Consider the following 57,671-nt stretch of genomic DNA (forward strand, 5'->3'; position numbering starts at 1 on the left):
TGACCGTAACCATGGCTTCTTTTCAGGATGCGTTCGTCGAGGCCTTATACGGCCGCGCACCTGAAGATAGCCGCGTGATCGCCTTGATGGATCAGCCGGGATTCGCGGTGTATCGCAATACCGTCATCCGAGGCTGTGTGGATGCATTGCAAGCGAATTTCCCAGCGGTCGTCCGTCTCGTTGGCGAGGAATGGTTTCGCGCCGCTGCGGCCGAATATGCCGTCTTGTCGCCGCCAGTGGAGGAGCGGTTGCTGCACTACGGACAAGGCTTTCCCGATTTCCTCGCATCGTTCGAGCCGGCAGGTGCATTGCCCTATCTGCCCAGCATCGCTCAGCTCGACTATTTCTGGATCGAGGCTCACGCGGCGGCGGATAAGGCGCATGTGACGGTATCTGACTTGGCAGCATGGCCACCCCGGCAGCTGGAACGCGCCAGGCTGCATATCCATCCCAGTGCGCGCTGGCGCTGGTTTACGGATGAACCCGCTTACACGATTTGGCGGGTGAACCGGGAGGGCATGGATCTTCCAGAACATCTTGACTGGCATGGCGAGGGTGCTTTGCTTGTGCGCCCTGCGGGTGAGGTGAAGTGGTATCCGCTGTCGGCAGGAGGATGCGCGTTTCTGGATGCATGTGCGAGCGGCCACGACGTGGAGTCGGCAGTAACACAAGCACTGGACCGCGAGCCGGATATGGATCTGGGGCCATGCGTATCGGCCTTGTTTACGGCGGGGGCTGTCGCTGAAATCGGGCGAGACGACACATCCGCATGATCATTGCCCGGGATGACAAGCGAAGGTTGTCACCAGTGCAAGTATTTAAGGCCGAGCAGGGCGCCCAGGCCCGTGGTAATCCCCATTGCCAAAACGTACCAAACACCCCAGAAAGGGACGGACATTTCGACGCCATAAAGCGTATAGACCAGCACGCCTTCCGCGCCGGCCAGTAGCCCCATGCCTGCACCTGCCAGGGCCGCATGGGGCGGTGCAAGCCCCTTCATCGATTGCATCGCGGCACCCAGCGGCGGCAATGACAGGAGGACGATGTTCAGCGTGCTTACGCGCCACGTGGATCCCATCATGAGCTGCAAGCGATAGCCGTGCGGTGCAGCCAGAAGGATCGCCGCGGTGGCCACCCACAGCGTGGCAATGGGCAACAGGACCTTGATCCATGCCAGTTTGGTAGGGACGCCAGGTTGTCCGAGCCGTTCCGCCAGCTTTAGCGCAGGCACGATGATGGCCAGTGGGAACGCGAGTTTGGCCCAGAAAAGTGGTGTTGCGATCATGGCTGGCATGTCGCCCCGTACACCGTAGAGCACAACAAGCAGAAGGGTGCTTGCTGCCAGGCCATGCAGCAGAGCCCGGCCAATACGTTTTGCTACGGCATTCGGCTCGATGGGAACCAAGTTGTTGCTGAGTTGCGTAACTAAGTGCCGCGTTTTCATGCACATCTCCAGATGGCGTTCGGCGCATGCCTGACGCAGACCTCCGCGAAGCGGTTCTTTATGTCAGGGCAAGGAAGGCTCATTCCGTTCGATTCGATGGATCCCCGGTAAAAGTTACGGAGGGGGGATGCGTGCGTCAAAGATTTGACACCTGCGGGGCCATTTCGGACGTACGTCTTTGCTTTTCGAGATGGCTGTAACCGGAGCGTCGAATGCGCCGAACTACTACGCGGACCAGTCAGCAGGCAGAGCCGCCGGGAGCAAGTCCTGGCGCTAAGAGGGGCTGCTGTGTCGCCTTTTTTATCAACATTCAAAGGAATCCCACGATGAACAAGATGACGCTTTCCGCTACTGCGATCCTGCTGGCCTCATTGGCTTCCGGTGCCCATGCACAAACGCAACAATCCGCCGCCGAAGGCAGCCAGAAGGTAGAGAAGTGCTACGGAGTGGCGCTTGCGGGTCAAAACGATTGCAAGGCAGGCGCGGGCACCACCTGTGCCGGTACATCCATGAAGGACTATCAGGGCAATTCGTGGAAAAACGTTCCCGCAGGAACCTGCACCTCCATCAAGACACCGAAGGGGCACGGCTCGCTGACGCCGATGAAGCCGTAAGTAGGGCGAGCAAGGAGCGCGTGGGGTGAGCTTGCGTCGCTCCACGTCTCCGCTAGGCGGCCCTGATGTTTCAGTCGGCTGGCGACACGTTGGAGAGTTGTCGCGTTGCCAGAGGTACTGCATCAGGTAACGGTGTGATGAAGATGATGGAAACGGTCTGGCGGGATAGGGCGATGTCGACGAAATTGACCATTCGAATGTGGCTGCTGTTGTTTTTGGGTTTGTTTGCCTTGGCCTTGTGGTGGTCCGTGGGGCAATCGTGGGTCGATGCCAAACAGGCGACGCAGACGATTGGTGAACTGGACGAGCTTTCTACCTCGGACATTGAGCCCTTGCACGAGATGCAGCGTCTATTGCTCTCGGCATTGGTGAACATGGATAACGCGTACATCAATCTTCAGCGCGGCAACCAGGTGACCGCCACGGATTACACCCGGCGGGCTTCGGCGCTGCGCTTGCAGGCGAACAAGATTTTCAAATCGTGGCGCGATAACGTTTCGCGCCAGGATGCTTCTGATGACGAAGTGCGTCGCATCAGCAATGCGTACGAGAAGTACACCCAGATTCTTGGGGTGCGAGAGGAGGCTCTTTATGACGTCTCCTTGAATGATTATGTGGCAGCGACCAGTGGCGCCGAAAAAGCCGATTCCGAATTCCAGTCCACGTTGCGCAGTGCCATCGATGAAGCCAGGCAGCGCCGTGATGCATTGAAAACCCAGTCAGATGCGCGCGCCGATCAAAATGGACGTGTGGCCGTGGGCATGGGCGTGCTTTCGATCTTGCTGATGCTCATCTATTGGCAATTGATCCACCGCATCATCCTTCGGCCCTTGCGTGAACTGACCCATACGTTTCAACGCATTGCAACCGGCAATCTCAGTATTCCGATTGAAAATCACGCGAGGAATGAAATTGGCGCACTCTTCGTGGCGCTTGACACGATGCAGTCGGATCTTGTGCAAACGGTCGGCACGATCCGCCAAGGCACGAATGACGTTACACACGGCATTCAATATATATCGAGAGATAATCGGGAGCTTTCCGGGCGCACGGAGCAACAGGCGAGGTCCCTTGAGCAGGCATCCGCCACGCTTGGGCAGCTGGCGGCTGCCGTTCGCCAGAACGCCGCAAGCACGCATCAGGCTGATGAACTGGCCAGCGAAGCGAGATCGGATGCGGTGCGTGGGAGCGACAGGGTGTCCGCCGTCGCTTCGACGATGACAGCCGTGTCGGAGAACGCCGAACGTATTTCCGATATCGTCAATATCATTGAAAGCATTGCATTCCAGACGAACATCCTGGCGTTGAATGCCGCGGTGGAAGCTGCTCGCGCCAACGAGCACGGCAAGGGCTTTGCGGTCGTCGCTTCTGAAGTGCGTTCGTTGGCGCTTCGAAGCGCGCAGGCAGCCAAGGAGATCAAGACGCTTATCGATGCCTCGAATGAATCGGTTCAATCCGGTGCGCGTCAAGTCTTGGAAGCACGAAACGCGATGCATCAGATTGTCGGCTCTGCCGAGCGTGTTACGGAGATGATGAAAAGAATTGCAGCGGCGACGTCTGAACAGTCCGAGGCGATTGCACATGTCAATCGCGTCGTTGCCGACCTTGATAAAGCGACCCAACAGAGCGCTGGACTTGTCCAACGTACGGCGGGCGCTGCGGGAGAGCTGGAGGGAGAAGCCGGGCGACTGGTACACGCAGTCAGCGTTTTTCAGATTCGCAACAGTGCTCAATCAGATCATCCGTCAGCATCCGGTCAGTTGAGGCCCATGTTAACGGCGTGACCATGATCGATGGCCGCCTTAGAAGGAGTGAAACCATGCCTAGCGCTTCCATCGGAAGCGCTAGGGTGAGCCCTGTTACAAAGCGAAAGGGGCGCGTATCGCTCAGTCAGGGTGTTTTTGATCCCTGCGAAACGGAGCAGATGGCCAGTGGTCGAGCCTGACCAAACGTCGCCATGATCAGGGATCAGACCTCCACCGCATAATTGGACGGGAACAGCGCACGGCGCGCTTCTTCGTCCATTTCCTGCTTGAAGACATGTTTCTCCCCCACCGCCTTGGCGCGCGCAACAGCGGGTCGGGCATTAATCGCGTCGAACCAGCGTTTAAGCTCCTTGTAGGGCGCGAGGGGGTCTTCGCTGCCAGGAAAGACGAACGCTGCGCGTGCGACCCATCCCCACGCCGACATATCGGCAATCGTGTAGCTATCGCCGACTAGATACATACGATGGGTCAGCCGTTCGTTGAGCACCTGGTAATGCCGGTCCGCTTCACGGCGAAACCGATTGATCGCATAGGGCAGTTTTTCCGGCGCGGCATGTTGGAAATGTACAGACTGGCCCGAGAACGGGCCAAGGCCCGAACTGATGAAAAATAGCCAGGAAAGTAATTCCGGCCTGTCCTTCGGCGCACCAAGAAATTGACCGGTCTTTTCTGCCAGGTAAAGAAGTATGGCGCTGGAGTCGAACACCCGCACTTCGCGACCATCGGGACCGTCTGTGTCGACCATGGCAGGGACTTTGCCATTGGGGTTGATATGCCGGAAGGCCAATGTGTGCTGTTCGCCCTTTTTCGTATCGACCGGTCGCAGTTCGTAAGGGAGACCGCTTTCTTCAAGAAACAAAGCCACCTTTGCAGGGTTGGGCGTGGGATGAAAATAAAACTGAATCATGATGCCCTCGCGTATTGTTCAATGAGTTGGAAAAAAGACGGCTACGCCGAGGTCACGACAAAGAGGTGGCATCGGCGTAGCCATCAAAACGTGGGATCCCGAGGCTCCCGAATATCCCACGGCACAGTCAATCTTGTTATTTCGGTCACGGCGTCGTCTTCAGCTGCAGGTCGACAAGGTATGTGACGGCCGGCGTTGCCTTGCAATCATTTGTCGCACCTATTTCCTTTTCCAGACGCCAATCAGTGGTTCGCCAGGTCACTTCGTTTGACCCTGCGATCGGGTTACAGGTGGTTGACGAACGCTGCGAGGAGGGCGCAAGACTTTGCGCAAGGAAGGTTCAAGACATCGTCCATGGAATATCGAATCAGTGCCGCTCAACAAGCGACAATTTTGGCGTTCCTGGGTGACGTGATTGACCGGCGCAGTGCCGCAAGTGGCGCCCGGTCGTCAAAGCGTATAACGCCATCGTTCTCTGAAATGCCTAGCTGCTGAAGCATGCCATGGAGATCGAAAGCCGCGGGCTGGTCTTTGAGCCGCATGTAAAGCGAGGTCAGTACATCGCTTTTCACCGCCATATCCCCCACCCGTGTCGCTTGCTCCACGCTCCAGAAGGTACCGTTGCCGCCACTGGAACGGTTGATGGCGCGTAATGCATCCTGCAAGCGATACTTTCCATCGCTCTTTTTATAGATGTCTACTTCAGCGCTCAACCAATACATGGCACCACCCCAGTAGGTTCTTCCCCAGGTATGGGTATGATCCAGCCCTTTGTCACCTTGCTTGGGTTGCCCTTTGGGCATGTCGTCAACAGCCCATCGCCAAACCTCTTGGGGAGGAATCTGTCCTAATTGCGCACGGGCAATAGGTTCGACATAGGTGGCATTGCCTTCCATAAACCATGCACTGCGCATGGGGACGCGCGGGAGCGCAAGATGGGTCATTTCGTGCACCATCACCCAGTCGTCCCGCAAGGCATCCTCGGATACCTCGCGCCCCACCGTAAGATGCGTTATGGAGCCTGGATAACCCCAAGTCGTTGCAGGGCCAATACGGTTACCTTCTCCAGGTGTAACGAGCAAACCCCAGCGCTCAACGGGAAAACGGCCGAAGTAACCGGAAACTGCCGAGGCGCTTCGCCTCACCCAGGTCTCGATGCGGTGCTTGTCCAGCGGCGAGGCGTCTCCGTCGATGAGTATGGAAATATTTCCGTGACACATCGAGAAACGCAGATCGGGCGAATTTTGCAATCTGGCATAGATGCTCTCGGCGTCATCGTCTGGTTGTGCAAAAGCTTCCCCCGGCAGCCTCGCGGCAAATGCCAGGCTTCCGATCGCCTGAAGAAAGCGTCGACGTTCCATACACACCTCCAGCGGGAAGCCATCATTGGGCATTCGTGCGCCGCTCAACAAACGTTACATCGCAGTAATGTGCGGTTGCCGCAAGGTGCGCCCCATATTCGGGAAGAGGTCCGTCGCTTGTTACGCCGCGCGTCCGATGGATGCTCCGCCATCGACGTATAAGGTCTGATCCGTGATGAAACTTGCTTGCTCTGACAGAAAGAATGCTATCGCCGCCGCAAGTTCATGGGGTTTGCCCAGGCGTTTCATGGGAACCATGGACAGGAAGCGGCGCTCCGCATCGCTGCCTATGGGGGTGTTCTTACGGAACAGTTCCGTCTCGGTGGGGCCCGGTGCGACGCCATTGACCGTAATGCCGGTCTCCGCCAGTTCCCATCCCCATGTCCGGATAAAACTGTTGATTGCACTTTTCGCCGCCGCATAAGCGGTGCGTTCGGCCGCCCCTAGCGCGACCAGACTGGAGACATTCACCACGCGCCTCCAGCGCTTGGCATGCATCTGGGGAAGCAAGGCCTGTACGGCTTGTGCGGCTGGGATCAAGTGGTGTATTCGAGCTCATCCAAGTCCACCTCGCCAATACGCGCGAGGCGTACAAAGCCGACATCGTTCACCACGCCATCAAAGGAGAAGCGGTGGGTCAATTCCTTCAGGGCGACATCGGTGGCGCTACGGTCGCTCAGATCAACGGGGACCAAGATGCCGGGGAAAGAGGCATCGTCTGCGTTGCGCGCGATTCCAATGACTTGGTGCGAGCCGATGGGACAGGGCGCGGCCCATTCCCTTGCTGGCGCCGGTTATCAAGAAGGTACGTGATGACATAGAGGACTGCGCAACTATTGCTGATGAGAGGGCATGCTCTACTTGGAAGCATTTGCCATATTGGAGCTGACGATCTGGGCGATATGCTCGCTGGCTTGAGCAAGTTCCCGCTGATAGACGTCAGTGCTGAAAGCAGGCTGCGTCGGTGTCTGCCGGGCGAGCATGAAGCCTTGCTGGTCATGCATGTCTACGGCTACGTTGAGTGACATGCCGAGGCGTAACGGATGCTTGTCCAATTGGGTCGGGTCGGTGAACACCACGCGTACCGGAACACGCTGCACGATCTTGATCCAGTTGCCGGTGGCGTTTTGCGGCGGCAGCAGTGAGAACGCGCCGCCGGTACCAATGCCAAGCTCCAGAACCTTACCTTTGTAGGTGACCGAATGCCCGTAGACGTCTGAAGTAATCTCGACCGGCTGTCCGATACGCATATGCGTGAGTTGTGTCTCCTTGAAGTTGGCGTCCACCCATACTTGGTGCAGTGGCACGACAGCCATCAGTGGTGCACCGGGCTGGATGCGCTGGCCTACCTGCACGGTGCGTTTGGCGACGTAACCTGTGACCGGAGCAACCAAAGTGGTGCGTACGTCATTGAGGTAGGCAGCGCGATACTGCGCTTCCGCGGCCTTTACGTCAGGATGCGAGGCGACGATGGTGCCATCGACCAGCACCTTATTGGTTTGCCATTGCTGTTGCGCAGTGGTCAAGGCATTCTCGGCGGCGACAAGCGTGTCTTGCGCGTGGGATAGCTCTTCGCTGGAGATGGCACCGGACCGTGCCAGGTCGCGGCGGCGGTTGTAATCAGCTTTGGCTTTTTCGACGGCCACCTCGCGCAGGGCTACATCAGCGCGCGCGCCCGACGCGTTGCTGTACAGGCCACGCACTTTGCGTACCGTATTGGCGAGATGGGCGGCGGCGCGTTCCAGTGCGACATCGGCGTCGGCTTTATCGAGCTTTACCAATACGTCGCCTTGCTTCACCAGGTCGCCATCATCAGCGCCAATGCTGACGACGGTACCGGTGATCTGCGGGGTGATTTGTACAACGTTGCCGCTGACATAGGCATCATCGGTGTGCTCATACCAGCGCGCTTCCAGGAAATACCACAGTCCAAAGGCCATAGTGCAAAGCAAGGTAACGAAGCCAAGCATGCGCAGCATGAAACCGCGCTTGGCCTTGGTGGGTTGAGCGGCTACGTGGTCGGCCGCAGTCATCTCAGTAGACATAGTGGCTGCCTCAAGAATGATGGATAAGCGAAGGGGAGGATGCACGCGCGGCGACCGCCGATGCATCGGGAACGGGTTGGCTTGGTCGATAGCCACCACCAAGCGCATGAATCATCTGCACCGAAACATCGGCCTGCTGCGAGCGCAGGGAAGCCATGCGCTGTTCCGCGACAAGCAGTTGCTGGCGCACGCTGAGGGCCTCAAGATAACTGCCGACTCCGGCCTTGTAGCGCTGCTCGGCCAGAGCCCATGCGTCGCTGGCTGCATCGAGTGCGCGTTGTTGCGCCTCAATCTGCACCTGCAGCGAATCGAGGGCATCGCGATCGTCGGAAACCTCATTCAATGCCCGCACCAATGTTTGGTTGTATTGCGCGACGGCGAGGTCGTATTGCGCATCTTTGCCGTTCAAATTGGCGCGACGACGGCCACCATCGAAGATCGGCAGGCTGATGGCGGGCGCGACGTCGTAGAAGCGCGATGTCGCCTGGAACAGATTGCCGCCACCCAGCGCCACTAAACCAGCCATGGCGCTGATGCTTACATTGGGCAGAAACTGGGTTTTGGCGGCGGCGATATCCTGGCCTGCCGCTTCCACGCGCCAGCGGGCGGCGACGAGGTCAGCGCGATGTCCCAGCACGTCCACGGGCAGGTTGGTCGGTATGCTCAGTGTGCTGGGTGGCAACAACCGGGGACGGGCGATATCTAGGCCGCGATCCGGGCCTTTGCCAAGCAGAACCGACAGCGCCGAACGGGCGGCGTCAATGGCGCGGTCTGCGCGAGCCCTTTGTCCTTCTGCACTGGCTACTTCCGAATCGCTTTGCTTGAGCTGCAGCGTGTCGTCAATACCGGCGCTTACACGCTGTTGGGTGAGCACGCGTACCTCGGTCGCCCGCCGAAGCTCAGCGGTTGCAATATCCTGTTGTGCATAGGCATAGCCAAGGCGCACATAAGCGCGTGCAACATTGGCGGACAGCTCGATACGTGCCGCTTGCGCTTCAACATCGGCGGCACGTTGCCGGCCGAGTGCGGCTTCCCACGCAGCACGCTGGCCGCCCCATAGATCCAGGCTCCACTTGAAACTGGTATCGACATACTTGGCTGCGCCGGTATGGCCGTTGCCAATGGGGAGAGTGGCCGGAATGCGTGCTTCGGCAACGCTTCCGCCAGCATCGACTTGCGGCTGTCGCGAGGCATCGGCGAGGCCTGCTTCGGCTTGCGCAAGCCGCGCGCGCGCATCGGCTTCTTCAAGGCTCGGGCTATTCTTAAGCGCTTCGGCGATGAGTGCATCGAGTTGTGTATCGCCCAATGCTGTCCACCAGTTGCTCTTGGGCCATGCGGCGGGCGACAGCGTCGCCCCGGCCAAGCTGTGTTCGGCGTTGAGTGATGCTGGATTGATCGGCGTGTTATCTGGATGCAGACCGCCGCTGCTGGCACAGGCCGCCAGCGCGAAAGTCATTCCGACCGCTATCGCAATGAGATGTGCACGCATGGCTTGGGGTCTCGGATGGGTTAGGGGAGTCAGTGCCACCACGCTTAATGCGCAGGTGGATCAGATGTTCATGGACTTGTTTCGTCACCAATGAATTTGCGTAGAAGCCGGCGCAGTTCTTCGAACTCAGCCTTGTCGAACTGCTTCAATCGCTTGTTCAATACGGGTGGTGCGATATCAGGTATCTGCGCGGCGACGCGTTCGCCTTCGGCGGTCAGTCCCAAATTCACGACGCGGCGATCGGCGTTGCTACGCGTGCGTTCCAACAAGCCTTTTGTTTCCAGCTTGTCCAGCAGCCGGGTCATCAGGCCCGTGTCGATACTCAATACTTTGGACAGTTCGAAAGGGGTCGTCGCTATGTCGCGGCTGACCGATAGCAGGATCCCCATTTGCTGGCCGGTGATATCGAGATGCTTGAGGGCAGCATCCATGTCGGCCGTGATGATGTTGCGCGCCTTGGTCAGCAGATAGCCGATGCTCTGCGTCAGCATGAAATTTTTCTTGGTGTAATGATCCATGTCGTTGCCCTCGATGAGATGGAAGTGATCGTGAGGAGTGGCTTGCTAGGTATTCAGTGACCGCCAGCTGCCGCACCCGCGCCCGCACCTTTGGTCGGATGAGTCACCCAGATCAATGGGATGATCACGATAAATGCCACGGCAGAAAGCCAGAAAATGTCATTCAGGCCAAGCATGGCTGCCTGCGCATTCAATTTTGACTCGAAGAACGCGACGGCATTGGAGGCACCTACGTTGAGGTCCGACTGCAGCTGTGCAATGGAATCCGTGTAGGTGGCGTTGTATGCATTTGCTTGTTCGGTCAGGCGCGCGTGATGAAGGATCGTCCTGTCGCTCCATCCGGTAGTCAGGAGCGATGTCCCCACGGCGCCTGCAAAGATGCGCACGAAATTCGATAAACCGGCCGCGGCGGGAATCTTCTCTGGCGACAACCCCGAGAGGATGATTGCGGTGAGCGGCACGAAGAACAGGGCAGTGGGGATGCCTTGCAACAACGTTGGCAATACGAGCGTGTAGGAGTCGATGTCGGTGCTGTAGTTAGAGCGCATGAAAAAGACGATGGCGAAGCCAACAAAAGCCAAAGTAGCCAGGACGCGTGCATCCGACTTGGGCATGATCTTCCCCATCACTGGCGCAAGGATGACGGCGAAGATGCCGAGTGGCGCAGTGACAAGGCCTGCGTCCACCGCGCGGTAGCCGAGATACTCCTGAATCCACTGCGGCAGTAGCACCAGATTGGCGAAGAAGATCGCATATGCCACTGAAATCGCCACCGTGCCGCCAAGGAAGTTCCGGCTCTTGAACAATCGTAGGTCGACGATGGGCCGCTGCTCGGTCAGTTCCCAGATCAGGAAGAAAATGAAACTGATGAGCGCGAATACGCCAAGCATGCAAATGACCGGTGAGTTGAACCAATCCAGATCCTTGCCTTTATCCAGCATGATCTGCAGCGAACCTACCCACGCGACCAATGCAATCAGCCCGACGGTATCGATGGGAAGCTTGCGCGAAGGAGTTTCCCGGTCGCGGTAGATCCCCCAGACCACGGCTGCGGCGAACAGGCCGACCGGAACGTTGATATAGAAGATCCACGACCAGTTGTAACTATCGGTAATCCAACCGCCGAGGGCAGGGCCAGCGATAGGTCCTACCGTTGCCGTCATCGCCCACAGCGACAACGCGCTGGCACTTTTTTCCTTGGAAAACGTAGTCAGCAGCAGTGCCTGAGACAACGGCACCAATGGTCCGGCCGCGGCGCCCTGTATGACGCGGGCAGCCAATAGCACGGGCAGGTTCGGCGCCAGGCCGCACAACGCGGATGAAAGGACGAATAGCAGAATCGCTCCCACAAATAGCTTCACTTGGCCGACACGCTGCGTGAGCCAGCCAGTGAGAGGAATCGATACGGCATTGGCGGCGGCAAACATGGTGATCACCCAGGTGCCTTCATCCACAGACACCCCGAGATCACCGGATAGAGTGGGGATGGCGACGTTAGCGATCGAAGAATCCAATACATTCATGAACGTGGCGAGCGCGACGGCGAACGCGCCAAGCGCAAATCGCGCACCGGTAAGCGGCGCAGGGTTCGACGATGTAAGAGGGGAGGACATGAGCAAGATCCGACAAGCGCAGGGTGAATGGGTGTCATCGTTGCCTCCCATATATCTGACATATCAGATATATGGGTAAAAAAAGAGCCAGGAACACGGCGTCCGTTTCGCGTCTCGCGAAGACGACCGCTCCTAACTGACTACACAGTATCTGACTTTGCAGATAAATGCAATATCCCTCAAAAGAAGGAAATCTGGGGGTGTCATCACGAGGAACGGATAGGGCTTCAGTGCAGCGGGGAAGCGGGGCAGGGCACGTCCGCATGTTGAGCGAGGTGGTCCGGATGCATGTTGCGATAAATCGACTGCTGAGGTGTCAGCCACAACTGGCCGCGCTCGGCGCTCCCGCGCTGACTCCCGTTACCAGCTGAAAGCTGGGACGCTGATGCGAGCGTGTCAGCCCAACCAGTGCCCCCGCACTAAATGTACCGCTTGATCCACCGCCAGATAACACCAGGATATTTACCGGCCGCTACCGGCCGCTAGTTTGATGCCATCAAAAAACTCAGGAGATCGCTGGGCGAAGCCCGGCATGTCGGTGGCGACGAGGCTCACCCGGTTGGCCTAGCCATCGGGGAGCGCCGTGGATATGACGCCTTGTGGCGCGATATGGCGAGGAGCCGACCACAACCTGTTAGCACCAAACACGCCAACAGGGCGCTGATCAACCGCATGCCCGGGTCCAGTAAGCGAACGCATCGATTCTCGATGCCGTTTCGATCGGCCGTAGCTTCCAACCGTAGTCAGAGCGGAGCGGGCGCTTTGCGGAAGGCGATCGCAAAACGGTTCCAGCCGTTGATGGCGATGATCAGCAATGTCAGGTCCGCGATCTCTTGTTCTGTGAAATGCGGCGATACGGTATTCCAGACCGCATCAGGGACATGTCGATCGCCGATCAGCGTAAGTGCCTCGGTCCACAGCAAGGCAGCGCGCTCGCGCTCCGAAAAGAACGACGTTTCCTGCCAGGCACTCAATACAGCGAGACGGCGATCATTCTCGCCCCCTTTGCGCGCATCACTGCTGTGCATGTCCATGCAGTATGCGCAACCGTTAATCTGGGATGCACGCAGACGTACCAGCTCGATCAACGGTTTTTCCAACGAGCTTTTGGCTACGCGCTGTTCCAGGCCCATCATGGCCTTGATGGCTTCCGGGCTGGCTTTGTAAAAGTCGAGACGCTCGCTCATATGAATGAACTCCCGTGATCTACTTGGATAAGCTCGTTCCGTTGTCGACGGTGATTTCCATGTTGAAGCAGATCCATTATTTAGCGCTTTTTCCAGTCATATCTCCAGTGTGATAAAGGCAAGTAGGGCTTTCGATATCGGATATTCTTTCGTTGACTACGAGCTTGATCCATACGTGGATGGCCTGGAGTCGAGCCTTCTGAAAGACGAAGCAAAACATTGGCGTAAGTGGCCCGATATATGCAGCATCCCTCCCGTATCGGATTAGGGTAAATCGGCAGTATCGAGGGGCTGCTTTCGCAGCCATAGCGCCCGCGCAACCACCCACAACAGCAAGGTTAGGGCGATCCATGCAAACCAGTTGCCGAGCTTCTGATAGAGGGTGGCTGCATGGGCGACGGGCACTTCAGTGACCAGCGTGACAAATGGAGCCGTGTTGGTGCGCACCTCTGCGAGGATGCGTCCCCGGTTGTCACTCACGTAAAGGCTGCCGTTCTTGGCGGCGCGAACAATGCTGAAGCCGTTCTCGACGCCGCGCATCAAGGCAATGTGTCCATGGAAGATCCAGTCCACATTGAAATCCCACGCGGGGACAAGCATGAGCCCCGCTCCGGCTTTGCCGTAGCGGCGCGACAAACCAGTGAAGTCCATGTCCTTGCAGATAGCTATGCCCCATAGGCCTGTTGGCTGCGATATCAATGTCATCGCCTTACCGGGCGTGAACTTCAGTTCGAATGGTGGGAGCATGTGCTCCTTGTGGTATTCCAGCGGCGCCGCATGCGGGATATACACGCGGGCGGCGTTGTATTCGGCGCTTGTCGCCCTATGATCCAAACCCGCGGCCAGGATTACATCGTTCCGATCAGCAGTGGCCTGCAATACGGCATCAGAGTGGGGGCGTTCGCCATCTGTCACGGTACCGATTTTCTCTGGTATCACGACCACCTTGGCACCTTTTACCGCAAGCTTGGCCGCTTCATCCGCATAGGCCTGCAGCAGGTGTGCTGTGGGCGAGCCCTTGCCAGCTACATCATCGTTGCCTGGTGCATCCGATGCTACCAATCCAACCTTCAACGACTGGCCCCCGATGGGGGACATCAGGCGCACAGTGCCAAAAACCAGGACGGCCGCAATAACAGCGATGTCTGCCCCGACAACCCATAGCGCCCGCTTGGTTGCGTTGCGATACAGGTAGATGCCGATCACCACCGCCGGCGAAAACGACAACAGCAGAAAACTCATGCCCCAAGGGCCGGTCACCGACGCCAATTGAAGAAAGGGAAGGAAGCGAAGCTGTGTATACGCCAAGCTGATTGCCGTACCCGAGGAACTGGCCAGGTTGACGATGTATTCGAACGACACCCATGTCGCCGGCAGCGCCAGGAGCGCGCTGATGTAGGCGCCGCGGCGCAGTAACGCCCGGAAAAGTAGAGTGGCAATGGAGAACACCAGCGCCATGACGCTGAAGTTCATCAACAGATCTACGATGGGCACGTCAATAAGCCCGTGCAGGTAACGCCACATAGTGAACATGCCGATGAACCATGCAGCGAACGCCAGGCCGGCTGTTCGCCAAGCCGATACCCGCGTAGCGATCAGCAACACGGGCATCGGTGCCAGCCACATCAGCGGCCAGAGCGGCTCCATGCCCGTTCCCCACCAGAGGAGTAATGCAGTGAGCACGATAGCGATGGCGCTAGTGCTGACGCGTTTAGGGTCAAGCCAGGATGCCATGGAAGTATCTCCGGAATGATCGATGACGGTGGCGGCAGTGCAAGTGCGGGACGGCTACCCCAGGAAGAAGGGGAAGAATGCGGCTGGCGCTCTATTTATTGGACGGCTATACCACTTCTAACTGGCGGATAGATAGCCGTTTGAGCATCTGGGCATCGCCAATTAGGCCGCTGCCCAAGGCTTCGAGCCGAGGGGTAATGCCCGAGGCCATTGGCCTTCCGGGTGATCAAGGAGCTCGTTGTTCACGCCATTTCCACACAGACGCGTGCTAACGTCGTTGTGCTCAAGGGGAATTCAGGGACTCTTCTCAGTCGGCCAGGATTGGTCCATCTGCTGCATCAAGCATGGGTCGCCGAAGTGTTCGGCGTCCTCTTGGTTTCCTGCTGGTTGGCTGTCTCTCTGGCTTAGGGCTGGCGTACTTCATGAAGTTTTTGTTGGCAATCGGGCGACAGTTCGGCTGTCGTGACGTCTTGCGCGCGAGCTTTTCTCCCTGGAGCAAGATCGGTAGTCATTCGACGCACGAATAAACTCATCGCCGTATGGCAGAAGTCGCGTATTGAGTTCGACCCTGTCACCGGACTGAAGGCTATGAGTTGCGTCCCTTCCACTAGGAGAGAGCCAATATGCGCATTCAGATCACTCGTTTAGGTTATTTGCTGGCGTGTAGCGTGTCATCGTTGCTTGCCATGTCTTATGGCAGCGCTGTTTTCGCGGCACCCGTAACAGGGACTGCAAAGGTAAAACTGACCCACGTATTCGCGACGTTGCAGACCGGCCAGCCCGACCCCAAGCCTGCAGATACCGCCGCCTGTCGCAAACAGGTGTCTTCGCCGAACTCCCGGTACTTGGGTGTAACCGTCACGAGTCGCTACTCCATCGATGCCAAAACCTTGATCATGAGCGCGTCATCGTCGCTACCGTCGCCGCACGCCACGCAGCCGCTGGAGCTCACCATTCCGCTTTCGCCGCTCGGTCTTGCGAATCAATATGCTTTCGGCGCATTCCGTCCGGCCGCGCTGCCTGACAACTATGTGCTGTTCTCTGTCGGACTCGATTTCAAGGGAGCGAAATCGTCGGTGTTGGTTCTTAATGCGGGTAAGGATTACAACTGTCTTGTCACCAGCGACCCGGCGCCGTTCAAGAGTGGGTTGAGCGCAAAGCTCGGGGCCGATCAAAAGTAACGTTACTCAACAGTATCTGCAGGCGTGGCGCGTTATCTTTGGTTGGCGCGCCACGCTTTGTGGCCTTTGTTCCCGGTGGTGATGACAAAGGCTCTACACGATACGTACCTGGTTGACATTGTTTTTGGGGTCTAGCCAGAACGCTTCGTTCGCAAAGCGTCCAAAGATCTCGCGTGGCAGGATGGGCTGGCGTTCGATTGCCTCTACCTTCGGACGAACGGAATGCAGGCCGGGCATGCCGACGCGGGCATCGAACTCGTCCGCGTTGTATTCGATGTGGTCGAAATCGTGCTCGAACCAAGGTTCGTCGAGGAATTGGTAGACCGCGCGCACCGCCGTGGCCGGATCGCTCACCAGGCTTTCATAGGTCAGCATCAGCAGATGGTTTTGTGCATGCGGGCCGTAAAATGCCTCCTTGGTGGCCTGGTAGGCAAAACCCACCATGCCGCGTGGATCCGTCAACGCCTCAACGCGCGAATACACCGTGGTGTTGGTGTCGAAGCGAAACACCTTGCTGACGCTGACCGGTTGCCTGCGCACCAGTCGCTCCATGCTATCCAGCACCCATGCCAACTGGCGTACGCACGCGATGACCTTCACCCCAGGGAACAGCGTGTTGAGCAATTGCATTCGGCTGCACCATAGCCGGCTGGTGTCGAACATCACGTCGGCGCCAGCTTGAACTGAGTAGAAGTTCTCGACTAACCCGCGCAAGAGTGCGATGCGCTGTTCGTCGGAAACATCGAACGAAAAATCGTTCTTGCTGCTGGCTTCTGCCATCACCACGCCCATGATGTCTGCAAGCGGGCTGGTCATGCCTGCCCGGAAGCGCGGATTCTGGTTGAGGATGGCAGCCAGCAGCGTGGTGCCGGCGCGCGGCAGCCCGGAAATGAAGTGGAACTTCCGTGGCGGCTTGTTGGCGTCTGGCGTAGCTGGCATGTGGGTGCTCCTCTCAATCGGTGACGTGGGTAGCAAGGGGGCGTTGCAAGCTAGCGCCCGGTTCAGGGCGCGCGTGCCGTCGATGCACGCACACGCATTTCATAGCCGACTTCGACCATGCTGGCTTCCCCCTTGCCCAGCACGCGAAGCAGCAGCTCCTCGGTGGCACGCTTGCCCATTTCGCGCACCGGCTGGTGGACGGTGGTCAGCAATGGCCACACCTGTGTGGCGATCGTGGTGTCGTCAAAGCCGCAGATGGATATGTCGCCCGGAACCGAGACACCGGCCTCTGCCGCGGCCCAGATCGCGCCGACGGCCATGTCGTCGTCGGCTGCGAAAATGGCGGTCGGCCGCTGCTTTAGCGCGAGCAACCGCCGCGCTGCGGCCACGCCGGACTCGAATGAAAAACGACCCTGCACCATGTACGCAGGGTTTTCCTTCAATCCCACGCGCTTCAAGCCGTCGCGGTAACCGGCGAGGCGCCAGATGCCAGCGCCGTGCTTGGGATCACCAAGGATGTGGGCGATGCGGCGGTGGCCCAGCGAGGCGAGATGCTCCACCATTGCTGCGGCAGCTTCGCGCTCGCGTAGCATCACGCCGATGCAGCCCTTGGGTTGGCGCGGAGCGATCGAGGCAAACGGAAGCTCACTCTTGCGCAAGTGTTTGAGCAGTCCCGGATGATCGGTGATGGGGGGCGTAAGGATCAGTCCATCAGGCTGATGCCGCGAGAGGATGCCCTCGACACGCTCGACAAAATCCGGCGCCGTCGAAACCAACGGCTGCACCATCATGCTGTATTGCTTGGCCTCGCACGCCTCCAGCACGCCCGCCTGGACTTCCATGATGTAGCTCGGCGACAGGTTGTCATAGAGCAGGCCGATCATGAAGGACCGGTTCGTCGCCAGGCTGCGTGCCGAGGTGAGCGGCCGGTAGTTGAGTTCTGCTACGGCCGAAAGCACGCGCTCGCGTACTGAGTCGCGCACGTTCGGCTCGTTGTTGAGCACGCGCGATACAGTCTTCTTCGAGGTCTCCGAAGCACGGGCGACATCGTTGATGGTCACGCGTGACATGGAAGTCTTTGCATCTTCAATGATCTGTTCCCTGCGTGGCGGCAGCCGGAACGCTTTGGGTCGGAACGTTCCACCCGCTTACTTCGACCACTGGCATGGTTGTTCCCTGCGATGCGTATCGCGCGGTCAAAACCATCGACTCGCCGGGCCAAAGCGTGACGTCATTGTCATTCCACCGTATCGGCAGCGCAAGGTTGCCATGTGCACCGCGCCTGATCGACACGTGCTGAAACAGCGCCACGGCTTTGGAGGATGCAGGCACCGACAAGGTGACCGTCGTGACGTCATCGTTTCCCTCGCGCTGCGTGGTTGCGCGGACCACACTGGTCGCGGACGGCAGGGAGCGCAGCGCGGTCAGGTCCGCGTACTGCGTCAGCGGTGTGAGGTACCAGTTCGAACGCGCCCAGTCGAGCACATCCGGTCGCGTGGACAGCCAGTAGACGTTGCGACTGACTGGCTTACCGTCGGAAGAAGCGAGGTCAAGCTCGATGAAGTAGGTGCGAGATAGGCCGGCGATGGCCGGCAGCGTCACCAATGGCTGCGTGCGGTTCCCCGCGAGGTCGATGTTCTGCAGGTGTTTCTCGTAACGCACACTACCGTCCAGATTGCGTACACGGATATGCGCTTGCAGGTCATGGACACCTTCAAGTGTGTGGTTCACCAGCACGATGCCGTTCGAGTCGTAGGCATACTGGATGTGTACCCGCTCGTTGGCTTTCTTGGCGCCGAAATAGGCGCCGCCGGGATTCATGAAGTAGTCGTACAGATGCCAGTGCAACGAAGGCCACGCGTTGTTGAGCATCCAGTAGATCACGCCAGTTGCCGGCTGGGTGGCATCCATGTGTGCGTTGAACGCCTCGAACTGCGCGCGGACGTTGTCGTAGTTGTCGAGCTGGGCCTTGGCGACATAGTCGGCAAGGCTGGTGGGTGCGCCGTAGCGATGGGCCAGTGCTGTGTCGAACGGGGTCAACACAGCGAATGTCGACCAGTCCGCGGAGGCGTGGTATTGCCGCACCTCCGGATATTTCCATAGCGCTTCCTGCTCCTGCGGCGACAGCATGCGTAGCAGGTCTTCCAGCCGCGGGATGTCGGCGCCCGCACTGACCTCGGAATCGAAGCCAAACGCGCCGCCCAATTTGTCGGCGTACCAATAGGCTGGCGGTATCCATGCGTATGGGCCGGCCATCTTCATGCCGGAAGGGCCGGCTTCGGCGGTTCCCTGGTCGGCGGCTGCCGAGATGATGGGCAACGACCAATCCGCCGCGCGCAGCGTATTGACATACATCTTCGCAATAGGCGGCGGAGGCGCATTATCGCTGCCGATCAGGAAGCCGATCACCGATGGATGATTGCGCAGGAGGCGTGCTTCGCTGGCCATGGAGTCTTCGGCCACTTTCATGTCAGCAGCGCTCCAGGGTTCGCCGCCAGTCTTGGCCGCCGATTCCCATTTGTCGCAGCATTCCCAGCCCACCAGGATCAGAATGCCGTCGCGGTCGGCCAGATCGTAGAAACGCTGGTTTTCCAGCTTGCCTTCGCTGCGGATGGTGTTGAGGCCGAGATTGAGGATGTAGCTGAATTCGGCTTCCATGCGAACGGGGTTATCGCGCAGGAACATATCCGGCGCCCAGCCGCCGCCGCGGATCAGCACGGGTTTCCCGTTGATGAAGAACTGACGATAACCCTGCTTGGTCAGGCTCGAACTCACGCTGCGTATGCCGAACGTTGTCGCGGCCCGGTCGGAGGTTGCGCCATTGACCGTAGCAGTCATCTCAAGTTGGTATAGCGGATGTTCGCCCATGCCAACGGGCCACCAGATTTTCGGATGATCCAGCGCGAGGCCCGGTGTTGTCTTGGGCGAGAAAGAAACGATTTGTGTTTGTCCGGGCGCGAGATGGATGGTTTGTTGTACTGGAACGCCGGCTACGGTGCCGGTGATGGTCGCATCATGAGCTACCGCATCGAGGTTCTTCGCTTCCACTTTCACGTCCAGCGTGGCGCGGGAGAGATCGGGCAGCGACAGCGTTGAAAGAACCTGTGGAAAGCGCAACGCGACCGGTCCGGTCTGCATGATGTCCACGCCACGCCATGGGCCCATGTTGTTGTCCGGGGGCGTGGGGTTCCAGTCCACCCATCCCATCGACAGGCTCATTCGTGGATCAGCCGGATGCACGCGCATGGCGAGAATGTTGGCGCCTGCGTGTACCCAGCGCGTCACGTCGAACGCGTGCACGGGATAAGCTCCGGCGACATCGGCATGGTCAGCGACCAGATGCCCATTTATCCACACATCAGCGCTGGCGATCATGCCGTTGGTGCGCAACAGCGTATGCCGTCCTGCCACGTTCTTCGGCAGTATGAACTCGGCGCGGTACCACCACGGCGTCACAAAGAGGGTGCCGCTGGAGTCCGGCACTTGCACCGCACGCAGGTTGTCGCCGTAGAACACGTCGTTCTTGTACACGCCGTTTTCCAACAGTCCGGCCATGACCGTCGCCCGGCCGCTGACGGGGTACCACGCTTCGGTGGAGAAACCCGCAGAGGAGATGTCGGCACCGCTTTGCTGCGCTTTCGCGCTGTCTTGCATTTGCCAACGACCGATGGGGGTGATGGAACCGGCATCGATGCCTACCCGAGTGGGGGCATAGGTCGTTTGGGCGCGTGCGGCTGGCATGGCCGATAGCGCCATCGCGGCGATCGTCCAAAGTACGTACTTGGCTGGAGTTTGCATGGCGTCACTGTTTCTCAAGATAGGTTTCGCGTATTTCAACGGGAGCGAACGGCCAGGACCGGTTGAGCTTGGCCCATGCGGCAAATACCACGAGGCCAGCGACGATCCATATACCGGACAGGATCAGCGACAAGGTGGAGGCAGACACATACACATAGAGCCATCCCAGTAGCGCGATCACGCATGGCACGGGGTACAGCCATTGCTTGTACGGGCGCTCAAGATGGGGCTGCCGCTGGCGCAACACGACCAATGCGGCGATCTGCGCGATGGACTGCACGATGATGCTCGCGGCCAGCAGCATGTTGATCACTTCAGTCAGATCAAAAAACGTGCCGATGGCCGTCACCACGCCCATCGTGAGCAACGCCACGTGCGGGAAGCCGTGCTTGGCGTGAAGACGTCCAAACACGGACAGGAACACCTTGTCGTGCGCTGCCTGGAAGGGCACGCGCGAGCCACCTAACAGGCCGGTGTACACCGAGGCGAATGCAGTCACGATGATCAGGATGGTCATGATGGCGGCGGCCGAATGTCCCCAGCTACGTTCCACCACCAGCGAAGCCACCGACTTGGATCGGGCGATTTCCTGCCACGGCGCCACACCAAGCACGCTGATGTTGAGGAGCAGGTAGACAAACATCATCGCGATCACCGAGGCGATGATGGAGCCGGGCATCGTTCGGGCCGGGTTGCGCAATTCGTCGCCGATGTAGGCGGTGGTGTTGTAGCCGAGATAATCGTAAATGCCGATGATCAGCCCTGCGCCAAGTCCCAGGAAAAAGCGGCTGCCAAACGTGTCGGCCGGATACGCAAAGGCGAAGCTCGCATGGAAATGTGAGAAGCCTGCCGCCGCCACGCCGACGACGGAAACCAGCATGATGATCCACAATGCGATTGTGATCGCACGAACCGATTCGATGCGGCGATAGAGCAGCCAGGTGACGACGGCAGTCGCCGCCAGGCCAATGACGTGTACCGGCCACCAGCCCAAGTTGGGGAAAAAGAATTCCAAATACTCCACCATGCCGATGATGCCCGTGGACATCAGCAAGGGAATCGCCAGCAACATCGTCCAGATGAAAAGGAACGGCATCAGTTTGCCGGTGCGGTACTGGAACGCTTCGCGCAGGTAGACATAGGTGCCGCCGGAGCCGGGCATGGCCGCTCCGAGTTCGGCCCAGACCAGACCATCGGCCATGGCCAGGATGGCACCGGCGATCCAACCGATGACCGCCTGCGGACCGCCCATCGCAGCGACCATGATAGGAATCGTGATGAACGGCCCGATGCCGCACATCTGAGTCATGTTGATTGCCGTTCCCGAGAACAGGCCGATGGAACGATGAAAGGCGTTGTCGCGAACGTTCTGGGGCGCGTTGGAGTCCTGCATGCTTGCCTTGTCGTGGTGAGGTGCGAAGGGGACGGAATTGCACATGCTCAAGCGTTGTTGCTTCACGTCTTGCCGCGATCGGCACCTTCCCCTGCACGCTGGGGAGAGTGCCGATCACTGCAAGCCGTGAAGTAATGCTGCCATCGTCAAGCTCTGGCGATTACCACTGCCCCCGCACGCCCAACATGAACATGCGCTCGGAGAACGTCGAGTGGGCAGCTTGGTCAGGCCATACGAGGTAGTAATGCTGGTACTCGTTGGTGAGATTGGTGCCGTCCAGGAACACTTCGGCGTATTTGTTGAACTTGTACGAAATCGACGCGTCGAGATACTTCTGCGGCGCTTCGTACATCTCCATGCCGGTGATGCCGCCCACGCTGTCCATCACCGCTCGCCGCGAACGGTAGTTGTAGGCGAGGCGTGCCTGGAAGTGATCGCTTTGATACCAAAGGATAAAGTTGCCGGACTCGGTGGAGTTGTCCTGGAATGGAATTTTGTTGCCAGCCAAGTCCTTTTCGCCTGAGTTGCTTGGTGCATAGGTGGCGTTCACCTCTATGCCCGTCTTGGACAAAAGGCCCGGCAGGAAGGTAAAGCCTTGGCGATAATCGAACTCCGCACCCTGGATGCTGTTGCCGGTGCCCTGCACAGGTTCGGTGATGACAATGCAATGGTTGCGAACCACGCCGTCCTCGTCGGGCAGGGTGCAGTTGGTCACACTGCCGTCCTTGATGAAGCTTTCCACGTTGATGCGGAATAGGGCGAGGCTGAGCATGCTGGTCGGGTTGATGTAGTACTCCAGCGATGCGCCGTAGTTGGTGGAGCGCCACGGGTTGAGGTTCGGGTTGCCGGTCGATGTGCCATTGGCGACGCGGAAGATCGGACCCTGCGGCGTTTCCGCCAGCGAATAATTCAACTGCAAACCGCCGCCCCAGGTGCTGAGGTCAAGCGGCATCATGTTCTTGGAGGCGGCCAGTCGAAACTTCAGGCTGTCAGTTAGATCCAGCGAGAAGTTGGCCGATGGCAGCACGTCCTGATAACTGCGTTTGGTGAGGGACGTGCCGGCTTCGACAGGTTCGTCACCATACGCACCCGGGGCGCCACTCAAATACTGCGTGACGTTGAGATTGGTATGAATCATTCGTACGCCGACGTTGCCGCTGTAAGGCATGTCGCCGAGCGTGCCGTTGAAATCGGCCTGCAGATAGCCCGACAACTCCTTCAGTTGCACGGCCCAGGTCGTTCCCGGCTCACCCACCTCGACGGTATCGGGGTAAAGCGATTTCCAGTACGAAACGGGATTGATCATGGCGTTGGGATCGACCGCCCAGAAATTGATGCCCGAGCCAAGCAGGTCGGTGTATTCCTTCCAGTTGCCTGACAGTGGTGCAGCGGTTTTGGGCATCTGCAACGCGGATAGCGGTCCTGCCCGGTAGTAACCCAACGCGTTGCCAGCGGTGCAGGAGCCACTGTTCAAGACCACGTCGGCACCGACATAGCGCACCAGACATCCATTCGGATCGCTGGCGCCCATGCCTGCATAGACCGGTGTTTCCAAGGTCCAGCCGATGTTGCTGGCATTACGGATGCTGTTGCGCACACCGAATTCGAGCTTGATACCGTCCTGGAAATCGAATTGCCCGTCGAAGCGCAATGCATTCAGTGCCACTTTGCGGTTGTAGTCGCCGGAGGACTCCAGTGTCTTCATCGTCCAGCCGTTGGGGTTGGCGAAATCAGCAGCTAGCGAGGGAGGCATGCTGACCGTGATGTAGCGGCCACCGAAGTTCGCGATGATCGGTACCGTGTTCTGCGGAACGCCGTTGGCGTTGAACACGCGGTTGCCGCCCAATTGCGCCGGATAGACGAAGGTGCCGGGCGGCACGGCGCTGTCGGGTACGCCGGGCATCAGCACGTTAGGCCACAAGGCGCCGTCGGAATCGGAGATGTTGAGGTCGGTTTCAACGTTCGACTGAGACGCCGTGTCATGGATGCCGCGCACGCTTGCCGTGAACGGGCCCCCGTTGTCGTAATCCAACTGCAGGTTGAAGTTCTTCGCAACGGAGCTTTTCTGGATGATCTGCGAATACGACTCCACGTCGCCCGGCCACTTCTCATATACCTGCGTGGTATAGATCTGCGAGCCCTGCCAACCTGGTTCCGGCGTGCCGTAGGAACCAAGGGCGGGGCTGCCGGTATCGCGCGATTGCAGCGGCACGTAGGTCGCACCCTGCCAGTTAGTGGAGTTGAACTGGATGCCGACATTGCGATCGAACTCGCGTTGTTGCGAGTAGAAGTAATCGCTGGTCATGGTCAAGCCGTTGCCCAGGTCCATCTGGAACGACGCATTGCCGGACTTGCGCTTGCGCTGGGTCGTGATGTCGTTGAGGCCGATGTCCTGGCTGCCCATGAAGACGCCGTTGGACTTGCCGTCGCCATTGACGTCCACGCTGCCGTCGGCGTTCTGCACGATCTTCGACGGGATCGGTGCGCCGTTCCACGGGGTCAGGAAACCGTTGTAGCCGCCCGCACTTGCCGCGTTCTCGCCATTGAGCACGACGCCGTACTGGTCGAGGCCCTCGGTTGAGTTCACTCGGGTGGTGTTGGAGAAATCGGCAGCGACCAGCAGGCCCCAGCGGCCATGGTCGTTGTACGAAATAAGGCCGTTGCCCTCGGGTCCCCATTGCCGCGTAGTGGTGCCACGCTCTCCATCGGCGGAATAGCTGTAGGTGAATCCGCTGGGGAGATCCCAGGGGCGATAGGTGTGCAGGTCGATGGCACCACTGATGCCGCCATCGGTTTCGTTGGCGGTGGATGATTTGACCACGTCCACACTGTGGAACAAGGTGGACGGTAACATGGTGAAGTCAGGCTGCTGCGAGTCGATCTGGTCCGCCGTGATGAATACTTCGCCGTTCAACATGGTGCCGACCTGCGGCAGGCCGCGTACGTCCACCGAGGTACCCACGCCAGCGTCACGGTTGATCTGCACGCCGGTCACACGCTGCAGCGAGTCGGTAATCGTGGTGTCAGGCAACGCGCCGATGTTTTCCGCCGTGATGCTGTCCTGAATATTTGGAGCCTCGCGTTTCAGATCAATGGCACGCATCTGCGATGCGCGCACACCGGAGACAGACACGGTCGACAAGGTGAGTGCGTTCTTCTGCGCGTCATTGCCATCGGTTTTCTTGGTGTCGGATTTCTTGGTATCGGTTTTTTTGGCGCCGGGTGACGCCTGTGCCGTTTGCGTTGTGCTGGCCTGCGTTGCCTGGCCGCTTGCCTGGGTGTCGGCGAATGTCGACGCTGCAGCCGACGTCGACACGATAGCGAACAGCGACATGGTGATGCCGAATGACAGTGGATGCTTGCGAAGTACAGTGGACATGCGCTTTAGCCTCGTTGGTATTACCTGTCGAACTTCAGGTGCTCCGTGGTATTTCAAAAACGATGCGGCCCAGCGGTGCCTGCCAGTTCGCACGCCGTTGTGATGCAACTTCTCGATGTCCCCAAACTTGGCCTCGTGCCAAGGTGAACTACTTGTTTCCACTGCCCAGGACGCGCGCCCCGTGCAGCGCTTATTTCAAAAACGTCAACCGCGCCAATGCCCACTGGCCACGGCGCGGATCGCCAGTAGCAAAGATGCATAGGTTGCGAACGCCGGCCCCCACCGGCATGGCAACGCTTGCGTCAAGACGACTCTGCCCCGGTGCTTGTTGCATCGCGCTATCCAACGGCAAGCGGGCGAGCAGGGTTCCTGTGCAAGAATCGACATGAATCTCGAACTCGCCAGCCGCGTTGGACGCATGGCGTACCACTGCGTCCTTGGCCTCATCGCCGAAGCGCCATGCGATGCGCTCGACGGTGATCGCGACATGTGTGATGCCATGCAGCGGCACGTGCGCCCACAGCCAGCACATGTTGCCGATATCTACCGAATAGACCGGGCTTGGTCCATGGGCCGGCTTGTTACCTTCCAGTCGAGAAGCCGGCTGCTTGGAGCAGGTTGCAAGCGCATTGCTGTCGCGGCTCAGCACCGTTGTTTCATCCAGCCGCTGCGTGCGCGGCGTGGCGAGTTCGAAGCCATCTGGTGCAAACGTTGCGGCGCGTACGGTTGCGTTGCCCGAGAGTGTGAGCGGCCGTGCGTAGGGTGTGGATTGGTGGGTCGGCTCGGAACCATCCGTCGTGTAACGGATCGTTCCGAATGGCGCCTGGTTGGATATCTCGATCCGGAACGTGCCGTTGCCGGTCGCCTCTACCTGGAAGGCGGGTGCGAACGCACTGTCGGCATAGTCGATGCCGAGTGCGCGGTAACGCGCCAGTTCGGCCGGCATGCGACGCAGAAAGGCGTTCCAGTCGTGTGCGCTCGACGGCGACCAGCCAAGCTCCGACAGCGCGGCGATGCGCGGGAACACCGCATGCTGGTCGTGCGCAAAGGTAAGCATCTGCTCGGTCCAAAGACCGGCCTGCACGCCGATGATGCGCTTGGCTTCGGTTGTGCTTGCACCGTTCGGGATGACGATCGTGTCATAGGCTTGCCGCAATGTTGCGGCGGGCGGCGGACCCGCCCATTCGTCGGGTAGGTCGGATTGATAGTGATCGAAGTACAGCGATTCCTGTGGTGTCATGACCACGTCGTGGCCTTGCTTGATAGCGGCGAGCGCCACACGTTCGTTGTCGTTACCGTGCCACGACATCACCACGGCCGATGCGGGAAGCGTTGCGCCGGCGACCAGTTCGTCGTCCCAGCCAACTGGCGTGCGCCCGTGTTTGACGAGATACGCGGCGACCTGATTCGTAAACCAGCCCTGTAGCTGATCCATGTTCGCCAGGCCCAGCCTGTGCATCTGCGCGCGCAAGTCCGGCGATGCGTTCCATTGCTGCTTGTCGGCTTCGTCACCGCCGATCGAGATGTATCGGGAGGGGAAAAGCCGCATCACCTCATCGAGCACATTGTCGACAAACTGCAAGGTCTTTTCGTCGGGCTTGAGCAACCATGGGCTGACGCCCCAGTCGGTCCACACCGGTGGGCGTTTGCCCGTGACGCCCAGCCACGGATAGGCGGCGATGGCTGCCTGCGAATGGCCGGGAAGATCGATTTCCGGCACCACCTCCACATAGCGCTCGGCGGCATACCGCACAATGTCGCGCGCCTCGGCCCCTGTATAAAACCCGCAATAGGGCAGGTGGGACGAGCCGGTCAGTTCGCTATCGAGGCCCGCCGCCTTGCGGCATGCGCCTATTTTCGTGAGCTCGGGATACTTGGGGATCTCAAGACGCCAACCTTGGTCTTCAGTCACATGCCAGAGCAACACGTTCAACTTGTTCAGCGACATCCAGTCGATCAGCTTCTTGATGTCTGCCACGCTCTGGTAGTGCCGCCCGGAGTCGAGCAACAGCGCGCGCCACGCGAAACGCGGGTGATCGTCGATGACGCCATCGGCAACTTCGACGGGCGCGCCACGTGTCCATCCGGGTGGCGTCAGCAACTGCCACAAAGTGACGCTGCCGTAAAAAGCACCGCGCGGTGTACGCGCTGTGACCAGGATGCCGCGGTCATTCACCGTGATGCGATAACCGGCTTCGCCCGCGACATCAGCGCTTGGATTCACATCGAACGTGATCGCAGGATGCGCGGCTCCCGTCGTCGCCATGCGCAAGTGCAAGCCGTTGATGTCGGCCACACGTTGTACAAACCGTTCGGCGATGGACTGCGCTTGTTGGCGTTGCGCACCGCGCACCGAGACTATCGCACCATCCGCGATGTCGACGGCGCCTGATCCGGCAGGGCTGACCATGGCCGGCTGCGGCAGCAACGACCACTTGGGAACGGTGGCTGCCGCGTGGGCCGCACTCGTGATCGCCAGGCACGCGATGACCAGGCAACGGAAAAATGTGGATGTCGCGATAGGGCTCATGCGCCCACGTCACCTGCTACGGCAGGCCGTAGCGCTCCAGACAAGCGATGCTTGAGGTACCACTGGGCCGCGCCCTGCACACCGTGGCGGCCGTGCTCGGTCACCCATACCGGCACTTGCGACAGCAGCGCGCGCGCGCTGCGTCCATGCAGGAATCGCTCCTCGAAAGCGCTGTGCTTGAGCAGTTCAAAGATGGAAGACAAGAAGCCGCCGGCGAGATACACGCCGCCTGTGGCCATGAACGCCATCGCGAGATTGCCAGTAAAGCTTCCCAGCGAGGCACATAAAATTTCCACCGCTTCCACGGCTTGCGCATCGCTGTGGGCAACAGCTGCCAGTGTGATGGCTTCGGGCGTCGCCAGCTTCGGCGTTTCCCCGTGCAACGTACACAGGCTTGTGTAGACGGTCAGCAGGCCGGGGCCCGACACGATGTGTTCAAACGCTATGTAGCCACCTTGCGGTGCCAACTGCGCCAGAATCTCGCGTTCGCGCACCGAATTCGGTGCGTAATCCATCTGGCCAGCTTCTGTCGTCAATACGATGCCGCCGGCAGGACCGGGAACATGTGCCGCTGCACCGAGGCCAGTGCCGGGTCCGATCACTAAGGTCGGCCCCCTTGAAGGCGTGTCCGGTCCGCAAAGGTGGCGGCCGTCGTCAACAAGAGAGCCATTGAGCGCATAGGCCAGCGCCTCAAAGTCATTGAGTACAGCAACTTCATCCAGGCCAAGCGTGTGACGCAATTGCGTCAGATGGATGGGCCAGGCGAGGTTGTCGTTCACGACTTCGTTGCCCATGATCTGCCCCGCGCAGGCGAGCACGCAGTGCTTCACGGGGACTTGTACGTCAGCATCGACAAAGGCTTGCAACAGCTCCGACAGTGTCTGGAACGCCGCACACGCGAACACTCGGTAGGCGAGCGTTTCGATCCCCCGAGTCCCGTCATGCGAGGTACGCATCAACGCAACACGCGCATGCGTGCCGCCAATATCGGCCGCCAAAAACGGCATCGCCACTATCCCCGCCATCCGATCCGAATGGTCCATTGCCACGTTCAGCGCACCCCTCGCTGTGGAACTGTTACCAGCGTGTAACGTAATTGACACCGGTGTCAAGCGGTGGCGCAACATGTTACGAAAAGGCCTGGGGGCGTCACTGCAGCACAGGTGCTTGTTACTTCACCGGGTAACGGACGAATAAAATCCGCGACGATGCGCTTGTAAAAAATTCCGTCCGATTGCGACTCACCTGATAGTAAGCCCACGGATTCCGGACCATGCCGACGAGCGATGTACGCTTCCAGCGCCTGCTGGACGACAATCAAGGACGTCTCGAACGGCTGGCCCGGCAATATGCCGATCCGGCCGACTGGCAGGACCTACTGCAAGACATCCACGTGCAGTTATGGCTGAGCCTGGACAGCTTCGACGGCCGCGCCCAATTATCCACCTGGGTTTACCGGGTAGCCTTGAACACGGCCATCAGCCATCGCCGCAAGCCCCGCATGCCGCTGGGTGGCGAGATTTCCAACCATCTTGGCGATAGCGGCGCAACGCATGATTCGCTGGATGTATTGCGTGAGTTTCTCGCATCGCTGGGTGCCGTCGACCGCGCCTTGTTGCTGATGGATCTGGAAGACATGACGCGCGAGCAGATCGCCGAGGTGATGGGACTCAGCTGCGGCGCCGTCGCCGTGCGCATGACCCGCCTGAAACAGCAATTCAGCCAGCGCTACCTGGAGCCCTAAGCCATGAGCTGGAAAGATCTCCAAGATCAGTGGAAGCGCACTACGGTAACGCCGCTATCTGCCTCCACTGTCCAAGATACGCTTCGTCGCGCACAACGATTGCGGCGACGAATCCTGTGGCGCGATGGTGTGGAAACCGTCGTCGCCCTTGCGATGATGCCAATCGTATTCGGTTGGCTACGCGATGCTGTGCACGCGGGCCTGTTGCTGATGGAAGCATCGGCGGCGCTTCTGCTTGCATGGTTGTTCTACGTGCCATGGCGATTGTGGCGTGCGCGGCGCCTTTTGCCCCGCAACGATCCCGGCTTGCCCCTGTTGCGCTATCTGGAACTCCAGAAGCAAGCCATGCTGGCGCAAGCGCGCATGCTTGAGCAGATCGTATGGTGGTACATCGCGCCCTGCATGGCGGGCATCGCCGGCCTGACCGTGGGTAAACACGGATTGACGCGTGGTGTGCTTATCTATCTCGCCATAGTGCTTGCGTTTTGCGTTGTCATCGAACGTCTGAACAAGCGCGCCGCCAAGCACAATTTCCGCCGACGCGTGGCTGATATCGAGGCAACGTGCCGCGAACTCGTCGCGTTGGAAGCGACCTCCGAAGCTGCTCATTCTTCAACAGGGAATCCATGATGAACCGTAAGCTGATCGCCACTGTTTTGCTTGCCGCAGCGGGTTCTGCCAGTGCAGCATCTCCAGCGCTGCCTCCACGCGTCGAGGCGGCGGTGCAACAGCGCGTCAAGGATGGGGAATATCCGGCCCTGGTGATTGCCGTGGTCGATGGCGGTCAGAGTGCCATCTACACGTACGGGAAACTTTTCGACGGCAAAGCCCCAACGGCCGATACGGTATTTGAGATCGGTTCGATCACAAAAACATTTACGGCAACCTTGCTCGCCGAGGCGGTGATAAAGAACGAGCTGCGCCTGGATCAACCGGTTGCCAGTTTGCTGCCGGATTTCCATATACCTGTGCGTAACGGAAAACAGATCACGCTAGGCGAGCTGGCGATGCAGGATTCCGGGCTTCCTCGCATGCCCACTAATTTCCATCCTGCCCATATGGACGATCCTTACGTCGACTACGGCCTGGATCAGCTGAAAGCTTTCCTTGCGACGTATGCGCTGCCGCGCGATCCCGGAGCGAAATACGAGTATTCCAACCTCGGCGCGGCACTGCTTGGCTACGCATTGGGTCGCCACGCCGGGACCGGTTACGACAAGCTCGTGCAAGAGCAGATCTTCGTTCCTCTCGGCATGAACAGCAGTGCCATCACCGACAATGCGACCATGCAAAGCCACCTCGCACGGGGACACGACGCTGCCGGTAAACCCGTTGGCAGCTGGAATCTGAACCTATTCGCGGGCGCAGGTGGCATTCGCAGCACGGGCAGTGACATGTTGCGCTATCTGAAGGCGAACATGGGGCTGACTCCCACGGCTTTATATGCCGCAATGCAATTGGCACAAACCGCACGCACCTCAGGTCCGGGGCCCGAGAACAAAATCGGTTTGATCTGGATGACCCAACATGGACCAGATGGCGACGTCATCTGGCACAACGGCATGACGGGTGGCTACGCGAGCTTCATTGGATTCACGGCTGACCGCCGGTACGGCGTCGTCATACTGACTAATACGGCAACGGTCGTCGATGATTTGGGCTTTGCAACACTGCGTGCCGGTTGGCCACTGGCTCCCGCGCATAAGAACGTTTCGTTATCGACACAGTTGCTTGACGAGTACCAGGGTGCGTATCGGCTGTCCCCTAAGATGCTGCTTACCGTGTTTCGCGAAAACGATCATCTGGTGGTGCGAGCGACAGGTCAAGGCGCTCTCCCGTTTTACGCAAGTGACAAGGACGAATTCTTCACCAGCATCGGCGACATCCGCATCAGCTTCAAACACGACGCCCAAGGCAAGGTGGACGCCTTGGTGCTGCATCAGCATGGCGATCACACTGCTCCGAAACTGAGCATCGCCGAGGTCGATGCCCTTCGCGGCAACAAGGAAATAGCCATCGATCCGGCGACGCTTGGCAGCTACGCGGGACGGTATCAATTGGCGCCCAACGCCATCTTTGTGGTGACTGTGCAGAACGGTCAGCTGATGGTGAAGCTTGGCGACCAGCCAACCTTTCCGGTCTACCCCAGCGCGCATGACACGTTTTTCTACCGGGTGGTCGATGCAAAAATTGACTTTGAGCGCGATGAGAAAGGCCGTGTCAATGCACTCATCCTGCATCAAAATGGCGCGGATCGGCGCGCCCCCAGGATGGGCATGTAGCGGCAGTCAAACAGCGCAGGAAGCACAGACGGTCGCTTCATTCAGGCCCGTCAGGATCTTTACGAAAGCTGGAGGCCGTCGAGGCGGTGTCCTAAGTGCCTTGCTGGAAATGGATGAGCGTGCCTTCCTAAAAGGGGGCACGCTCATCTTGTTTCTCTAGGAACGTTGCATACCTCATCCATGACGCATGCGTGCGGGTCGGATAATCAGCCGCTGACCCACTGCGCTGCGGCAGCGTTTGCAAAGTTGCGATACGAACGTGGCACATGGCCAAGAAGACGCGTGAGTCGTGCAAGGTCTTCGCTGCTTGCGGCAGCGCCATCGGATTGGTAGCGATCGAGCATCAGGCGAAGATCCAAGGCATGCCAGGCGGGCATCATCGTCTTCATGCGTTTCTCGAGAGTTGTCGTGTCATTGCCCGCATACCGAATCTGTCGGCCTAGCGCTTCACTCCATATGTTCGCGACATCCGTGCCTGACAATACATCGGGGCCGACCAGCGCATACGCTTCGCGAGGAAGCGAAGTCGCAGCACGTTCACGCCGTAATAGTTCCCATGCGGCGGCTTCGGCGATATCTCGAATGTCGACCATGGATATGCCTTTGTCGCCAATAGGCATTCCATAGACGCCGGCACTCAATAACGGGTCTTTCTGGCGTAAATCGTTCTGAATGAAGTAAGCCGGACGGAGTGCCGTAACGGGCAGGTCGAGCGCTTCGATCATTCGCTCCACCGTATGCTTGCTCGCAAAGTGCGGCACGTCGGCGTAAGTGTCGCCCTTATAGACGGAAAGGTAGACGATGCCTTTGACGCCAGCCTCCTGCGCGACCGTTAGTGCTTGCATCGCCTGGGTCAATTCGTCAGCGACGTTCGGCACAAGCAAGAAAAGAGTGCTGATACCTTTTAGCGCCGCACGAAAGGAATCGACGTCTGCGAGATCACCGGCTACCGCGGTAACGCCAGAGGGAAATTGTGCTTTGTTCGGCGAGCGCGTAAGGCCACGAACCTCGATACCCGAACCGCTCAGTTGATTCAGGACCTGGGAACCGATGGTTCCCGTGCTACCCGTAACCAAGATGCTCATGAATGAAAATCCTCGTTGTGTGTGGTTGAAGGACGGCGTGCACACACGGTAGGTGGTTTCACTTTTGGCGAGAAGATGCCAATAATTAGACATCTCGTCTCATTTTTGGAACACCCATATGGACCTTCTGGCGCTTACTGATTTCGCGTTGGTCGCTACCCACGGCGGCTTCGGAAGGGCAAGCCGCGTCTCCGGTCGGTCCAAGGCCACGCTCTCGCGGCGTGTGTCCGAGCTGGAACAAAGCCTCGGCGTACGCCTCATTGAACGCGGTACCCAGAGTCTTCGTTTGACGGATGAAGGACGAGTGCTCCATGAACGTACGCATGGACCTCTCTCGGAGATTGCAGAAGCTGAGGAAGCCATAACGCTGGGTGCATCCATACCGCGCGGAAGACTTCGGGTGAGTGCGCCACTCGTGCTTGCGCACGTCGCACTGGGCTTGGTCAGCGCGCGCTTTGCTTTGGAGTATCCCGAAGTGCAGCTCGAAGTTGTCGCCGACGATCGAATCATGGATCCCGTCGAGGATGGCTTCGATCTCGTCATACGTGTCGATCCGTCGCCTGACGAACGTCTTGTTGGTCGGCGTATCCTCGACGATCAGCGCCTGATCGTTGCGCACCCGGATATTGCGATGCCAACCGCATCCGCCGATAGCGAAGAGGCGCCTTCCGTCAAAGCTGTGCTTATGTCGAAGGCATCCCCTGATCTGGTTTGGCAATTTCATACAAGCGCAGGCGATGAAGGACGCATCAAGCTTGCACCTGCGCTGCGACTCTCATCATTATTGATGATTCGCGACGCCGTGCTGGCGGGTGCAGGTGTAGCTATGTTGCCCAAGCTGCTAGTTGAAGAAGACATCAAGTCTGGACGCTTGGCACATTGGGGAACGGATGCACATCCGCCTGTGGAAATTTGGGCATTGCGAAATTCGCGTCGCCTGGTCGGTGCGAAAGTTCGAGCGTTTCTCGATGTGCTCGAGCAAGCGTTTCCTGGAAGGACATTTGTACGATCTGCGTAATCGAGCGCAATACCGATACTTTTCGCCGAATCGCAGAAGCGTGAGGAGATACAAAACTTATCGGATGCCTTTGAAGTGCCTTGCCTTTGTCGAGCTCAAGCGTTAGGTATCTTCCGCCATGGTTTTCAGGTTTGGGCTGACGATTAGGGCGGGTTATCGCGGGTAGGAAAGAGCGAATTGCGATCCGACGTAGCCGATTTGCATCGGCGACATCTTCAGGGGAAGGCGTTTTCGGGTGCCCATTCTGTTCCTGGGCTCTCACTTGTTATCTCTCGATGGCTACGCATTTACCTCGTAGGGTATGTGTCTGGTCTGTTGATAAGGTTTTGCCACTTACCAAACGCTGCGGGCTCATGCGCAAGTTGAAGTTGTCGCAGGTGGAATCCGACGCGTTCGCTTATGCACTGCTGCCTGGATGCCACGGTGGCTCTGAACCTTAGGAGGTTTTTGGGCTTTCATAGCCTAGCCGCTGCCGGAGCCGTGGCGTTGCAAAATCCAGGAATGCACGCAATTTCAACGGTACGTGGCGCTGTCCTGGATACACCAGGTTGGCGGGCATGGGTGTTGGTTCGAATGGCTGGAGTAGCCGTACCAACGCCCCCGATTTCAATGGTTCGGCAACCTGGTCTGATAACACGCGCGCAATGCCGGCGTCGGCGATGGCGGCAATCACGGCGGCTTCCGCCGAATTCATGATAAGTCGCGATGACACCTGCACCCATTGAGAGGTCGGGCCGATGCGAAAATCCCATCTGTCTGCGGCGGCATAGCCCACGTAGGTAATGCACTCGTGAGAGATAAGATCGTTCGGCTCCTTGGGGATACCGTGCGATGCAAGGTAGGCAGGGCTTGCGCAAAGTACGCGACTGATAAGTGCGATGCGGGTGGCGATGATGTCGCTATCCGGAAGTTCGCCCAGACGTACGGCAACATCGATGTGTTCCTCGAGCAAGTTGCTGACGCGATCGCTCAATTGGATGCGTGCGCGAATCTCTGGATAAGCCTGCAGAAACTCGACCAACACGGGGACGACATGGTGGCGACCGATGACTAGCGGCGCGCTGATGACCAGTTCTCCCTGCGGCGCTCGGTACTCGCCGGTTGCGGTGCGCTCGGCCTCCGTGATGTCTTCCAGGATGCGCCGGCATGAGGCGACGTAATCGCGACCTGCATCGGTCAACGTGAGCGTGCGCGTACCTCGCAGCACTAATCGAACGCCGAGGTGCTCTTCCAATTCCGATACACGCCGACTCACAGTGGCCAGCGGAATGTGCAGTTGGCGACTGGCTGCAGAAAGGCTGCCGGAGTCCACCGCCGTGATCAGGATTCGCATGGCTTCGAGTCGGTCCATAGCCTCTCATCAGTGGAAGGGTCCCTACCAAATTTACCGGCTAGTGGCTTGATCCGGAAGGGTCTAATTTCTCGCGCATCCGGCCAGCTCATGAAGCAAACGTTCCTGGTGATGACCGGTATCTCTGGCAATACACAAGCCAATCACACGAAGCATTGAGGAATCTGTCATGAAAAAGATCGAAACGGTCCGCTACACCGGCCTGACCCATACCAAGGTCAACCGTGATCCCGCCCTTCAGCGCGGGGAGCACGGCGTCGTGGACATGAAGCTGTCGACACCGGGTGGAAAAAACTATGAGTTCATCGCCGCCGAGCTGCATCCCACCGCCGAGCAGTTGTTCGCTGGGGCATGGTCGGCCTGCTGGATCTCCGCCCTGGGTATCGCAGCCTCCTTGAAGAAGGTCACGTTGCCGGAAGACACGACGGTGAACATCCAGGTCAGCATCGGCGAGAACGGTCCTGCGTGGGTGCTCGGCGCCAAATTCATTGTCCGCATTCCGGGCGTGGAGCAGGCCGTTGCGGAAGCGATTGCCCATTCGGCTCACCAAATATGCCCTTACTCACAAGCGGTGAAAGGCAATATTGAAGTCGCAATGGACGTTGTCACGGCATGAAGCGTAGCCAAGTCGGTTTATTGCGCCATCAGCGATGAACCGGCTAACGGTCGACTCAACCGAGTTTTCAATGTCCTCCTCCAATCCCCTGTAAGGAATGAATCATGAAAAAGATCGAAAAAGTCCACTACACCGGCGAGACCCTCACCAAGGTCAACCGTGATCCCGCTCTTCAGCGTGGCGAGAACAGCGTTGCCGACATCAAGTTGTCGGCTGTGGGTGGAAAGAACTACGAGTTCATCGCCGCCGAATTGCACCCCACGGCCGAGCAGTTGTTTGCAGGCGCATGGTCGGCTTGCTGGATCACCGTCCTGAATATCGTCGCCTCGATGAAGAATATCGTGCTGCCGGAAGATACGACGGTGGATCTGCAGGTCAACGTCGGCGAGAACGGACCGGCGTGGGTCCTTGGCGCCAAATTCACGCTTCGCATTCCGGGCATGGACCAGGCCGCAGCGGAAGCGCTTGCCCATTCAGCTCATCAATTCTGCCCATATTCCCAGGCAACGACAGGCAATATCGAGGTTGTTACGGAAGTAATCACGGCATGAAGCATACCAAGCCGGTTCGTCGTGCCAATGGCGACGAACTGGCTCACGGCGAGCTTAAAAACGACGCTTCCCGTTTTTCTAACACTCTTGGGGTTTCTTATGAAAATTGAAAATGCCACTGTTCTTGTCACCGGAGCCAATCGCGGACTCGGCCTGGTATTTACGCGCGAGTTGCTCGCACGTGGCGCACGCAAGGTCTACGCCGGCGCACGTGATCCGGCAACCATTACGCAATCCGGTGTGCAACCGCTGCGGCTTGATGTTACCCATCCACATGATGTCGCTGCAGCCGCAGAACTGGCGTCAGATGTGACGCTTGTGATCAACAACGCCGGCATCGCGCAGACCGGAGGCTTTCTCGCTCCGGACAGCGAAGAAGTCACGCGACGCATTTTCGAAACCAACTTTTTCGGCATGTTGCACATGAGCAAGGCCTTTGCACCGATTCTCAAGGCCAACGGTGGTGGCGCGTTGCTCAATGTGCTGTCGGTTGTCTCGTGGGTGACTGGCTCAATGGCTGCCTATTCGGCGAGCAAATCTGCCGCATGGTCACTCACCAATGCATTGCGTCTCGAACTGGCGGCACAGAAGACGCAGGTGCTTGCACTGCATATGGGTTTTGTCGATACGGATCTTGCACGTGGATTCGACGCACCGAAGTCCAGTGCTGAAGAGATCGTCAAGCGCGCGCTCGACGGACTCGAATCGGGCCTGGATGAGGTGCTGGCCGATGAACGCAGCCAGCAAGTGAAGCAAGGCCTGACGGCGGCTCGGCCCATCTACCTGCCGCAAAACACCTGAAACAGATATTCGATCGCCGGGTCCGCCCTCTGTCGACAACAAGCTTCAAGCCATTTGCACTTTCTGAGGAGCTGTCATGCTTTTCGAACCTCTCACTACCATGTCGATTCAATTAGCCAATCGCGCGGTGATGGCACCGATGACACGCAATCGCGCCGTCGACGCCAATACGCCCAATGCGCTGATGGCCGAATACTACGGCCAGCGCGCTTCGGCAGGCCTGATCATCACCGAGGGTACTTCACCTTCACCCAACGGCCTCGGCTATGCACGCATGCCTGGGCTCTTCAATGATGCGCACGTGCGCGGATGGAAGACAGTCACTGATGCAGTCCATGCAAAGGGCGGCAAGATCTTTGTGCAGCTCATGCATTCGGGGCGTGTATCACATGTGGCGAACATGCCTGCGGGTGCGGAAGTATTCGGCCCGACGGCCGATGCATCCCCCGGCCAGATGTACACCGACGTGCTGGGCATGCAGCCACGCAGCACGCCGCGGGCGATGAGCAAATCCGACATCGCTCATGCCGTCAGTGAATATGCGAAGTCAGCTCAACTCGCTATCGAAGCGGGATTCGATGGTGTCGAGTTGCACGCCGCGAACGGTTACCTGATCGAGCAATTCCTGAACGCCAACATCAATCAGCGTGCCGACGACTACGGCGGCAGCACCGACGGCCGTAATCGCTTCGCACTCGACGTTGCGCGTGCCACCGCTACTGCCATTGGTGCACATCGCGTCGGCATCCGACTGTCACCCTACGGTGTGTTCAATAACACGGGCGCGTTTCCCGGCATCGAAGCGCAATACGTGGCACTCACTCAGGAGCTGTCGAGACTTGGCTTGCTGTATGTTCATGTGCTGGATCATTCGGCCATGGATTCGTACATGGGTGCACCGCCGGTGCCGGCCGAATTCAAGTTACGGCTTCGCGCTGAATTCCAAGGTTTGTTTATCCTTGCAGGCGGCTTCGATCACAAAAGTGCTGAAGATGCGCTCAAGGCGGGGCATGCAGACCTCATCGCTTTCGCGCGCCCGTTCCTCGCCAATCCTGACCTGGTGGAACGCATGCGCGCAAATGAGACGCTGAATGCCGTAGACATGACTACTTTGTACACCCCGGGCCCCAAGGGTTACACCGACTATCCGACGCGAACGGCCTGATTGGCGCTGAGTTATAAATGTGCCAGGCGATGATCGGTAGGGCTGGTTGTTCGAGGCATCGTTGACTGCTCGAACGCAGGCAAGCATCTGCCGAGGTTCAATTCAAAGTAACTTTTTAATCACACTACTAGATAGTTTTGCGTGTGCTCTTCAACCATTGCAATTGAGAGAAGCCCATCCATGAACGTTACGCAAACACTTGTCGAAGAAACGGCAAGTGAGAGGATGAAATCATTACACGTCGCATGAGTTTTAAGATCGCTATCAGAAGCAATGGGCCAAAATTCGTCCGCCGAGCGACGTATTGTTAGTGCCCCGGTTTTAGCAATGCAGCGGGAGACACCGCGATCGACTCCTCGCATGTTAGGAAGGTTCCGGAAGGTCTGTTGCGAGTGCTCTACATTGCTGAGACGGAAGCATTTCCGAAAGAGAGAATGATTCCGCACATGCATTTACAAAGCCTCGCTTGCTGATTTTATCAAGCCAAGAACGCCACGCCATGCGCCTACTCGGATGAGCGCCACGCTCAAGTGAAGAGGCCATTGTCGCCACAGCTGAGAGCCTGATCCGGCTTGTTCCTGCCCAGATCAGCTATGTCATGGGCGATCAGGGCAAGTCATTGGAGGTAAGATTCGGCTGCGCGGATCCCAAACAGAGATCTTGATATGAACGTACGCGACCAAATCAAAAGCTATATCGAAGCTCAGCCAGAGCCAAAACGAACCGAGATGCAGGAGCTTCATCGCATCATTCTTGGCCTCATGCCGCACTGTAAATTATGGTTTCTCGACGGCAGGGATGAAAGCGGCAAGGTAGTTTCAAATCCGAATATCGGTTATGGAGCGCAGACCATAAAGTATGCCGATGCAAAAAACAGGGAGTTCTATCAGATCGGCATGAGTGCAAATACAACAGGCATATCCGTCTACATTATGGGGGTCAAAGACAAAAAATACCTGGCCGAGAACTATGGAAAAAAGATCGGTCAGGCAAGCGTAACTGGATATTGCATCAAATTCCGGACACTAAGAAATATAGACGTTGATGTTCTCGTAGATGCAATGCGATATGGGGTTGAACAGACGCGCGCCTAATGATCCATTGAAGCTGACACCGCTTCGCGCCGCGGGTTAACGCCAGTGCCAGGTATTTGCTGCCATGGCTTTGAAGTTTGGGCTGGCGAGTCGACTGTGTTATCGAGGGTAGGAAGTATCTGTTGCTTCGGCTGCTAATCAAATAACTTGTTCGATGTTTTGGCAATCAGGTGACCTTGATGCCGAGCGCCCTCAAGTTCGATAGCACTTGGGTGACGTTGGCCTTGACCACCGGCGACGGTCGTGGCGCCATGGTGAATTCCTGTTCAATGTTTGCGTTGATGAAGAGGGGCTTTCATCCCGAACAACAGGGTGTGCCGAAATGGACGCGGCGGCAAGTGTCAGTCCTTGAGCAACAAGTCTGGGCTAGCTCGGCTGACGTCGTTGCATCCGGTCAGAGTCATTCCGACCCGTAGCTCTTCTCTGAGGATATCCAACATATCTCGCACCCCAGGTCTTGGCTCTCATTATTTTTCCGCTACGTCGGGCATGATTTGCCCCATTTCCATAGCCTGGCTGGGAGAGACTTCTTGTATGCCGATGACGATCTGATCGTCAGGTGCGGCGGTCGCCGTTTGAAAAATTCGCCAAAGATTCGTCAACAGGCCTTTCTTGTATTCGGTCGATCTTCCGGTACGAATCAAAAGCGTAAGCGCGGCAGTAGATGCCACTTCGCCGGCAGTGAATCCGTCACCAGGCGAGAAATCTTGGAACACGATGTGCACCCAATTTGCAGGAACACCCGCATACTCGGAATGAAAAGATGTGAGTTCCTTGGCCAAGCGATGCTTGGCCTGGGCATCAAGCATTCCTTTCTGCGTGGTTAGCGTGTAGAGAGGCATGCGTTTTGATCGATAAGTGGGATAAAAAGGATGTGCCAGGACATCATTTTGCTGAGTGGTCGACGAGCGTCTTCAGGTCGGTCACGGAATACGACATGCACATGCGATAGCCATTCCCGCATCGCAGCGGAGCCAAGTCAGAAATTTCCTCGCCATCGCACTGTGGCAAGGTCAATTCGCCTTTGCCCATCCATACGTCTGTCAGAGTGAAATTGTCCGTGATGGACTCTACCAGCTCATGCACAGCAGGACGTTCCCATTGGCCGGCAGCCAATCTCGGGAAATGACGCATATTGACGGTAGGGCGCGAACCTAATGCGGCCAGATCTGTCACTGGCTTTTCGAGTGTAACGATACCTTTTGCAATGCGCTGTCCGCTCGTTGAGGCCGTTCCACCCAATTGACTTCCCGCGACAAGTTTCGTGGCGGCAGGACCGCTCGCACTAAACGTACGAGTTTGAGCAACCGTGCCAAGACGCTTGGGAAAGCCTTGCGCCCAGCCACGCGCCATAGCCGCATCGTTGTCTACGAAAATGTACGTGCAGTAGGCAACCGGTTTCCCATTGAACAAAGCGTCAACGAGGATAAAGAACTCGCGATATTGGTATCGTTCGGGATTCAGCAGCTCTTCGTGCCCAGCGGTGAACTGCCAATCGATGAAATAGGCCTGTGCATGCCCTTCGGCTTTAGCGTCGGCCTTCAGTTCTTCAGGTAGTAGTGCTGCGACTGCTTCCGGGCGAGCCCAGAAATCGATGACAAGAACATCGCCTGCATAGTGCCAAGGTGGTGCAGGGGAAATGCTGGATATACCGCGCGAGGTGAGGGGAGCAAAGAAGTTAGTTTTCATCTAGTCGGGCCTTGATGAAGTTCAGGGGATCCACCGGCCGTTTTCGCGGTTATTGCGGGGTTTTATTGCCTTGATGACGCAACCGGGGTTGGTATGAATATGGCATTCGAGACTGGGGTGGTCTTGTACAAAGATGACGTCTAACGGAAGAAATACTGCGCGTGTTCGTAGCAACTTTGCGATGTGGGATGACTCCATGTGCGCGGTTAGCACGGCTAGGCTTCGTCCAATCTGGTCTAAGCGGCGGAGCTTTTGTACATATCCGATCAACCTCGTACAAGCGATAAGGAAGGCACTGCGCTAGCTTTATTCGTGCCGTAAACATCGCGAAGTCGTTTGACATTGGATTCGTATGGCGTGTTTTTGAATGAAATAACTATCCAATGGATTAGAGCGAATCAATGGCGCTGAAACATGTCGCCACAAATAACTGAAGGAGAAATCTATGCGCATCGTCCATTTCGAGAAAGGAGGTGCGCTTGGAATTGCGGCGAGTGATGATTCGGGCTGGCATGGCCTTACGGATCGCGAAGACGGATTTCCAGGCACTCTTCCCGAACTTATTGGGCAAGGCGCAGATCTGTTACGCATAGGCAAAGAGCTTCTCTCCACGCATGCCATCGATCTGAACGCAGTTCGGATACGGCCGCCGGTACTCACGCCACCGAAAATTCTTTGTGTCGGTCTGAACTATGATGATCACCTTGAGGAAAGTGGCTTAAAAAAACCGGTTTATCCCGAAATTTTTGCGCGCTTTGCGACGAGTCTTATCGCTCACGGTGAGCCGATCCGCTTGCCGCGCGAATCGAGCGCGCTTGACTACGAAGCGGAGCTTGCCGTGGTGATCGGCCAAGGAAAGCGCCGCATCCACCGCGATAAAGCCCTCGATCATGTTGCGGGCTATTCCCTGTTCAACGATGCAACGATCCGCGATTTTCAGTTACGCACGCCACAATGGACGATGGGCAAGAATTTCGATGGCACAGGGGCGTTTGGTCCCTGGCTGGTGACGCCCGATGCATTGCCGCCGGGAGCCCACGGTTTACACATCCAGGGGCGCTTGAACGGTCAGGTAATGCAGCACTCTTCTATCGACAAGCTCATTTTCGATGTGCCAACGCTGATCGAACTGATCAGTGTTGCAATCAGTCTAGAGCCGGGCGACGTGATCATTACCGGAACACCCGGCGGCGTTGGGGCGGCGCGTAAACCACCTGTTTACATGCGGCCAGGCGATGTCTTCGAAGTGGAGATCGAGAGAATGGGTGTCTTGAGCAATACCGTTCAGTGCGAGTCACACGACGAGGCAACGCGATGAGTAGAAAATTATTGTCCGCAAATCCTGCACGCATCGGACGATACGAAGGCCCACCTAAGAGCGATGCTGTGGACACCTCTCTGGTGGGTGGCACACCCGCAGATATGAAAGCGGATCTCGTCGCTCTTCTGGGAGAACAGAATGTCCTCCACAGGGCGATCGATCTCGTACGGTTTGCCTCCGATGCGAGCCCGTATCGGCTCGTCCCACAAGTTGTTGTACAGCCCCGAACCACCGATGACATCGTCAAGCTCTTCCGTTATTGCCGGGACAAGGGAAGGCACGCGACGCTCCGCGCTGCCGGAACCAGCTTGAACGGCCAATCCTTATCGGACGACCTGCTCATCGATGTGCGTCGTCACTGGTACGGCGCCAACGTGAAGAATGACGGCTTGCGAGTGCGCGCGCGTCCGGGAATGATCCTGGGACACATCAACGCCATGCTCGCGCGATACGGGCGACGGCTAGGACCGGACCCCGCGAGCTTGAATGCCTGCACCGTTGGCGGCGTGATCGCCAACAACTCCGGTGGTATGCGCTGCACCGTCAAAAACGACGCGTATCAGACTGTGTCGGCGATGACGTTCGTCACGGCTTCCGGCGCCGTCATCGACACCTCGGCTCCTGACGCGGAAGCAGCATTCGAACGAGCCGAACCTGATCTTGCGAAAGGACTGCTGGCACTTCGCGAAGAGCTGCTCGCCGATCGCGAGCTGGCCGACCGCGTGCGACGCAAGTATTCGATACGAAACACCCATGGCTATCGACTCTGCGCACTGCTCGACGGCGAGACGCCACTCGATATCTTTCGTCGTCTGCTCGTGGGATCCGAGGGCACGCTGGCGTTCGTTGCCGAGGCTGTGATCAATACCGTTCCTGCTCCTAACGTGACCAGCGTCGCGTGGATACCGGTCCCAACCATCGACGAAGCGGTCGGCCTCGTGCCGAGCCTTGTCGGTCTCGGCGCCACCGCCGTGGAGTTGATGATCGCTCCCGCGCTTACTGCGGCGGGCAAGGCGTTCGCGAACACCCCTTGCTACTGGAAAACCCTCGATCCCAATGCCGCGGCGCTGCTTGTGGAGTTCGGCGCCGAAGACACGCAAGCGCTGGACGTTTTGCAGAACGAGGTCATCGCACTGACCGCCAATGCCCATCTACTCCACCCTGTAGAGTTCACGAGTGTGGAGGAAGCGGTTGAGCTGGCGTGGCACGTGCGCGAAGGACTGCTTGGGTTGGTCGGCAAACTGCGTCCGAAGGGCTCGACACTCATCACCGAAGATGTGTGCTTTCCGCCGGAACGTCTGGCGCAAGGGGCGAGAGATGTCCAGGCATTGCTAAGCAAGCACGGCTTCATCCCCGGCGTCGCGGGCCACGCAGCCCACGGAAATCTTCACTTCACGCTGGTCGCGGACTTTGGCAATCCAGAGGATCACGAACGCTACGCGGTCTTCATGAAAGAGCTGGTCGAGCTCGTCGTTCGCAAGCACGACGGCTCGCTCAAAGCCGAGCACGGCACTGGCCTCAACATGGCGCCTTTCGTCGAGTCGGAATGGGGCGAAAAGGCCACCGCCATGATGTGGCGAATCAAGGAGCTGGCCGACCCCAAAGGCATTCTGGGGCCGAACGTGATCCTGACCCGCAATGCCAAACTCCACCTGGAGAATTTGAAGTCGGTGCCGCTGATCGAAAACGTTACCGATTCCGTGCAATGCATCGAGTGCGGATTTTGCGAACCGGTCTGTCCCAGCCGCAACGTCACCATGACACCGAGGCAGCGTATCGTGACCCGGCGTGAAATGGCCCGCCAATCGCCCGGATCACCGATGCTTACCCAGCTGCAGGAGGAGTATCAGTACGACGGCATAGAGACCTGCGCCGGCGATGGCACGTGCGCGATTCCCTGTCCGATCGGTATCAACACCGGTGCGCTGATCCGCGAATTCCGTTCGATGGAAACCACCTCGACCGCCGACAAGGTCGCGTTGCGACTGGCCAAGAACTGGAGCGCGGTCGAGACGCTGGCTCGGGGCAGCCTGTCCGCTACGCATGCGTTCTACAAGCTATTCGGCGTGAAGCCGCTGACGGCCTTGACCGGCACTGCGCGAGCCATCGTGAGTCCCGATCTGGTCCCCAGTGTGCCGGGTCCTATGCCCCGGGCTGCTCGGGCTCCGTCGTCGACCCAAAAGAACGGCGCCGCAGCCGTCTACTTTCCCGCCTGCATCAACCGGATGTTTGGCCGCGATCCGGATGGTCCTGCTTCGCCGTCCCTGCCGGAGGCATTCGTCACGCTGTCCGAGCGCGCAGGTAAACCGTTGTGGATTCCGCCTGATGTCGCCGGCCTGTGTTGCTCCACGCCTTGGAAGTCGAAAGGCTATCCCAAAGGCCATGCGTTCATGGCTAAATCCATTGCCGACGCCATGCTGCGGTGGAGCGATGGCGGCAAGCTCCCGATCGTCGTTGATGCAGCATCGTGCACGCTCGCACTCAGCCAGGATATCGCTTCCCTTCTCGACGCCGAAACTAAGGCGAAGTACGAGAGCCTGACCATCATCGATTCGATTGCGTGGTGTCGCGACCTGCTTCCCAACTTAACGATCCGACGAAAACTTGGGCGAGTCGCTGTGCATCCAACATGCTCCATTACGCATTTGGAGTTAGCTAAAGAGCTCAAGCACATCGCGATGCATCTGGCCGATGATGTCGAGGTGCCGATCGGCACGACCTGTTGTGGCACAGCGGGAGACAGAGGCCTCCTGCATCCCGAACTCGTCGTCTCGTCAACCCGAGAGGTCAAAGCCGTTCTGGATGCTCATCCGGCTGACGCCTACCTTTCGGCAAACCGAACCTGCGAGATGGGCCTTCGACATGCGACCGGGCGACCGTATGAGTCGTTTGTTTTTCTGCTTGAAGAATTGAGTCGTCCGGACGCGGGCTGAAGGATAACTCCATGCTCATCGAGGAATCCATCTTATGCAATATACCGACTACAACTGTCTCCAATTCGCGTTCGATTCCGGGGTCGCATTCGTCAGCATCAATCACCCGCCAATAAATCTGCTCGATGAAGTTCTGTCGCCGGAATTGGACAGACTCGGCAGAGAGCTCGAAACCGATGAGAGCATTCGCGTCATCGTTTTGCAGAGCGCGCTTCCTGAATTCTTTATTGCCCACTCTGGCTTGGGCCGGGTTGGAGCTGCTTCCAAATGGGTATCCCATACGCGCAGCTTTCGTCTTACACAAATGATCGGCGAGCGGTTCAGAAACATGCCCAAGGTGACGATTGCCAAAATCGAAGGACGATGCCGAGGCGGCGGCAGTGAAATCGCGCTGGCCGCGGACATGTGCTTCGGTGCGATAGGCAAAGCGATTTTTGGTCATCCAGAGGTTGCGGTAGGACTTGTTCCGGGTGGCGGTGCCACGCAACGCTTGCCACGGGTCATGGGGCGCGCACGCGCCTTGGAAGTGCTGTTAGGTTGTAATGATCTCCCGGCGGAACTGGCAGAGCTTTATGGATACATCAACCGAGCATTGCCAGCAGCAGAGTTAACGCCCTTTGTCGAGAAACTGGCTAAACGTATCGCCTCGTTTCCTGCGCATACCATCGCTCACGTCAAGAGGGCAGTGGATGTTGGGGCATTTAGCTCCGTGGCAGAAGGTCTCCTGGTGGAGGCGCATGAGTCCGATTTGAGCGTCGCCAGCGAGGTGTCGCAAGCGCGTGTGAAAGAAGCATTGGCAGTGGGCGCCGAAACGTATGAAGGCGAGTTGGAAATGGATTTTCTAGAGAGATTGTCCTCAACAAAATAAACCGCGTCGGACGGTCGGCGAGTTCAGGACATTGCAAAAAAATGCAACACATTGATCGGTATTGTGACGAGGGGTGGTTCTACTGTGGCGTTGGCCTATTCACTGGCCAGCCATCATGCTGGCAGTCGGTGGTGTCGTAGATCCCTATGTACAACACGGGATGGATCGCTTGTCAGATGTCGCGGATTCGCCACGTACGCACGTCTGCAAGGCGGCTTTCAGCATTGCCGTACATCTCGAACGATGCATATCGAACGCGCGGCCACACTTTTGAGTCAATTTAATTATCCATTAGGGTGAATATCTTTACCCTGAGGAAGGCTTCGAACGCTGGAAACAAAGAGTACGGTACCAATCAGGATGCGATATCCACCAGGAACGCTCTGAAAATCCCCCGTTCGGAGAAACACCATGTTTAGTGGCGCATATGGTGAGCGGCTCGGTCGTTCGTTTCGTTTAAGCACTCCGCCGACACTTCTTAGTTGCACCAAGCAAGGCGTGCCATTGGCGGTAACAGAATTGCGTATCGATCAATCTGGTTTCGGTATGACGTCGCCGCTTGGAAAGGAAGATGCCTATCTGCTATGTCTAAACTTGGCAGCCCAGTCGCAACTGGAATTGTGGTACGAAGGACGCCCTGCTTGCGCGTGCGATTGCGAGGCTGAATCGCTTTACGCGCTGGATTTGCGGCGAGATCCCATCACTTACATTGGCGGCCCTCTACACGGCCTGTATTTTTACCTGCCGCGCCGCGCTATCGCTGAGATGGTGAAGAGCACCGAAAGCCAGCCGTTGGGTGATGTTGCGATTAGACCTGGCGAACAGGTTCACGACCCGATCGTCAACAGCATAGGTCAGGCGTTGTTGCCGCTGTTCCGTAGCGATATCTCTAAGCACCAGCCTTTGGTCGATCATCTACTTCAGGGCTTATGTGCATACGTGGCTTCCAGCTATAGCGGTCAGTCAGCACAGCATTCTGCAATTCGTGGAACTCTTGCGCCGTGGCAGCAACGTCTCGCCAAACAGATCATGCGCGAGCGGCTCACCGAAGGCGTTTCGATCAACGAACTCGCCGAAGCATGCGGACTATCGGCAGGCGCTTTCGTGCGTGGCTTCAAAAAGAGCACCGGCATCTCTCCACACCAATGGTTGCTATTCAAGCGCGTCGATCTGGCCATCGAGCTGATGGACGATCCGGTTATCTCGCTTGCCGAAATTGCCTTTAATGCCGGCTTTTCCGACCAAAGCCATTTCAGTCGCATATTCACGCAGCGAATGGGCATAGCGCCGGGTGCCTGGCGTAAGTCGTTGGGGATGCAGAGAAGGGCGGAAGTGGCTTAGAGATGAAATAGCCTCACGTTGGCGCATGCTCCGTCGCCGTTCCTGCGGTAGGTGAGGTGGTTATGCAAAGCCGGAATAGAGTTGCCATTACCCAATCTCAGTCGAATAGGGGCACTACGGCATGTCGCCTTCCAGCGTACGTCAATGTCGCGGCGTTCATCGCTGCCGTTGGGCTGATGTCGGTACTGGCATCGACTCTTCCGGCCGATTGTGCTTATGCAAGCCTTTGGCTTATGCCCAACCTGGCGGGTTTGGCTGCGCTGTTTACGTGCTTTGTTCTTGAATATCGACGCATGTGGGGCAATAAAGAGCCGACATGGCATCGTGTCGTGCCCGTCAGTCTAGGCTCCAAAGCACTTATCGAACGTGTTTGGTGCCGTCGAATCAGTCAGGTATTGATGGCGAGCGGACTGATATGTGCCATGGCCGATTGGATTGTCTGGCCGACCCAATGCAGCTGGGAGTACCCACTGGCACTTGGTGCCGGGATGTGGATTGGCAACGCGTTATGGCAAAGGTTCTCGAAGGCATGATGTTTCTTACGAAGGCGTGCTAGGGCAGCGAGTCCAAAAAACCGCGTTTGACCGCAATCATCACGGCATGCGTACGATCTTCGGCACCTAGCTTCGCCATGATGCTCTTCATGCGGGCTTTAACCGTATCTTCCGTGATGTTCAACGCCATGGCGATGTGACGATTGCTACGCCCTTGAGCGACGAGAGAAAGAACGACGATCTCGCGATCGGTTAGTCCCTCGCGGCCCGTATGGCTGGCAATTTCTTGAGCTACCTCGGGCGCTACGATGTGACGACCCGTCAGTGCATCGCGTATGGCTTTGATAATCTCCTCACGACGGGCTGTTTTAAGCAGGTAAGACGTCGCACCGAGCGTAAATGCTCGAACGACGCGAGCGTCGCCAGGGAAGGTAGTGAGCACGATGATCGTTGCGTCGGGAAATTCACTGCGAATGGCCGTGATGGCCTGCAGGCCATCCATGACGGGCATCTGAAGATCGATCAACATGACGTCCGGAAGCAATTTTCGAAAGAGTGCAATGGCCTCCTTGCCATCGGCGGCTTCGCCGCTGACTTCCATATCGGATTCCTGCTCGATGACCGCTCTCAGTCCGTCCCGCATGACCGGATGGTCATCGACGACCAGGATCCCGCATCGTTCTTTAGCGTCGTTCAAAAGTCACCTGTTTTCCGTCGTGTGCACCGAAAACAAGGGTGTGAGCGGGATCCTCACTGTCTCCCCATCGGGCCCGACTATGCGCTGACAAAATGGGCAATTCAATGCTCAAAAGTGTATTTTCTTTCAACTCATCAGGGTTTTTACGCGCGTTCCGCATGCGCGCCCTGATCCAACGCCCATCTCTGATGCGTGGCTGCCATTGGAAAAAAACACATTCCAGTGCAAAAACCTGCAAGAAGTAGTTTAGCACTACGCGTAGCTTGGCTTTCACTGGCCCGTGATGAGGACTGCACGATGACAACACGCATGTGCGCGGAGACGTGGGAATGGCCGCGGAACATCAGCCAGCCTTTCCATCGTTCGTCAAGTACGGACTTTTGGAATGTGTGTCGGCTTGCCAAGTGCATCGAGCACGACGAGTCACGTGTGCGTGACTGGTATTTGACGGTAAAGATCCACGAGTTCGGCGACAAGACGGCCGAGGAGTTGGTTCGAATGGGCGACGCCGGCCTCGTCATCGATTTTCTGAGATCAATCAAGCGTGGCTATCGCGACTGACACCAAGGGGTTGAGTATGAGAAATGGAAACCCGTTTGCAGCGGTGAGCGCGCAACTCGAAGAGGTTTATTCCATGAGGGAGAGAACCGCCTTTGCGGCGTTCTTGGTGCTTGAGGAACACCTCAAGGATTTCTCCAGTGTTCTAATCACCGGCTTTGGTGATCGGTCGCGGGCGGCACGATGGATGTGTATGCATCACAAAGTGTTTGAGGGCCGAAATGCCTACCAGGTCATTGCCGATGGCGAGGCTGATCGGCTTTGGGAAGAGGTGACACGAGCCTGCGGCTTGCCTGGCTAAACTCGCCGGCGCCCTTTGAAGCCGCGTTGGCCAGGCCGCATGACGGCGGCCCAGCCTGCGGTTCATATTCTGCGCCGAAAGATCAGATGTTTTCTCGAATCATCTCTATGACATCCGCGCCGCGCCCGTGAAGGATGGCTCGCGTGGTGTACAACGCCATACCCACGACAGGTTTCATCTCAAGGAAGGGCGGCTTGGTCAGCTCCAGTGGATTGACCGTCACATTAAGTAAAGCCGGTCCAGGTTGGGCGAGCCATTCGTCGATGGCGAATTCCAGTTCGGATGCCTTGCTGACGGTTTTGCCCCACAGGCCGATAGCCTGTGCCACCTTTCCAAAATCGGGATTTTTCATGCGTGTGAATGTGTCGAGCATGCCTTCGGACATCTGCTCGATCTCGACAAACCCCAATTTGCTGTTGTCATAGACGACAATCTTGACGGGAATGTCTTCTTGGATGGTCGTCAGTAGTTCGCCGAATAGCATCGTTATACCGCCGTCGCCGCAGAGCGCGATGACCTGACGATCGGGAGCAGCCTTTTTCAGTCCTAGCGAACCGGAGAGTGCGGTCGCCATCGTGCCATGCAAGAGGCTTCCGTAAACGCGTCGCTTGCCGTTGGTATCGATGCAGCGAGTCGCCCAGAAGATCGGAGTACCGTCATCGCCGGTAAAAAGAGCGTCGTCCGCAGCGTGCTTGCTGATGACGGAGGTGAGGTACGAGCCTGGAATGGTGTCGTTCCGGCCCGGCGCGATCTGTTTTTTCCAGGACGCCACGTGTTCGTGATAGCGATCGACGTATGTCTTCTGGTGGCTGCCGTCCGCCTTTTTCTTCAAAAGGGGAAGTAACGCGCGCAGGGTCGGCTTGATGTCGCCGACGGCACCCAAGGTCACAGGATGGCGACGGCCAAGATGGGTTGGATCCAGATCGATCTGCACGATCTTGGCTTTGTCGGGATAGAACTGCCGCCAGGCGAAATCGGCGCCCAGCAAGAGAAGCGTGTCGCACTCCAGCACAGCCTTATAGCCCGCTTCATTGCCGAGAATACCCGTCATACCGACGTTGTACGGGTTGTCATGCTCAAGGAAGCTCTTTCCTCGTGAGGTATGTGCGATCGGAGCCTTGAGTTGCTCGGCGACGGCGATGATCTCGCTCAGTGCCTCATCGGAGCCGGAGCCCGCATAAATAGTGACTTTTTGGCCGGCATTGAGGATGTTGGCGATTTCCGCCAGCTCATCGTCGTTGGGACGAACGGTTGGACGCGGAAAGTGAACGCTATAAGGAACATCGTCGTGGACATCGCCGTGCGATATGTCGACAGGAACAATCAGCACCGCAACGCCGCGCTTGGCGATGGCGGTTTGGCAGGCCATCACTGCCTTTTTACGTGCTTGATCCGGAGTAAGGATCATCTCGCAGAACACCGAGCATTCCTTGAATACGGATTTGAAATCCACCTCCTGGATGAACTCAAATCCCATTTCGCTCATCAAGATGCTGCTGGCGATCAGGACCACGGGCGAGCGATTGCGGTTGGCCTCGTACAGCCCATTGATGAAGTGCAGGCTGCCCGGCCCACAGCTGCCTGCACACGCCGTCAATTGACCGGTAAACGATGCTTCACAGCCCGCGGCGAACGCTCCCGCCTCTTCGTGCCGCATATGCACCCATTCGATGGGACTCTTATCGAGATGTTCGGCGATCAGGTTCAGGGTATCGCCGACGATGCCGTAGCAACGTTTGACACCCGCTTCTTCTAGAACCTCTACAATGATTTCGGCGACTTTCTTGCTCATGGCGCGTTCTACCTTGGGTGTCAGACAGGAAAAGGGAGAGGGAGGTCATGGCGATACAGGCTGATGGCCGAGCGCAAGATCAAGCGCCGCCCTTGCAATTTGCACATTGGCATCCGCATCTTCTTGGTCAGCTTGCGCTTGCGCGAGTATCGCCTCGTTGTTCATAAGATCGGTGATGCTGCTGAGCCCGCGTCGATAGGAATCCAACGTCGCCTGATAGGCAAGGTCGGATGCCTTTGTATAAGCAAGCGCCTGAATGCGGTTGTCGAGGCTTGTCTTTAAATTGTTATAAGCCTGCACGACTTGCTGTGAAGCGCTGTTCTTGGCAGCAGCCAACGAGTCTTCCGCCGCCGATTTCTCCGATAGGGCAGCCGATACCTTGGTGGCTCGTGCACCGCCATCGGATAGTGCCCATTCGAAAGAAACGAACACTGCATTACCGGTACGGTTAATCGATGAATAAGGACTGCCGTCGCTACTGATTTCGCCGACATTCTGGAACAATTGTGCAGCCAGGCTAATGGTGGGTCGGTAAGCCGCTTTTGCCGTATCGACGCTGGCTTCCGCCGCCGCCACTTTATCCTGGGCAGCAAGGATATCCGGTCGCGACGCGATGGCTTCATCAATCAGCGCGTTCAGTGGCCGCAAGGAATCCTCTCGCGAAACGTCAGGAAGCGATGCGATTTCGAAGTGGCTCTCCGGCGGCAAGCCGACCGTCGCAACCAAGCTGGCAAATGCCGTGTCGGCAGTGCCCGACGCTTTCGTGAGCGCCAGGCGCATGGCTGCGGTCTGACGCTGTGCTTCGGCGACCTGGACTATCGTGGCGCGTCCATGATTGCGTTGATCTAGCACAGCCTTTTCAGTAAGCGATGCGGCGTCCAGCGCCTTCTGTGCGGCCCGAATGCGCCCCTGTGCAGAAACCGTCTCGAAATAAGCTTCGGAAACGTCGTAGACCAGCTTTTCCTGAACACCAAAAACGGCCGACTGAGCGGCATCGGCATTGTATTGAGCCGTTTCGACTTCACCCTTGCGTCTGCCAAAATCAAGCAAAAGCCACTTCAGTTCCAAGGTGGGAAAGATTTCACGTGAGGAAGAAATGAAGTAACCCCTGGGAGCCACGTTTGTCGGAATGGCCAGTGGCGTATGTTGAATGCCGCCGAGTGCCTTGATATCGATCTGCGGCGCGTATTGGCTCTTGGCCAATCGTGTCGCCAAGTTCGCTTGGTATGCCTGTTCTTCAACTTCTCGCGTTTGTGGGTTGATCGACAACGCTAACTTCAACAGTTCCGGTAACGAATAGGTTCGATCTTCGGCCGCAGGTACCTGCGTGGTTGATGGCGAACCGGTGGCCGCGGGCTTTTGCGCCCAGGAAACTGGCACATCTTTCGCGGATGCCAGCGTAAGGGTTCCGCAAAGCATGATGGCGATGCCGCAACCGATCACACTTAAGGACTCATAACAGGCGCGTTGCATGGTCGATCTCATCATTTAAGAGCGAGCGCGCACGGTCGACAAATGACGTCGGGTCCGGAATATGAAGGCGAGGCGAAATAGGAACTTCTCCTTTGGATAGCGCTAGCAAGCGCTGCGACGTCGAAACATCGGCGTTGGAAGAAGGGGGTGCGATGGATTGCAGGCGGCGCAGGATAAATGCCGAGCTGGTGACCCGCTCTATGGCATCGGCTTCAAGCTCGGCGGTATGCGCCGGACGACGGCTCTTGAGCAGTTGTCCTTCGAATGTCGATCGGGACTTCAATAACGCTGCCTGTTGCGCTTTGGCATTGATTTCCAGCCGCAACTCTTCGGCAGCTTTTGCGGTTGGTGCAACAAGAAGTTCACTCAGTTTTTTGAGTGACGCGGACCAAAGGTCGCGTGTCTGCTGAAGCGCACTCACAGGCCATAGGCTGGTGAAAAAGATGCTGATCCAGATGTTCCCGACCAGGATGCCGACAACACGATCCCTCAGAACCGTCAGGTCACTTGCAGGTGCGTGGCCTTGCAGTACACCTAAAAAAAATGCGAACGCCATTTGCATGCCGGCATATGAGAAGTTTTCGCTGCTTGTAGAGACCCAGGCAAAAAGTACGGAGGCGCCAGCGATAAGCAGGCATAGCTGGCCAATATCGGTCAGTGACGGGATAACGAAGACCAGGCATAGGCCGCCGATGACACCTCCCAAAATCGCGCCCGAAAGGCGCAATGTCAGTTTGTGGACGCTCTGGCCTAAAGTAGCCAGTGACACGAAGAAACATGTCGTCACGGCCGTGCTGATACCCGGCCAGTCCAATAGCGAGTATGTGGCGTAGGCGGCTAACACCGCAAAAGTCACTTTGAGTGCATAATGCACATGCGCCGGATTCGTGAATGCGTCAGCCACTAACAGCTTGCGCCCGCTGGCTGCTCGAACGTTTGGAGTGCTTGGTTCGGCTGATCCACCGGCTACTGCATGCAAGTCCATGACCGCCTTGCGAAGCGCTTCGAAGGTGAAGTCGTATGCTTCATCGTCTTGAGTCACCGGCACGGTGGCGGTGTCAATGCCTCTGCGCTGGAGAAAGTGCGCTCGGCTGTCGCGAATGCTCAAAGCCAAACTGCGCCGGGACGCCGTCGCGAGCTCTGGCGGCAACGCGCGTGCAATTTGAAGGATTTCGAGCATAAGCCCCATGAGTCGCTGGTCCTCTTCGGCAAAGGCCCTGAGCTTTTTATTCCAGAGGAAGGCTTTGCCTTTGAGCTTGTCGAGCTCCAGAAGCTTGTCCCGCAACAGCGATGGATTGTGGGAACGTGGCAGTTCGATGTAGTCAGCGACAGCATCCATCAACGACGCAGCGCGTTGCCGGGACAGTGATACCGGGCTTTGTCCGGTCAAAAGGTTCAGTACCATGACCGTAAAGACCGGTATCGCCACTACTACCCAAAGCCACAGCACGATGTGGGTAATCACTTCTGTGCTCGGTGCGTGATCGATGAGTGTCTGCGAAAGCACCAGGACGAAGCCGGATAAAAAGATGATCGGGCCTAATGTGCTCGTGCGCGACAGAAACATGCCGATGAATGTGCTCAGAGCGAGCAGCGGAATTCGAAGCGCAGGCGCCGACGCGTCAAAAACGTAGAACAGCAGCGAAAGGGCGACTGCGAGTGTTACCGCAACCAGGCCACCTATTGCACTAATAAGCGTTGAAGCGGTGTCCTCCTGAGAAAGAAGAAAGATCAGGTATGCCACATAGGCCGGCAGAGGTATTTGGAAGACCATCGCCACGGTTACCGCGATCACTGCTCCCGCGGCGATCCGTGCAATCGTGTGAATCCGCAAGGCATCAAGTTGCAGCTCGCGACGCAGTAGCGTGGGAAGCCCCTCGGGTGACGCGTGATCCCTGGCGGGTGTCATTTCACCACCTTGACCGAGGCGGTGGCACCGATGCGCAAGAAACGGGTATCCGCCTGATCCAGGCGTACCCAGACAGGGAAGCGTTGCGCCACGACAACCCAATTGAGGTTACGATCGACCTCAGGCAATCCGGGACCCGCCTGTCCTTCTGGTTGCACACCAGGGCCCAGACTTTCGACCACACCTTGCAGCGGATGCTCATCGTGCCCCATCACCCAGACAGTCGCTCGATCACCGACCTGGAGATGACTCAGATCCGTTTCCCGGAAATTGGCGATGGCGTACCAATGGCTGTTGTCGATCAGCGTAAAAAGGGGATGGCCATCGACTGCAAATGAGCCGATGGACAGATTGAAGCCAGTAATTCGGCCATCGACCGGTGCCCGAATGACAGTCTCACGAACGTCGCGCGCAGCCAAGTCGCGCGCGGCTTGTGCGCCTAAAAGCTGTGCTTTGAGACTCTCAACATCGCCAATCGCTCGTTTGGCTTGCAAGGCTTGCTGGATGGCGGCCGCCAACTGCGCATTGGCGGTGCTTTCGTTTGTACGCGCCTCGTCCATTTGCTGAGCGGTCACAAAGCCTTTCCCCAAAAGCGGTGCCATGCGTTCGACGGTATCGTGCGCCAGGGCAAGTTGTTGGCGCGCGCGATCGACGTCGCGAGCAGCGGCTTGCGCGCCGGAGCCTTGCGCCGAAACCTGACGGCTCGTTAGGTCAATGTCAGCCTGTAATGCGGCAACCTGAGCATCCGCCTGGCGAAGCTTCATCTCAAATGGTTCGGGATCAATGCGAAGCAACACATCGCCTTTACGCACGAACTGATCGTTTTGAATATCAGCCTCGACTATGCGGCCGCTTACCTCGGGTGTAATACCTGCGCTATATGCAAAGATGTAGGCGTCGTGCGTGCGTGGGCGCTGATCCAGTACGATCATCGTCGCAATCAGCATCACTACAGCGCTGGCGATCGCCACAAATGCAATGATTCGACCCAGGGCTTTTTTCTCATTCATGCGCAAGCCCTCGTTCATGCCAGCCATATCAGCCAGATCGCCAGCGTTACCGCCAGCCACGCGCACAAATAAACGACTACTGGAATCGGAAGCGCAGCATCAATGCCGGTTTTTCCAAAAAAGATGCGCAGAACCGCGATGCATGCGAGCCCTAGCAAGGCGCAAATCATCCAAGTAGGGAAGTAGGATCCCAGGATATTTCGGGATGGTGATGCGCTGCATGCCGCCAAGGAGGTGACCGGTAGAAAGGTTGAAGCTACGCGTAGACCAACGTTCAGTTGCCTGATCGAAAAGCCAGGCTTTGAACGTCGTCGTGACTTCGAGAAAGCGTCGTTCGGCATGATGTTGTCCTAGTGGTGCGATGTATTGGCGCAATCTGACGCTTCAGCGAATGAGGTTTACTTTCGCCAAATCGATCAACTCGCTGCCACGACCATCAAGGACCGCCTTGATCAGGAAGAGTCCGAATTTATGTGCCTCATCAAAGGTCGTCTTGGGCGGCATAGCCAATTCCTGACGCACGCTCACGACGTCCACGAGCGCGGGCCCATCGTGTTTAAACGCTTCAACGATCGCCGCACGCAAGTCCTTGGGATCCGTTACGCGGATGCCCTTGACGCCAACAGCGTTTGCCATGTCCGCGAAGTTGGGATTGACCAGGTCGCAGCCGGTGTCGACGAAGCCGTTCGCCTTCATCTCCATTTCCACGAAACCTAACGTTCCGTTATTGAGAAGGATGATTTTGATCGGAAGCGCCAACTGCGTGAGCGAGAGGAAATCACCCATCATCATGGAAAAGCCGCCATCGCCTGACATCGAGACAACCTGTCGGTTCGGGAAGGCGATCTGCGCACCTATGGCGTGAAGCATCGCGTTCGCCATGGAGCCATGGTTGAACGAGCCGACGATGCGACGCTTGCCGTTGACCTTTAGATAGCGTGCTGTCCAGAGAATAGGCGTGCCGACATCGCACGTGAAAATGGCGTCTTCCGCCGCCAACTCGCTGACGACCTGCGTCACGTATTGGGGATGGATCAGCGTGCTGCCCGCTTTGGGTTCAGCCAGTTTGTCCAGGCCCTCGCGTGCCTTCTTGTAATGCGCCAACGCTGCGTCCAGATGGCTTGAATCGACTTTCTCCGGGATCGAGGGGAGAAGACTTTGCAATGTCTCTCTGACATCGCCAATCAACCCCAGATCAAGCGGGCAGCGGTTGCCAAGCGCTTCCGGGCGCATGTCGATTTGGGCAATCTTAGCGTGCTCAGGGAAGAACTGGCGATATGGGAAATCGGTGCCCAGCAACAACAATGTGTCGCAATCCTTCATCGCGGCATAGCCCGAAGAAAAGCCGACGAGGCCCGTCATGCCGACGTCGAAGGGGTTGTCGTACTCGATGAATTCCTTTCCGCGTAACGTATGAACGATCGGCGCTTTTAAGCGTCGTGCGAGTTCAACCACTTCATCATGCGCGCCGGCGCAGCCTGCACCGCAAAACATGGTGACGCGCGTCGAGTCCTTCAGCAAGTTGGCAAGCCGCTTGAGGTCTTTCAGCGAGGGGTGAACAATGGGTTTGGTGGGAACCACCCAACGGGGCGGTTCGGCTACGGCTTCTTTCAGGGCGATATCGCCGGGAATAACCACAACCGCCACACCACGCCGCGCTACAGCGGCACGAATGGCTCG

The 57,671-nt window shown here is 57.8% G+C and carries 51 protein-coding genes (2 of these 51 cut by a window edge); 20 read left to right on the top strand and 31 right to left on the bottom strand.

Annotation, left to right across the window (positions count from 1 at the left end; translation table 11 throughout):
• Both bufB and AC4HNJ_RS13885 read left to right on the top strand, forming a co-directional pair.
• On the top strand, window positions 1–3 hold the 3' end of the coding sequence (gene bufB, locus AC4HNJ_RS13880) for an MNIO family bufferin maturase (RefSeq protein ID WP_490480181.1). The gene continues 930 nt to the left of window position 1, outside the view; the window shows 3 of its 933 coding nt (coding positions 931–933); the start codon falls outside the window, past its left edge; it ends in the stop codon at window positions 1–3.
• 8 nt (window positions 4–11) lie between these two features.
• Complete coding sequence (locus AC4HNJ_RS13885) at window positions 12–773, top strand: HvfC/BufC family peptide modification chaperone (RefSeq protein ID WP_490480182.1); 762 nt, start codon at window positions 12–14, stop codon at window positions 771–773.
• Window positions 774–802: 29 nt separating this feature from the next.
• Here the strand turns inward: AC4HNJ_RS13885 and AC4HNJ_RS13890 are convergent, their stop codons facing one another.
• A complete protein-coding gene (locus tag AC4HNJ_RS13890; protein WP_490480183.1) occupies window positions 803–1,444 on the bottom strand; it encodes a DUF1109 domain-containing protein in 642 nt (213 codons plus the stop codon).
• A gap of 326 nt (window positions 1,445–1,770) precedes the next feature.
• On the opposite strand from AC4HNJ_RS13890, the gene AC4HNJ_RS13895 reads away from it, so the two are divergent.
• Window positions 1,771–2,058, top strand: a complete 288-nt coding sequence (locus AC4HNJ_RS13895) for a BufA1 family periplasmic bufferin-type metallophore (RefSeq protein WP_490480184.1) — start codon at window positions 1,771–1,773, stop codon at window positions 2,056–2,058.
• 173 nt (window positions 2,059–2,231) lie between these two features.
• On the top strand, window positions 2,232–3,842 hold the full coding sequence (locus AC4HNJ_RS13900; RefSeq protein ID WP_490480185.1) for a methyl-accepting chemotaxis protein: 1,611 nt from the start codon (window positions 2,232–2,234) through the stop codon (window positions 3,840–3,842).
• 184 nt (window positions 3,843–4,026) lie between these two features.
• On the opposite strand, the gene AC4HNJ_RS13905 is transcribed toward AC4HNJ_RS13900, so the two are convergent.
• From AC4HNJ_RS13905 to AC4HNJ_RS13955, 11 genes are all read right to left on the bottom strand, one after another.
• Complete coding sequence (locus tag AC4HNJ_RS13905; protein WP_490480186.1) at window positions 4,027–4,731, bottom strand: glutathione S-transferase family protein; 705 nt, start codon at window positions 4,729–4,731, stop codon at window positions 4,027–4,029.
• A gap of 377 nt (window positions 4,732–5,108) precedes the next feature.
• Window positions 5,109–6,092, bottom strand: coding sequence for a hypothetical protein (locus tag AC4HNJ_RS13910; protein WP_490480187.1), 984 nt, complete (start codon window positions 6,090–6,092; stop codon window positions 5,109–5,111).
• Between the two features lie 120 nt (window positions 6,093–6,212).
• Window positions 6,213–6,632, bottom strand: a complete 420-nt coding sequence (locus AC4HNJ_RS13915; RefSeq protein ID WP_490480188.1) for an SDR family oxidoreductase — start codon at window positions 6,630–6,632, stop codon at window positions 6,213–6,215.
• A complete protein-coding gene (locus AC4HNJ_RS13920) occupies window positions 6,629–6,787 on the bottom strand; it encodes a hypothetical protein (protein WP_490480189.1) in 159 nt (52 codons plus the stop codon). The genes AC4HNJ_RS13915 and AC4HNJ_RS13920 overlap by 4 nt, the downstream gene beginning before the upstream one ends.
• 162 nt (window positions 6,788–6,949) lie before the next feature.
• Entirely contained in the window at window positions 6,950–8,137 is a 1,188-nt protein-coding gene (locus AC4HNJ_RS13925; RefSeq protein ID WP_490480190.1) for an EmrA/EmrK family multidrug efflux transporter periplasmic adaptor subunit, read from the bottom strand.
• Window positions 8,138–8,147: 10 nt separating this feature from the next.
• Window positions 8,148–9,626, bottom strand: coding sequence for an efflux transporter outer membrane subunit (locus tag AC4HNJ_RS13930; protein ID WP_490480191.1), 1,479 nt, complete (start codon window positions 9,624–9,626; stop codon window positions 8,148–8,150).
• Window positions 9,627–9,694: 68 nt separating this feature from the next.
• Complete coding sequence (locus AC4HNJ_RS13935) at window positions 9,695–10,144, bottom strand: MarR family winged helix-turn-helix transcriptional regulator (RefSeq protein ID WP_490480192.1); 450 nt, start codon at window positions 10,142–10,144, stop codon at window positions 9,695–9,697.
• 53 nt (window positions 10,145–10,197) lie between these two features.
• Entirely contained in the window at window positions 10,198–11,757 is a 1,560-nt protein-coding gene (locus AC4HNJ_RS13940; protein ID WP_490480193.1) for a DHA2 family efflux MFS transporter permease subunit, read from the bottom strand.
• A 316-nt stretch (window positions 11,758–12,073) separates the two neighbouring features.
• Window positions 12,074–12,211, bottom strand: a complete 138-nt coding sequence (locus AC4HNJ_RS13945) for a patatin-like phospholipase family protein (protein WP_490480194.1) — start codon at window positions 12,209–12,211, stop codon at window positions 12,074–12,076.
• Window positions 12,212–12,500: 289 nt separating this feature from the next.
• Window positions 12,501–12,944 (bottom strand): carboxymuconolactone decarboxylase family protein, encoded by a 444-nt coding sequence (locus AC4HNJ_RS13950; protein ID WP_490480195.1) that lies wholly within the window; start codon window positions 12,942–12,944, stop codon window positions 12,501–12,503.
• Window positions 12,945–13,208: 264 nt separating this feature from the next.
• Window positions 13,209–14,678 (bottom strand): nitrilase-related carbon-nitrogen hydrolase, encoded by a 1,470-nt coding sequence (locus AC4HNJ_RS13955; RefSeq protein WP_490480196.1) that lies wholly within the window; start codon window positions 14,676–14,678, stop codon window positions 13,209–13,211.
• Between the two features lie 686 nt (window positions 14,679–15,364).
• Here AC4HNJ_RS13955 and AC4HNJ_RS13960 point away from each other — a divergent pair.
• Entirely contained in the window at window positions 15,365–15,859 is a 495-nt protein-coding gene (locus AC4HNJ_RS13960; protein WP_490480276.1) for a hypothetical protein, read from the top strand.
• A gap of 93 nt (window positions 15,860–15,952) precedes the next feature.
• Here the strand turns inward: AC4HNJ_RS13960 and AC4HNJ_RS13965 are convergent, their stop codons facing one another.
• From AC4HNJ_RS13965 to AC4HNJ_RS13995, 7 genes are all read right to left on the bottom strand, one after another.
• Window positions 15,953–16,798 carry a sulfotransferase family protein gene (locus AC4HNJ_RS13965; protein ID WP_490480197.1) on the bottom strand — a complete coding sequence of 282 codons (846 nt, stop codon included), beginning with the start codon at window positions 16,796–16,798 and terminating at the stop codon, window positions 15,953–15,955.
• 62 nt (window positions 16,799–16,860) lie between these two features.
• A complete protein-coding gene (locus AC4HNJ_RS13970; protein WP_490480198.1) occupies window positions 16,861–17,868 on the bottom strand; it encodes a LacI family DNA-binding transcriptional regulator in 1,008 nt (335 codons plus the stop codon).
• A gap of 16 nt (window positions 17,869–17,884) precedes the next feature.
• Complete coding sequence (locus AC4HNJ_RS13975) at window positions 17,885–20,596, bottom strand: glycosyl hydrolase 2 galactose-binding domain-containing protein (RefSeq protein ID WP_490480199.1); 2,712 nt, start codon at window positions 20,594–20,596, stop codon at window positions 17,885–17,887.
• Between the two features lie 4 nt (window positions 20,597–20,600).
• Window positions 20,601–22,034, bottom strand: coding sequence for an APC family permease (locus tag AC4HNJ_RS13980; RefSeq protein WP_490480200.1), 1,434 nt, complete (start codon window positions 22,032–22,034; stop codon window positions 20,601–20,603).
• A gap of 115 nt (window positions 22,035–22,149) precedes the next feature.
• Complete coding sequence (locus AC4HNJ_RS13985) at window positions 22,150–25,368, bottom strand: TonB-dependent receptor (protein ID WP_490480201.1); 3,219 nt, start codon at window positions 25,366–25,368, stop codon at window positions 22,150–22,152.
• A 190-nt stretch (window positions 25,369–25,558) separates the two neighbouring features.
• Window positions 25,559–27,898 carry a beta-N-acetylhexosaminidase gene (locus AC4HNJ_RS13990; RefSeq protein ID WP_490480202.1) on the bottom strand — a complete coding sequence of 780 codons (2,340 nt, stop codon included), beginning with the start codon at window positions 27,896–27,898 and terminating at the stop codon, window positions 25,559–25,561.
• Complete coding sequence (locus AC4HNJ_RS13995) at window positions 27,895–28,905, bottom strand: glucokinase (RefSeq protein WP_490480203.1); 1,011 nt, start codon at window positions 28,903–28,905, stop codon at window positions 27,895–27,897. The genes AC4HNJ_RS13990 and AC4HNJ_RS13995 overlap by 4 nt, the downstream gene beginning before the upstream one ends.
• A gap of 266 nt (window positions 28,906–29,171) precedes the next feature.
• Between AC4HNJ_RS13995 and AC4HNJ_RS14000 the strand changes: the two genes are divergently transcribed.
• From AC4HNJ_RS14000 to AC4HNJ_RS14010, 3 genes are read left to right on the top strand one after another with little or no spacing between them, the layout of a single operon-like run.
• Window positions 29,172–29,642: an RNA polymerase sigma factor gene (locus AC4HNJ_RS14000; RefSeq protein WP_490480204.1), complete on the top strand. Its 471-nt coding sequence runs from the start codon at window positions 29,172–29,174 to the stop codon at window positions 29,640–29,642.
• A 3-nt stretch (window positions 29,643–29,645) separates the two neighbouring features.
• Entirely contained in the window at window positions 29,646–30,272 is a 627-nt protein-coding gene (locus AC4HNJ_RS14005; protein ID WP_490480205.1) for a hypothetical protein, read from the top strand.
• Window positions 30,272–31,924, top strand: a complete 1,653-nt coding sequence (locus AC4HNJ_RS14010; protein ID WP_490480206.1) for a serine hydrolase — start codon at window positions 30,272–30,274, stop codon at window positions 31,922–31,924. Before AC4HNJ_RS14005 ends, AC4HNJ_RS14010 begins: the two co-directional genes overlap by 1 nt.
• 206 nt (window positions 31,925–32,130) lie before the next feature.
• Here the strand turns inward: AC4HNJ_RS14010 and AC4HNJ_RS14015 are convergent, their stop codons facing one another.
• Window positions 32,131–33,009 (bottom strand): SDR family oxidoreductase, encoded by an 879-nt coding sequence (locus tag AC4HNJ_RS14015; RefSeq protein WP_490480207.1) that lies wholly within the window; start codon window positions 33,007–33,009, stop codon window positions 32,131–32,133.
• A gap of 118 nt (window positions 33,010–33,127) precedes the next feature.
• Here AC4HNJ_RS14015 and AC4HNJ_RS14020 point away from each other — a divergent pair, with 118 nt between their 5' ends.
• Window positions 33,128–34,027, top strand: a complete 900-nt coding sequence (locus tag AC4HNJ_RS14020) for a LysR family transcriptional regulator (protein ID WP_490480208.1) — start codon at window positions 33,128–33,130, stop codon at window positions 34,025–34,027.
• 436 nt (window positions 34,028–34,463) lie between these two features.
• Here the strand turns inward: AC4HNJ_RS14020 and AC4HNJ_RS14025 are convergent, their stop codons facing one another.
• On the bottom strand, window positions 34,464–35,378 hold the full coding sequence (locus AC4HNJ_RS14025) for a LysR family transcriptional regulator (protein ID WP_490480209.1): 915 nt from the start codon (window positions 35,376–35,378) through the stop codon (window positions 34,464–34,466).
• A 169-nt stretch (window positions 35,379–35,547) separates the two neighbouring features.
• Here AC4HNJ_RS14025 and AC4HNJ_RS14030 point away from each other — a divergent pair, with 169 nt between their 5' ends.
• The 5 genes from AC4HNJ_RS14030 (at window position 35,548) to AC4HNJ_RS14050 (ending at window position 39,605) form a co-directional block, all read left to right on the top strand.
• A complete protein-coding gene (locus tag AC4HNJ_RS14030) occupies window positions 35,548–35,994 on the top strand; it encodes an Ohr family peroxiredoxin (protein ID WP_490480210.1) in 447 nt (148 codons plus the stop codon).
• Window positions 35,995–36,098: 104 nt separating this feature from the next.
• The gene (locus tag AC4HNJ_RS14035) at window positions 36,099–36,545 is read left to right on the top strand and encodes an Ohr family peroxiredoxin (protein ID WP_490480211.1); all 447 of its coding nucleotides are present in this window, start codon (window positions 36,099–36,101) and stop codon (window positions 36,543–36,545) included.
• Window positions 36,546–36,644: 99 nt separating this feature from the next.
• Complete coding sequence (locus AC4HNJ_RS14040) at window positions 36,645–37,346, top strand: SDR family oxidoreductase (protein WP_490480212.1); 702 nt, start codon at window positions 36,645–36,647, stop codon at window positions 37,344–37,346.
• 76 nt (window positions 37,347–37,422) lie between these two features.
• Window positions 37,423–38,511, top strand: a complete 1,089-nt coding sequence (locus tag AC4HNJ_RS14045) for an alkene reductase (protein ID WP_490480213.1) — start codon at window positions 37,423–37,425, stop codon at window positions 38,509–38,511.
• A 665-nt stretch (window positions 38,512–39,176) separates the two neighbouring features.
• Entirely contained in the window at window positions 39,177–39,605 is a 429-nt protein-coding gene (locus AC4HNJ_RS14050; RefSeq protein ID WP_490480214.1) for a hypothetical protein, read from the top strand.
• A 341-nt stretch (window positions 39,606–39,946) separates the two neighbouring features.
• Here AC4HNJ_RS14050 and AC4HNJ_RS14055 read toward each other — a convergent pair whose 3' ends face one another.
• From AC4HNJ_RS14055 to AC4HNJ_RS14065, 3 genes are read right to left on the bottom strand one after another with little or no spacing between them, the layout of a single operon-like run.
• Entirely contained in the window at window positions 39,947–40,054 is a 108-nt protein-coding gene (locus AC4HNJ_RS14055) for a hypothetical protein (RefSeq protein WP_490480215.1), read from the bottom strand.
• A gap of 18 nt (window positions 40,055–40,072) precedes the next feature.
• The gene (locus tag AC4HNJ_RS14060; RefSeq protein ID WP_490480216.1) at window positions 40,073–40,447 is read right to left on the bottom strand and encodes a tautomerase family protein; all 375 of its coding nucleotides are present in this window, start codon (window positions 40,445–40,447) and stop codon (window positions 40,073–40,075) included.
• Window positions 40,448–40,490: 43 nt separating this feature from the next.
• A complete protein-coding gene (locus AC4HNJ_RS14065; protein ID WP_490480217.1) occupies window positions 40,491–41,294 on the bottom strand; it encodes an acetoacetate decarboxylase family protein in 804 nt (267 codons plus the stop codon).
• 445 nt (window positions 41,295–41,739) lie between these two features.
• Between AC4HNJ_RS14065 and AC4HNJ_RS14070 the strand changes: the two genes are divergently transcribed.
• The 4 genes from AC4HNJ_RS14070 to AC4HNJ_RS14085 all read left to right on the top strand — a co-directional run bounded on the left by AC4HNJ_RS14070 (window position 41,740) and on the right by AC4HNJ_RS14085 (window position 47,757).
• Window positions 41,740–42,612, top strand: coding sequence for a fumarylacetoacetate hydrolase family protein (locus tag AC4HNJ_RS14070; protein ID WP_490480218.1), 873 nt, complete (start codon window positions 41,740–41,742; stop codon window positions 42,610–42,612).
• 104 nt (window positions 42,613–42,716) lie between these two features.
• Complete coding sequence (locus tag AC4HNJ_RS14075; RefSeq protein WP_490480219.1) at window positions 42,717–45,548, top strand: FAD-binding and (Fe-S)-binding domain-containing protein; 2,832 nt, start codon at window positions 42,717–42,719, stop codon at window positions 45,546–45,548.
• A gap of 34 nt (window positions 45,549–45,582) precedes the next feature.
• A complete protein-coding gene (locus AC4HNJ_RS14080; RefSeq protein WP_490480220.1) occupies window positions 45,583–46,416 on the top strand; it encodes an enoyl-CoA hydratase/isomerase family protein in 834 nt (277 codons plus the stop codon).
• Between the two features lie 411 nt (window positions 46,417–46,827).
• Complete coding sequence (locus tag AC4HNJ_RS14085; protein WP_490480221.1) at window positions 46,828–47,757, top strand: helix-turn-helix domain-containing protein; 930 nt, start codon at window positions 46,828–46,830, stop codon at window positions 47,755–47,757.
• Window positions 47,758–48,309: 552 nt separating this feature from the next.
• Here the strand turns inward: AC4HNJ_RS14085 and AC4HNJ_RS14090 are convergent.
• Window positions 48,310–48,948 (bottom strand): response regulator, encoded by a 639-nt coding sequence (locus AC4HNJ_RS14090; RefSeq protein ID WP_490480222.1) that lies wholly within the window; start codon window positions 48,946–48,948, stop codon window positions 48,310–48,312.
• 297 nt (window positions 48,949–49,245) lie between these two features.
• Here AC4HNJ_RS14090 and AC4HNJ_RS14095 point away from each other — a divergent pair, with 297 nt between their 5' ends.
• Together AC4HNJ_RS14095 and AC4HNJ_RS14100 are read left to right on the top strand one after the other, a co-directional pair.
• Window positions 49,246–49,509, top strand: a complete 264-nt coding sequence (locus tag AC4HNJ_RS14095) for a hypothetical protein (protein ID WP_490480223.1) — start codon at window positions 49,246–49,248, stop codon at window positions 49,507–49,509.
• Window positions 49,493–49,807, top strand: a complete 315-nt coding sequence (locus AC4HNJ_RS14100) for a DUF2384 domain-containing protein (protein ID WP_490480224.1) — start codon at window positions 49,493–49,495, stop codon at window positions 49,805–49,807. The genes AC4HNJ_RS14095 and AC4HNJ_RS14100 overlap by 17 nt, the downstream gene beginning before the upstream one ends.
• A gap of 82 nt (window positions 49,808–49,889) precedes the next feature.
• Here AC4HNJ_RS14100 and AC4HNJ_RS14105 read toward each other — a convergent pair whose 3' ends face one another.
• The 6 genes from AC4HNJ_RS14105 to poxB form a co-directional block, all read right to left on the bottom strand.
• Window positions 49,890–51,599: a thiamine pyrophosphate-dependent enzyme gene (locus tag AC4HNJ_RS14105; RefSeq protein WP_490480225.1), complete on the bottom strand. Its 1,710-nt coding sequence runs from the start codon at window positions 51,597–51,599 to the stop codon at window positions 49,890–49,892.
• Window positions 51,600–51,644: 45 nt separating this feature from the next.
• The gene (locus AC4HNJ_RS14110; RefSeq protein ID WP_490480226.1) at window positions 51,645–53,072 is read right to left on the bottom strand and encodes a TolC family protein; all 1,428 of its coding nucleotides are present in this window, start codon (window positions 53,070–53,072) and stop codon (window positions 51,645–51,647) included.
• Complete coding sequence (locus tag AC4HNJ_RS14115) at window positions 53,053–54,906, bottom strand: FUSC family protein (RefSeq protein ID WP_490480227.1); 1,854 nt, start codon at window positions 54,904–54,906, stop codon at window positions 53,053–53,055. Before AC4HNJ_RS14115 ends, AC4HNJ_RS14110 begins: the two co-directional genes overlap by 20 nt.
• Window positions 54,907–54,977: 71 nt before the next feature.
• Window positions 54,978–55,991: a hypothetical protein gene (locus tag AC4HNJ_RS14120; protein ID WP_490480228.1), complete on the bottom strand. Its 1,014-nt coding sequence runs from the start codon at window positions 55,989–55,991 to the stop codon at window positions 54,978–54,980.
• A gap of 14 nt (window positions 55,992–56,005) precedes the next feature.
• Window positions 56,006–56,332, bottom strand: a complete 327-nt coding sequence (locus AC4HNJ_RS14125) for a YtcA family lipoprotein (RefSeq protein WP_490480229.1) — start codon at window positions 56,330–56,332, stop codon at window positions 56,006–56,008.
• Window positions 56,333–56,375: 43 nt separating this feature from the next.
• Window positions 56,376–57,671, bottom strand: the 3' portion of a protein-coding gene (poxB, locus tag AC4HNJ_RS14130; protein WP_490480277.1) for a ubiquinone-dependent pyruvate dehydrogenase. Its footprint extends 420 nt past the window's final position; 1,296 of the gene's 1,716 nt are visible here — the last part of the coding sequence; its start codon lies off the right edge, out of view — the gene reads right to left on this strand; the stop codon is at window positions 56,376–56,378.

It is taken from the genome of Dyella sp. SYSU CM1112 (assembly GCF_058216415.1).

Coding starts and splice junctions, on each gene's coding strand:
- AC4HNJ_RS13885 (WP_490480182.1), top strand. CDS start 12: ATGGCTTCTTTTCAGGATGCGTTCGTCGAGGCCTTATACGGCCGCGCA.
- AC4HNJ_RS13890 (WP_490480183.1), bottom strand. CDS start 1,444: ATGAAAACGCGGCACTTAGTTACGCAACTCAGCAACAACTTGGTTCCC.
- AC4HNJ_RS13895 (WP_490480184.1), top strand. CDS start 1,771: ATGAACAAGATGACGCTTTCCGCTACTGCGATCCTGCTGGCCTCATTG.
- AC4HNJ_RS13900 (WP_490480185.1), top strand. CDS start 2,232: ATGTCGACGAAATTGACCATTCGAATGTGGCTGCTGTTGTTTTTGGGT.
- AC4HNJ_RS13905 (WP_490480186.1), bottom strand. CDS start 4,731: ATGATTCAGTTTTATTTTCATCCCACGCCCAACCCTGCAAAGGTGGCT.
- AC4HNJ_RS13910 (WP_490480187.1), bottom strand. CDS start 6,092: ATGGAACGTCGACGCTTTCTTCAGGCGATCGGAAGCCTGGCATTTGCC.
- AC4HNJ_RS13925 (WP_490480190.1), bottom strand. CDS start 8,137: ATGTCTACTGAGATGACTGCGGCCGACCACGTAGCCGCTCAACCCACC.
- AC4HNJ_RS13930 (WP_490480191.1), bottom strand. CDS start 9,626: ATGCGTGCACATCTCATTGCGATAGCGGTCGGAATGACTTTCGCGCTG.
- AC4HNJ_RS13935 (WP_490480192.1), bottom strand. CDS start 10,144: ATGGATCATTACACCAAGAAAAATTTCATGCTGACGCAGAGCATCGGC.
- AC4HNJ_RS13940 (WP_490480193.1), bottom strand. CDS start 11,757: ATGTCCTCCCCTCTTACATCGTCGAACCCTGCGCCGCTTACCGGTGCG.
- AC4HNJ_RS13950 (WP_490480195.1), bottom strand. CDS start 12,944: ATGAGCGAGCGTCTCGACTTTTACAAAGCCAGCCCGGAAGCCATCAAG.
- AC4HNJ_RS13955 (WP_490480196.1), bottom strand. CDS start 14,678: ATGGCATCCTGGCTTGACCCTAAACGCGTCAGCACTAGCGCCATCGCT.
- AC4HNJ_RS13960 (WP_490480276.1), top strand. CDS start 15,365: ATGTCTTATGGCAGCGCTGTTTTCGCGGCACCCGTAACAGGGACTGCA.
- AC4HNJ_RS13965 (WP_490480197.1), bottom strand. CDS start 16,798: ATGCCAGCTACGCCAGACGCCAACAAGCCGCCACGGAAGTTCCACTTC.
- AC4HNJ_RS13970 (WP_490480198.1), bottom strand. CDS start 17,868: ATGTCACGCGTGACCATCAACGATGTCGCCCGTGCTTCGGAGACCTCG.
- AC4HNJ_RS13975 (WP_490480199.1), bottom strand. CDS start 20,596: ATGCAAACTCCAGCCAAGTACGTACTTTGGACGATCGCCGCGATGGCG.
- AC4HNJ_RS13980 (WP_490480200.1), bottom strand. CDS start 22,034: ATGTGCAATTCCGTCCCCTTCGCACCTCACCACGACAAGGCAAGCATG.
- AC4HNJ_RS13985 (WP_490480201.1), bottom strand. CDS start 25,368: ATGTCCACTGTACTTCGCAAGCATCCACTGTCATTCGGCATCACCATG.
- AC4HNJ_RS13990 (WP_490480202.1), bottom strand. CDS start 27,898: ATGAGCCCTATCGCGACATCCACATTTTTCCGTTGCCTGGTCATCGCG.
- AC4HNJ_RS13995 (WP_490480203.1), bottom strand. CDS start 28,905: ATGCCGTTTTTGGCGGCCGATATTGGCGGCACGCATGCGCGTGTTGCG.
- AC4HNJ_RS14000 (WP_490480204.1), top strand. CDS start 29,172: ATGCCGACGAGCGATGTACGCTTCCAGCGCCTGCTGGACGACAATCAA.
- AC4HNJ_RS14005 (WP_490480205.1), top strand. CDS start 29,646: ATGAGCTGGAAAGATCTCCAAGATCAGTGGAAGCGCACTACGGTAACG.
- AC4HNJ_RS14010 (WP_490480206.1), top strand. CDS start 30,272: ATGAACCGTAAGCTGATCGCCACTGTTTTGCTTGCCGCAGCGGGTTCT.
- AC4HNJ_RS14015 (WP_490480207.1), bottom strand. CDS start 33,009: ATGAGCATCTTGGTTACGGGTAGCACGGGAACCATCGGTTCCCAGGTC.
- AC4HNJ_RS14020 (WP_490480208.1), top strand. CDS start 33,128: ATGGACCTTCTGGCGCTTACTGATTTCGCGTTGGTCGCTACCCACGGC.
- AC4HNJ_RS14025 (WP_490480209.1), bottom strand. CDS start 35,378: ATGGACCGACTCGAAGCCATGCGAATCCTGATCACGGCGGTGGACTCC.
- AC4HNJ_RS14030 (WP_490480210.1), top strand. CDS start 35,548: ATGAAAAAGATCGAAACGGTCCGCTACACCGGCCTGACCCATACCAAG.
- AC4HNJ_RS14035 (WP_490480211.1), top strand. CDS start 36,099: ATGAAAAAGATCGAAAAAGTCCACTACACCGGCGAGACCCTCACCAAG.
- AC4HNJ_RS14040 (WP_490480212.1), top strand. CDS start 36,645: ATGAAAATTGAAAATGCCACTGTTCTTGTCACCGGAGCCAATCGCGGA.
- AC4HNJ_RS14045 (WP_490480213.1), top strand. CDS start 37,423: ATGCTTTTCGAACCTCTCACTACCATGTCGATTCAATTAGCCAATCGC.
- AC4HNJ_RS14050 (WP_490480214.1), top strand. CDS start 39,177: ATGAACGTACGCGACCAAATCAAAAGCTATATCGAAGCTCAGCCAGAG.
- AC4HNJ_RS14060 (WP_490480216.1), bottom strand. CDS start 40,447: ATGCCTCTCTACACGCTAACCACGCAGAAAGGAATGCTTGATGCCCAG.
- AC4HNJ_RS14065 (WP_490480217.1), bottom strand. CDS start 41,294: ATGAAAACTAACTTCTTTGCTCCCCTCACCTCGCGCGGTATATCCAGC.
- AC4HNJ_RS14070 (WP_490480218.1), top strand. CDS start 41,740: ATGCGCATCGTCCATTTCGAGAAAGGAGGTGCGCTTGGAATTGCGGCG.
- AC4HNJ_RS14075 (WP_490480219.1), top strand. CDS start 42,717: ATGAAAGCGGATCTCGTCGCTCTTCTGGGAGAACAGAATGTCCTCCAC.
- AC4HNJ_RS14080 (WP_490480220.1), top strand. CDS start 45,583: ATGCAATATACCGACTACAACTGTCTCCAATTCGCGTTCGATTCCGGG.
- AC4HNJ_RS14085 (WP_490480221.1), top strand. CDS start 46,828: ATGTTTAGTGGCGCATATGGTGAGCGGCTCGGTCGTTCGTTTCGTTTA.
- AC4HNJ_RS14095 (WP_490480223.1), top strand. CDS start 49,246: ATGACAACACGCATGTGCGCGGAGACGTGGGAATGGCCGCGGAACATC.
- AC4HNJ_RS14105 (WP_490480225.1), bottom strand. CDS start 51,599: ATGAGCAAGAAAGTCGCCGAAATCATTGTAGAGGTTCTAGAAGAAGCG.
- AC4HNJ_RS14110 (WP_490480226.1), bottom strand. CDS start 53,072: ATGCAACGCGCCTGTTATGAGTCCTTAAGTGTGATCGGTTGCGGCATC.
- AC4HNJ_RS14120 (WP_490480228.1), bottom strand. CDS start 55,991: ATGAATGAGAAAAAAGCCCTGGGTCGAATCATTGCATTTGTGGCGATC.
- AC4HNJ_RS14125 (WP_490480229.1), bottom strand. CDS start 56,332: ATGCCGAACGACGCTTTCTCGAAGTCACGACGACGTTCAAAGCCTGGC.